General features: G+C 62.0%; 45 protein-coding genes, 2 tRNA genes and 2 pseudogenes. 24 read left to right on the top strand and 25 right to left on the bottom strand.

From position 1 onward, the window contains the following. Both gltA and gltX read right to left on the bottom strand, forming a co-directional pair. The coding region (gene gltA, locus B3H86_RS09160) for a citrate synthase (RefSeq protein WP_292053166.1) at nt 1-936 on the bottom strand (936 nt) is incomplete at its 3' end. Nucleotides 937-1001: 65 nt separating this feature from the next. Next, nucleotides 1002-2417: a glutamate--tRNA ligase gene (gltX, locus tag B3H86_RS09155; RefSeq protein ID WP_292053164.1), complete on the bottom strand. Its 1416-nt coding sequence runs from the start codon at nt 2415-2417 to the stop codon at nt 1002-1004. Here gltX and B3H86_RS09150 point away from each other — a divergent pair. Next, nucleotides 2389-2967 (top strand): annotated as a pseudogene (locus tag B3H86_RS09150) (DUF4131 domain-containing protein); the annotation flags it as partial. The gene gltX and the pseudogene B3H86_RS09150 overlap by 29 nt on opposite strands. A gap of 183 nt (nt 2968-3150) precedes the next feature. Further along, nucleotides 3151-4584: a ComEC/Rec2 family competence protein gene (locus B3H86_RS09145; protein ID WP_292053247.1), complete on the top strand. Its 1434-nt coding sequence runs from the start codon at nt 3151-3153 to the stop codon at nt 4582-4584. Here the strand turns inward: B3H86_RS09145 and lexA are convergent. The 4 genes from lexA to B3H86_RS09125 form a co-directional block, all read right to left on the bottom strand. Next, on the bottom strand, nt 4578-5279 hold the full coding sequence (gene lexA / locus B3H86_RS09140) for a transcriptional repressor LexA (RefSeq protein ID WP_292053162.1): 702 nt from the start codon (nt 5277-5279) through the stop codon (nt 4578-4580). The genes B3H86_RS09145 and lexA overlap by 7 nt on opposite strands. A gap of 197 nt (nt 5280-5476) precedes the next feature. Further along, a tRNA-Asp gene (locus B3H86_RS09135) sits at nt 5477-5553 on the bottom strand. A gap of 189 nt (nt 5554-5742) precedes the next feature. Further along, a complete protein-coding gene (locus B3H86_RS09130) occupies nt 5743-6303 on the bottom strand; it encodes a GNAT family N-acetyltransferase (protein WP_292053160.1) in 561 nt (186 codons plus the stop codon). Next, nucleotides 6303-8489, bottom strand: a complete 2187-nt coding sequence (locus B3H86_RS09125) for a S9 family peptidase (RefSeq protein ID WP_292053158.1) — start codon at nt 8487-8489, stop codon at nt 6303-6305. Before B3H86_RS09125 ends, B3H86_RS09130 begins: the two co-directional genes overlap by 1 nt. 69 nt (nt 8490-8558) lie before the next feature. Here B3H86_RS09125 and B3H86_RS09120 point away from each other — a divergent pair, with 69 nt between their 5' ends. Then, entirely contained in the window at nt 8559-9377 is an 819-nt protein-coding gene (locus B3H86_RS09120; RefSeq protein WP_292053156.1) for a trypsin-like serine peptidase, read from the top strand. Here B3H86_RS09120 and B3H86_RS09115 read toward each other — a convergent pair. Next, complete coding sequence (locus tag B3H86_RS09115; protein WP_292053154.1) at nt 9356-10144, bottom strand: energy transducer TonB family protein; 789 nt, start codon at nt 10142-10144, stop codon at nt 9356-9358. The genes B3H86_RS09120 and B3H86_RS09115 overlap by 22 nt on opposite strands. Before the next feature lie 272 nt (nt 10145-10416). Continuing rightward, a complete protein-coding gene (locus B3H86_RS09110) occupies nt 10417-12201 on the bottom strand; it encodes an acyl-CoA dehydrogenase (RefSeq protein ID WP_292053151.1) in 1785 nt (594 codons plus the stop codon). Between the two features lie 137 nt (nt 12202-12338). On the opposite strand from B3H86_RS09110, the gene B3H86_RS09105 reads away from it, so the two are divergent. Beyond that, a complete protein-coding gene (locus B3H86_RS09105) occupies nt 12339-13274 on the top strand; it encodes an L-threonylcarbamoyladenylate synthase (protein ID WP_292053149.1) in 936 nt (311 codons plus the stop codon). Here B3H86_RS09105 and B3H86_RS09100 read toward each other — a convergent pair. The 4 genes from B3H86_RS09100 to B3H86_RS09085 all read right to left on the bottom strand — a co-directional run bounded on the left by B3H86_RS09100 (nt 13271) and on the right by B3H86_RS09085 (nt 17460). Further along, nucleotides 13271-14290, bottom strand: a complete 1020-nt coding sequence (locus B3H86_RS09100) for a patatin-like phospholipase family protein (protein WP_292053148.1) — start codon at nt 14288-14290, stop codon at nt 13271-13273. The genes B3H86_RS09105 and B3H86_RS09100 overlap by 4 nt on opposite strands. A 31-nt stretch (nt 14291-14321) precedes the next feature. Further along, a complete protein-coding gene (locus tag B3H86_RS09095) occupies nt 14322-15119 on the bottom strand; it encodes a 3-hydroxybutyrate dehydrogenase (protein ID WP_292053146.1) in 798 nt (265 codons plus the stop codon). A 63-nt stretch (nt 15120-15182) separates the two neighbouring features. Beyond that, a complete protein-coding gene (gene yaaA, locus B3H86_RS09090; protein ID WP_292053144.1) occupies nt 15183-15956 on the bottom strand; it encodes a peroxide stress protein YaaA in 774 nt (257 codons plus the stop codon). A gap of 100 nt (nt 15957-16056) precedes the next feature. Next, on the bottom strand, nt 16057-17460 hold the full coding sequence (locus B3H86_RS09085) for an FAD-binding oxidoreductase (RefSeq protein WP_292053142.1): 1404 nt from the start codon (nt 17458-17460) through the stop codon (nt 16057-16059). A gap of 78 nt (nt 17461-17538) precedes the next feature. Here B3H86_RS09085 and B3H86_RS09080 point away from each other — a divergent pair, with 78 nt between their 5' ends. The 3 genes from B3H86_RS09080 (at nt 17539) to B3H86_RS09070 (ending at nt 19528) form a co-directional block, all read left to right on the top strand. Next, complete coding sequence (locus B3H86_RS09080; RefSeq protein ID WP_292053141.1) at nt 17539-17952, top strand: NUDIX hydrolase; 414 nt, start codon at nt 17539-17541, stop codon at nt 17950-17952. Between the two features lie 77 nt (nt 17953-18029). Further along, nucleotides 18030-19064 carry an SPFH domain-containing protein gene (locus B3H86_RS09075; RefSeq protein ID WP_292053138.1) on the top strand — a complete coding sequence of 345 codons (1035 nt, stop codon included), beginning with the start codon at nt 18030-18032 and terminating at the stop codon, nt 19062-19064. Between the two features lie 5 nt (nt 19065-19069). Then, on the top strand, nt 19070-19528 hold the full coding sequence (locus B3H86_RS09070) for an NfeD family protein (RefSeq protein WP_292053136.1): 459 nt from the start codon (nt 19070-19072) through the stop codon (nt 19526-19528). Nucleotides 19529-19552: 24 nt separating this feature from the next. Here B3H86_RS09070 and rnhA read toward each other — a convergent pair whose 3' ends face one another. Next, nucleotides 19553-20002 (bottom strand): ribonuclease HI, encoded by a 450-nt coding sequence (gene rnhA / locus B3H86_RS09065; RefSeq protein ID WP_292053134.1) that lies wholly within the window; start codon nt 20000-20002, stop codon nt 19553-19555. A 111-nt stretch (nt 20003-20113) separates the two neighbouring features. Between rnhA and B3H86_RS09060 the strand changes: the two genes are divergently transcribed. The 3 genes and pseudogenes from B3H86_RS09060 (at nt 20114) to tatC (ending at nt 21695) form a co-directional block, all read left to right on the top strand. Continuing rightward, the gene (locus B3H86_RS09060; protein ID WP_292053133.1) at nt 20114-20317 is read left to right on the top strand and encodes a twin-arginine translocase TatA/TatE family subunit; all 204 of its coding nucleotides are present in this window, start codon (nt 20114-20116) and stop codon (nt 20315-20317) included. 23 nt (nt 20318-20340) lie between these two features. Further along, nucleotides 20341-20569: pseudogene (tatB, locus tag B3H86_RS09055) on the top strand (Sec-independent protein translocase protein TatB); the annotation flags it as partial. 241 nt (nt 20570-20810) lie between these two features. After that, entirely contained in the window at nt 20811-21695 is an 885-nt protein-coding gene (tatC, locus tag B3H86_RS09050; protein ID WP_292053131.1) for a twin-arginine translocase subunit TatC, read from the top strand. Between the two features lie 174 nt (nt 21696-21869). On the opposite strand, the gene glnA is transcribed toward tatC, so the two are convergent. The 4 genes from glnA to B3H86_RS09030 all read right to left on the bottom strand — a co-directional run bounded on the left by glnA (nt 21870) and on the right by B3H86_RS09030 (nt 25641). Then, nucleotides 21870-23279 (bottom strand): type I glutamate--ammonia ligase, encoded by a 1410-nt coding sequence (glnA, locus tag B3H86_RS09045; protein WP_292053129.1) that lies wholly within the window; start codon nt 23277-23279, stop codon nt 21870-21872. A 68-nt stretch (nt 23280-23347) separates the two neighbouring features. Beyond that, a complete protein-coding gene (locus B3H86_RS09040) occupies nt 23348-23686 on the bottom strand; it encodes a P-II family nitrogen regulator (protein ID WP_292053128.1) in 339 nt (112 codons plus the stop codon). A 228-nt stretch (nt 23687-23914) separates the two neighbouring features. Further along, a tRNA-Leu gene (locus B3H86_RS09035) sits at nt 23915-23999 on the bottom strand. Nucleotides 24000-24120: 121 nt separating this feature from the next. After that, the gene (locus B3H86_RS09030; protein ID WP_292053126.1) at nt 24121-25641 is read right to left on the bottom strand and encodes an amino acid permease; all 1521 of its coding nucleotides are present in this window, start codon (nt 25639-25641) and stop codon (nt 24121-24123) included. Between the two features lie 150 nt (nt 25642-25791). Between B3H86_RS09030 and hrpB the strand changes: the two genes are divergently transcribed. Both hrpB and B3H86_RS09020 read left to right on the top strand, forming a co-directional pair. Beyond that, entirely contained in the window at nt 25792-28227 is a 2436-nt protein-coding gene (gene hrpB, locus B3H86_RS09025) for an ATP-dependent helicase HrpB (protein ID WP_292053124.1), read from the top strand. Nucleotides 28228-28312: 85 nt separating this feature from the next. Continuing rightward, nucleotides 28313-29599 carry an MFS transporter gene (locus B3H86_RS09020; RefSeq protein WP_292053122.1) on the top strand — a complete coding sequence of 429 codons (1287 nt, stop codon included), beginning with the start codon at nt 28313-28315 and terminating at the stop codon, nt 29597-29599. Between the two features lie 36 nt (nt 29600-29635). Here B3H86_RS09020 and B3H86_RS09015 read toward each other — a convergent pair whose 3' ends face one another. Genes B3H86_RS09015 through B3H86_RS09005 form a run of 3 tightly spaced genes read right to left on the bottom strand, consistent with a single transcriptional unit; the run spans nt 29636 to nt 32682 of the window. Further along, nucleotides 29636-30448 (bottom strand): TrmH family RNA methyltransferase, encoded by an 813-nt coding sequence (locus tag B3H86_RS09015; RefSeq protein ID WP_292053120.1) that lies wholly within the window; start codon nt 30446-30448, stop codon nt 29636-29638. After that, on the bottom strand, nt 30448-31347 hold the full coding sequence (locus B3H86_RS09010; RefSeq protein ID WP_292053118.1) for a class I SAM-dependent methyltransferase: 900 nt from the start codon (nt 31345-31347) through the stop codon (nt 30448-30450). Before B3H86_RS09010 ends, B3H86_RS09015 begins: the two co-directional genes overlap by 1 nt. An 18-nt stretch (nt 31348-31365) precedes the next feature. After that, complete coding sequence (locus B3H86_RS09005) at nt 31366-32682, bottom strand: glycosyltransferase family 2 protein (protein ID WP_292053116.1); 1317 nt, start codon at nt 32680-32682, stop codon at nt 31366-31368. 240 nt (nt 32683-32922) lie between these two features. On the opposite strand from B3H86_RS09005, the gene B3H86_RS09000 reads away from it, so the two are divergent. Genes B3H86_RS09000 through B3H86_RS08985 form a run of 4 tightly spaced genes read left to right on the top strand, consistent with a single transcriptional unit; the run spans nt 32923 to nt 36093 of the window. Next, nucleotides 32923-33552 (top strand): TetR/AcrR family transcriptional regulator, encoded by a 630-nt coding sequence (locus B3H86_RS09000; RefSeq protein ID WP_292053114.1) that lies wholly within the window; start codon nt 32923-32925, stop codon nt 33550-33552. Beyond that, nucleotides 33549-34355, top strand: coding sequence for an ABC transporter substrate-binding protein (locus tag B3H86_RS08995; protein ID WP_292053112.1), 807 nt, complete (start codon nt 33549-33551; stop codon nt 34353-34355). The genes B3H86_RS09000 and B3H86_RS08995 overlap by 4 nt, the downstream gene beginning before the upstream one ends. Then, complete coding sequence (locus B3H86_RS08990; protein ID WP_292053110.1) at nt 34355-35344, top strand: FecCD family ABC transporter permease; 990 nt, start codon at nt 34355-34357, stop codon at nt 35342-35344. Before B3H86_RS08995 ends, B3H86_RS08990 begins: the two co-directional genes overlap by 1 nt. Continuing rightward, the gene (locus tag B3H86_RS08985) at nt 35341-36093 is read left to right on the top strand and encodes an ABC transporter ATP-binding protein (protein WP_312820781.1); all 753 of its coding nucleotides are present in this window, start codon (nt 35341-35343) and stop codon (nt 36091-36093) included. The genes B3H86_RS08990 and B3H86_RS08985 overlap by 4 nt, the downstream gene beginning before the upstream one ends. Before the next feature lie 18 nt (nt 36094-36111). Here B3H86_RS08985 and B3H86_RS08980 read toward each other — a convergent pair whose 3' ends face one another. Beyond that, the gene (locus B3H86_RS08980) at nt 36112-38160 is read right to left on the bottom strand and encodes a lytic transglycosylase domain-containing protein (protein WP_292053106.1); all 2049 of its coding nucleotides are present in this window, start codon (nt 38158-38160) and stop codon (nt 36112-36114) included. A gap of 100 nt (nt 38161-38260) precedes the next feature. Here B3H86_RS08980 and dapA point away from each other — a divergent pair, with 100 nt between their 5' ends. The 4 genes from dapA (at nt 38261) to prfB (ending at nt 43338) form a co-directional block, all read left to right on the top strand. Beyond that, the gene (gene dapA / locus B3H86_RS08975; protein WP_292053104.1) at nt 38261-39145 is read left to right on the top strand and encodes a 4-hydroxy-tetrahydrodipicolinate synthase; all 885 of its coding nucleotides are present in this window, start codon (nt 38261-38263) and stop codon (nt 39143-39145) included. Next, nucleotides 39145-39615 (top strand): SsrA-binding protein SmpB, encoded by a 471-nt coding sequence (gene smpB / locus B3H86_RS08970; RefSeq protein ID WP_292053102.1) that lies wholly within the window; start codon nt 39145-39147, stop codon nt 39613-39615. The genes dapA and smpB overlap by 1 nt, the downstream gene beginning before the upstream one ends. A gap of 78 nt (nt 39616-39693) precedes the next feature. Then, nucleotides 39694-42111 (top strand): penicillin-binding protein 1A, encoded by a 2418-nt coding sequence (locus tag B3H86_RS08965; protein ID WP_292053100.1) that lies wholly within the window; start codon nt 39694-39696, stop codon nt 42109-42111. A 113-nt stretch (nt 42112-42224) separates the two neighbouring features. Beyond that, a protein-coding gene (gene prfB / locus B3H86_RS08960) for a peptide chain release factor 2 (protein WP_292053098.1) occupies nt 42225-43338 on the top strand; the annotation gives its coding sequence in 2 pieces (ribosomal slippage) (nt 42225-42293 and nt 42295-43338; 1113 coding nt in all). 76 nt (nt 43339-43414) lie between these two features. Here prfB and B3H86_RS08955 read toward each other — a convergent pair. The 3 genes from B3H86_RS08955 to tyrS all read right to left on the bottom strand — a co-directional run bounded on the left by B3H86_RS08955 (nt 43415) and on the right by tyrS (nt 46126). Next, nucleotides 43415-44218 (bottom strand): bactofilin family protein, encoded by an 804-nt coding sequence (locus tag B3H86_RS08955; RefSeq protein WP_292053096.1) that lies wholly within the window; start codon nt 44216-44218, stop codon nt 43415-43417. 135 nt (nt 44219-44353) lie between these two features. Next, complete coding sequence (gene bcp / locus B3H86_RS08950) at nt 44354-44821, bottom strand: thioredoxin-dependent thiol peroxidase (protein WP_292053093.1); 468 nt, start codon at nt 44819-44821, stop codon at nt 44354-44356. A 48-nt stretch (nt 44822-44869) separates the two neighbouring features. Continuing rightward, nucleotides 44870-46126: a tyrosine--tRNA ligase gene (gene tyrS, locus B3H86_RS08945; RefSeq protein WP_292053091.1), complete on the bottom strand. Its 1257-nt coding sequence runs from the start codon at nt 46124-46126 to the stop codon at nt 44870-44872. A 225-nt stretch (nt 46127-46351) separates the two neighbouring features. Between tyrS and B3H86_RS08940 the strand changes: the two genes are divergently transcribed. Both B3H86_RS08940 and B3H86_RS08935 read left to right on the top strand, forming a co-directional pair. Further along, complete coding sequence (locus B3H86_RS08940; protein ID WP_292053090.1) at nt 46352-47473, top strand: anhydro-N-acetylmuramic acid kinase; 1122 nt, start codon at nt 46352-46354, stop codon at nt 47471-47473. Further along, nucleotides 47473-48432, top strand: coding sequence for a DMT family transporter (locus B3H86_RS08935; RefSeq protein ID WP_292053089.1), 960 nt, complete (start codon nt 47473-47475; stop codon nt 48430-48432). Before B3H86_RS08940 ends, B3H86_RS08935 begins: the two co-directional genes overlap by 1 nt. Before the next feature lie 120 nt (nt 48433-48552). Here B3H86_RS08935 and B3H86_RS08930 read toward each other — a convergent pair whose 3' ends face one another. Then, complete coding sequence (locus tag B3H86_RS08930; RefSeq protein WP_292053088.1) at nt 48553-49203, bottom strand: alpha/beta hydrolase; 651 nt, start codon at nt 49201-49203, stop codon at nt 48553-48555. Between the two features lie 162 nt (nt 49204-49365). Between B3H86_RS08930 and B3H86_RS08925 the strand changes: the two genes are divergently transcribed. Then, nucleotides 49366-49818: an Rrf2 family transcriptional regulator gene (locus B3H86_RS08925; protein ID WP_292053087.1), complete on the top strand. Its 453-nt coding sequence runs from the start codon at nt 49366-49368 to the stop codon at nt 49816-49818. Then, nucleotides 49815-50600 (top strand): cysteine desulfurase family protein (locus B3H86_RS08920; protein ID WP_292053086.1); only part of this gene is annotated, 786 nt, incomplete at its 3' end. The genes B3H86_RS08925 and B3H86_RS08920, both read left to right, overlap by 4 nt.

The following is a 50600-nucleotide window of genomic DNA, read 5'->3' as shown; positions in this document are numbered from 1 at the left end:
GTTCTTGTACACGCGGTGGCCGAAGCCCATCAGCTTGTACTTACGGTCCTTAACGCCTTGGATGAACTCAGGAATGCGGTCCGGAGTACCGATTTCCTTCAGCATGTTCAGGGCTTCTTCGTTCGCGCCGCCGTGCGACGGGCCCCACAGGCAGGCGATGCCGGCTGCGATACAGGCGAACGGGTTGGCACCGGACGATCCGGCCAGACGGACGGTCGAGGTCGAGGCGTTCTGCTCGTGGTCGGCGTGCAGGGTGAAGATGCGGTCCATAGCGCGGACGATGCGCGGATCGACCTGATAGTCCTCGGCCGGAACGGCGAAGCACATGCGCAGGAAGTTCTCGGCGTACGACAGGTCGTTGCGCGGCGAGATGAACGGCTGGCCGATGTGGTACTTGTACGCACGGGCAGCGATTGTCGGCATCTTGGCGATCAGGCGGATAGCCGAGATGTCGCGCTGTACCGGATCGTTGATGTCTAGGCTGTCGTGGTAGAAGGCCGACAGGGCACCGACGGTACCGACCATGATGGCCATCGGGTGCGCGTCGCGGCGGAAGCCCTCGAAGAAGCGGTCAAACTGCGCGTGCAGCATGGTGTGCTTGGTGACGGTTTCCTTGAACGCTTCGTATTCGGCAGCGTTCGGCAGTTCGCCCTTCAGCAGCAGGTGGCAAACTTCGAGGAAGTTCGACTGCGAGGCCAGTTGATCGATCGGATAGCCGCGGTGCAGCAGAATGCCTTCGTCACCGTCGATATAGGTCAGGCCCGACTCGCACGAGGCGGTCGAGGTGAAACCCGGGTCGAAGGTGAAGGCACCGGTGCCGGCGTACAGCTTGCGGATGTCGATAACGTCCGGACCGGTCGAGCCGGACAGGACGGGGAGTTCGATGCTCTTGTCGCCAAGGGTAAGTGTGGCGGCAGGTTTAGCTTGTTCAGTCATCTGGGCCCCTTGTTATACTTCGGACCGGGCGCGGGGAGGCGGACGGCCTTGTGTTGGTTGTTGTTTTACTTAGTCTGTTGCAGCGCATCATCCAAGCGCTGGAGACTTTCGTCGCGGCCAATGGCGACCAGAATTTTTGCGATATCTGGAGCCGGAACACCGCCTGTCAGAGCGGCGCGGGCAAAAGGCCCTATTTTTCCGAAGCCTACACCTTCTTTTTCAGCAAAGGTTTTAAGTTCGGTCTCGAGATTTTCAACATTCCACGCGTGAACATCGTTCAGGTGCTCACGAAGTCGTGAAAGTCGGTCGAGGTTTTCGCCCTGCAACATGCCCGCGCTTTTCTCGTTAAGCGGGATCGGGCTCACCAACAGGGCGAATTGAACCTGATCGGCCAGTTCCGGCACCAATTTGGCGCGGTCCTTGATCAGGGGGATGGCGCGCAGCAGCTTTTCGCGGCCTGCGTCATCAAGTTTCTGGCCACGCGAGGCCAGAACGCCAGCGGTCAGATCAGCAAGGCGCTGATCGTCGGCCTGACGGATCCAGTGGGCGTTGACGTGCGCCAGCTTGTCGAAGTCGAGGCGGGCCGGAGCCTTGTTGATGCCGCCGAAGTCGAACCAGGCCTTGGCCTGTTCGTCGTCGAACAGTTCGTCATCGCCGTGTGCCCAGCCCAGGCGCGCCAGATAGTTGCGCATGGCTTCGGGCAGGTAGCCCATTTCCGCATACTCGTGGACGGCTTGTGCGCCGTGGCGCTTGGACAGCTTGGCGCCGTCCGGTCCGTGAATGAGCGGGATGTGGGCGAAGGTCGGGCGCGTCCAGCCGAGAGCGTCGTAAATCAGGCTCTGGCGGGCGGCGTTGTTCAGGTGGTCGTCGCCACGGATCACGTGGGTGACGCCCATGTCGTGGTCATCGACGACAACCGCGAGGTTGTAGGTCGGAGCACCATCCGAGCGCAGGATGACCAGATCATCCAGCGCCGAGCTTTCCCAGCGCACGGTGCCCTGTACGGCGTCGTCCACGACGACAGCCTGATCCAGCGGGCGACGGAAACGCACGGTGAACGGTTTTTGCAGGTCCTCGTTGGTGGGCTCACGGTCACGCCACGGCGAGACAAATTCCTTGCCCTCGGCCTTGGCCGCATCGCGCAGCGCGCCGGTTTCCTCGGCGGTCAGGAAGTCGCGGTAGGCGTGGCCGGTATCCAGAAGCTGCTGGATGACCTCGCGGTGACGGTCGGCGCGGGCGAATTGATAGACAGGCTCTTCATCGCCGATCAGCTGCAACCACTCCAGCCCGTCGAAAATGGCCTTTACCGCTTCGTCGGTCGAACGTTCACGGTCCGTGTCTTCGATACGGACCAGAAATTTACCACCGTGGCCTTTTGCGTACAGCCAGTTAAATAACGCAGTTCTGGCACCGCCGATATGCAGGTAGCCTGTCGGCGAGGGGGCAAAGCGGGTGACAACAGTCGAGGATGGGGAGGTCATAGGCAATGAGTCCAATACAGCCGCCCTTATACGCGCGTCAGCGGCAAAACGAAGCCTTACGGTAAAGTTGATCGCCGGTTTCCGTTCGCGCATTCGGCGTGAATGGAATGCCCAAAGTCAGCGTTGGCCACTCTGGTCGGCGGTGTTCTTTGGCGGGGGTTGTGCCACGTATTTTGCGTTTGGCACAGAGCCTCCATTCTGGCCGTTGATAATTATAGCTTTTTTGTTGTTTTCGCTGTGGTTTTCGGCGCGCTTATTGGGCGCTGGCCGGGCCATCACACTGCCGCTTCTGATGCTGGCCTGTTTTGGGGGCGGACTGGCAGTCGCCAAAATGAGATCCGATGCCGTGGCGGCTCCCATTGCACCTGCGATGACTAAACCGACTTTGGTCGAAGCCTATGTCATCGACGTCGATTCTCCGGGCGCGCGTGGCCATCGGGTTGTCCTGGCCCCCGTCAGGATTCGCGGTCTTGAGCCCTCACAGATTCCTTTGCGTATCCGGGCCACGGTCAAAGGTGATCCGCCACGGCCAGGAGAAGCGGTTTCCATATTCGGATTGATCAATCCTCCACCCGCGCCAGCCTCTCCCGGAACCTATGATTTTGGGCGGATGGCCTGGTTTCAAAGCATGGGAGGGGTGCTGTTCGGCTTGACCGAGACACGGGACGCGTCGCTGGCTCCGCCGCCATTTCCTGTCAGGCTTGAAATGAGGATCAATGCGATCCGATTTTCCTTGGCCGAACGTCTGGTGGCGCGGTTGGGGCAGCAGCAAGGCGGCATCGCTGCGGCGATGGTGACGGGCCATGAGACCTGGATCGGAGAAAGCGACCTGCAGGCCATGCGCGATTCCGGACTGGCGCATATTCTGTCGATATCCGGACTGCATATGGCGGTTGTGGGCGGGTTTGTCTTCTTTCTGTTTCGCCTTCTCATCGCCATGTGCCCTTGGCTGGCGTTGAGGGTTTCCGGCAAAAAAGTCGCGGCCTGCGCAGGGTTGGTGGCTGTCGGGGCCTATCTGGTCCTGTCCGGCGCGCCACCGCCTGCCGAACGCGCGGCAGTGACGGCTTCGATTGCATTCGGGGCCATTTTGCTGGACCGCAAAGCCATCAGCATGCGGGCCTTGGCGACCGCGGCCATTGTCGTGCTGGTGATGCAACCCGAAGCGGTGGTCACGCCGGGGTTCCAGATGTCGTTTTCTGCGACCGCAGCCTTGGTTGCGTTGGCAGAGGTGTGGCCACGGCGCATCAAAGAGATCAATACCCCTTGGCCGATTGCGGCCTTGCAGCGCGCAGTGTCATGGGCCGGTGCTGCGGTTGCGGCCAGCTTTGTTGCGGGCATGGCGACGGGGCCGTTTGTCATGCACCACTTCAACCGCACCAGCGTCTACGGACTGGTGGCCAATATGGCCAGCGCGCCACTGGCTGATATGGTTATGCTGCCTGCGCTGGCGCTGGGTGCGGCCTTGGAGCCTCTGGGCCTTGGCGGGCCGTTTTTGTGGGTCGCGGGGCAGGGCGTGCAGTGGATGCTGACCATCGGCCACTGGGCGGCGCAGTTGCCGGGTGCGGTCAAGACTATGGCAGGCGCGCCGCCACAGGCCCTGCCGATCGCCTTTGTCGGTATCTTGATCATATGCCTGTGGCGCGGGTGGTTGCGGCTGCTGGGGCTGCCTCTGGCCTGCGCGGTGTTGTTATGGCCACGCGAGACACCGCCGGATATCTGGATCGGCGACTCAGCGACCAATGCGGCATGGGTTTCCGGCGATCAGGCGACCGTTTTCCGCACGGTCCGCGCTTTTTCGTCCGAGATATGGGCACAGCGGTGGGATCTCGAGCGGGTTCCGCGCGACAAGGCCGCGTGGAAATGCGGGCGCACCCATTGCGCGGCGTTGGAGGCCACAGCCCCCGTTGCTCTGTGGTGGGGCAGGGCGAGTCCCGCAGCCGACAAGCTGAGCCAGATGTGTCTGACGGCAGAGGTTGTTGCTGTGCGCGCTGTCGTCCACCAACTGCCGCAAGAGTGCGCGAACAGGCTGGTGTTGGATGGTCAGGACTTTGCAGAGCGCGGCGCGGTCGAGCTGTGGCGTGACGGAACTGGATGGCGCGCGCGCTGGGTGCGCGATGCGCGTGGTATCAGGCCGTGGTCACGGTGGGGCGACCCCGATTATCAGTGATAGCGGCGGATAAGTCCGACCAGCTTGCCTTGGACCTCGACCTGATCCGGCCCGAAGATGCGGGTTTCATAGGCGCGGTTGGCCGGTTCCAGAGCGATGGACTGGCCCTTGCGACGCAGGCGCTTCAGCGTGGCTTCCTCGCCCTCGACAAGGGCAACGACGATCTCGCCGTTGTTGGCGTTGTTGGTGCGTTTGATCACCACGGTGTCGCCGTCGAGTATGCCGGCCTCGATCATCGAGTCGCCTTCGATCTCCAGCAGATAGTGCTCGCCCGAGCCGAGGATGGATTCCGGTACCGGAATACGGTCCTGTTCGTGCTGGATGGCGGCAATCGGCGTACCGGCGGCGATCTTGCCCAGTAGCGGCAGTTCGCGCACGTCGTTGGCGGCTTCCTGAACGGGGGCGCGGTTCATGCCGCCGCCATCGATGACACCGGGCTTGAACGGGGCGCGGCCCTTGGCGGGCGCGGCGGCGGTCGCCTGTTCCGGCATTTTGACGACTTCCAGCGCGCGGGCGCGATGCGCCAGACGGCGGATGAAGCCGCGTTCCTCAAGGGCGGTGATCAGGCGGTGGATGCCCGATTTGGACGCCAGATCGAGCGCTTCCTTCATCTCGTCAAAAGAAGGCGACACGCCGGTTTCCTTGATGCGTTCATGGATGAACATCAGGAGTTCGTGCTGCTTCTTGGTGAGCATGTCAGGGGCGCTTTCAGAACAAGGCGTGAACCGTTGCCGAATGTTCTGTAAGTGTTCTGGTTAAAAGTCAACTAACGCCAGGCTGAAACGGCAACAGGCGCACGAAGGCGCTGTGGTGGGGCGTATTTCGATTTTGAGGGGAAGTGTTTCGGACCAAGAGCGGTATGCGCCACTCCGTACTTCATTAAGAAGGGGAGTGGCGCGAGTGACGGGGCTCGAACCCGCGACCTCCGGCGTGACAGGCCGGCACTCTAACCAACTGAGCTACACCCGCTTGGTCCCGTTCGCGCCGTGTCCGGCGGGAACGAGGTGGTGTTTAGGTGGGGCAGCGTTTCGGGTCAACGGGAAAAATGCATACCCCTGAAAAAATACGGCAATTTGCGAAATGGTCCGCGATTTAAGAACCTTAGTCGATATGGAAACGGGGGCGTTTCCGCCCCCGCAAAGCCTGATTTTCCGGCCTTTAGCGGCCCTTGTCGCTGAGGAGCAGGGCCGGCCCATCGGGCGGACTGGTGTCGGCGGCACCCAATGGCTTTTGCATGAAGATGACATCGCGCCAACCGTCCAGTTTCCATCCGGCAGAGGTGAATCGGCCTGAATCAGCGAATCCGCGCGAGCGATGAAGGCCTATGGATGATTCATTTTCGGAATCACCGATGACGGCGACCATCTGGCGGGCCCCTTTTTGCTCGCATTCCAGAATCAGGCGGTCGAGAAGGGCACCACCGACGCCCAGCCCCTTGGCCACCGGATCGAGGTAGATCGAATCCTCGACCATGTAGCGATAGGCCTCACGGGCGCGGAACGGCCCCGCATAGGCATAGCCGATCACCTGACCATCGCGTTCGGCGACCAGGTACGGCATGCCCAGGGCGCGGATGTAGGCGAAACGGGCCTTCATCTCGTCCTCAGTCGGCGGGACCAGTTCGAACGTGCCGCAGGCATAGTTTACCCATCCGGCATAGATGCGTGTGATGGCGGGGAAGTCGGTTTCCACCGCCTCACGGATACTGAACCCGGGCATCAGGCGAAGTCTTTTTCCCAGCCCTTGTTCACGGCCCAGATCGCGAAGGCGTAATCCAGCGCGATGTCCTTCAGATAATCGAAGCGGCCCGACGAGGCGAAGTGGCCCGCCTCCATATTGATCTTCAGCAGCACCGGATTGGTTGAGGTGGTGTGGTCACGCAGACGGGCGACCCATTTCTGCGGCTCCCAATAGGTGACGCGCGGGTCGGACAGGCCGCCGGTGGCCAGAACAGCCGGATAGGGTTTGGCCGAGATCTGGTCGTAGGGGCTGTAGGACCACATGTAGTCGTAGGCGGCGGCGTCCTCGATCGGATTGCCCCATTCGGGCCATTCCGGCGGGGTGAGCGGCAGCGAGGTATCGCTCATGGTGTTGATCAGGTCCACGAACGGCACGCCGCCGATGATGCCCGCCCACAGTTCGGGGCGCATATTGGTCACGGCCCCCATCAGCAGTCCGCCCGCCGAGCGGCCCTCGGCCACGATGTTTCCGGCGCGGGCATAGTTCTTTTCGATCAGGTGATCGGCGGCGGCGATGAAGTCGGTGAAGGTGTTCTTCTTGGTGAAGCGGCGGGCGTTCAGGAACCAGTTCCAGCCCTTGTCCGCACCGCCACGAATGTGGGCGATGGCATAGATGAAGCCGCGATCCACCAGCGACAGGCGGTTGGTCGAGAAGCCAGCGGGCATGGACATGCCGTAAGAGCCATAGCCGTACAGCAGCACCGGGGCCGAGCCGTCCACGGGGGTGTCCTTGTGGCGCAGGATGGAAACCGGAACCAGTTCGCCGTCCGATGCTGGCGCGTTCAGGCGCTCGACGATATAGTCGGCAGGGTTGTGGCCCGACGGGACTTCCTGAACCTTGCGCAGCACGCGTTCGCGCGACTTCTGGTCATAGTCATAAACCGAGGTCGGCGTGGACATGGAGTTGTAGGTGTAGCGGATGACCGTGGTGTCGAACTCCGACGCGCCAGCCAGCGACAGGCTGTAGGCGGGCTCGTCCACGCGGATCTCGTGCTCGCTGCCCGTGCGGTCGCGGATGACGATGCGGGTGTTGGCGTCGGCGCGTTCCTGACGGGCGACGAAGTCCTTCGTCAGCGAGAAGCCTTCGATGTAGCGACCGGGCGTATGGGGAACGAGGTCCTTCCAATTGGCCTTGGCGGGGGCGTCGGTCGGCGCTTCGACGATCTTGAAGTCGATGGCGTCGTCGGCGTTGGTGCGGATCACCCAGCGGTCGCCCCAGTGGTCCATCGAATAGAGGCGGGCCTCGACGCGCGGCTCGACCACCACCGGCGTCGAGGTGGGATCATTACCTGGGATCAGACGGGATTCGGAGGTTTCCTGATTGGCGATGGTCACCAGCAGGAAGGCGTCGTCCGAGGTGCGGCCAAGGCCCAGGAACATGCCCTCGTCCTCTTCCTCGTAGACGAGCGTCGTCTCGCCGCCCTTGGCAGGACGACGGAAAATCTTGTCAGGACGGCCATTGTCATTGCGGTTGGTCCAGAAGATCCACTGGCTGTCGGGCGAGAAGGTGAAGTCGCCCGTGGCCGACTCGATCACGTCCGGCAGGACCTGTCCGGTGGCCAGGTCCTTCACATAGATCTTGTAGACCTCTGAGCCTTGGGCGTCCTCGGAATAGCCGAACAGGCTATGGTCGGGGCTGGCCTCGGTGTCGCCAACCTCGGAGTAGGCCTTGCCCTCGGCCAGTTTGTTGGCGTCCAGCAGGATTTCCTCGCCGTCGGTGCGGCCGCGCGGACGGCGGCAGTACAGCGGGTGCTGATCGCCCGCATTATAGCGGGTGTAGTATTCCCAAGGGCCGTCGGCGGACGGAACCGAGGCGTCGTCTTCCTTGATGCGCCCCTTCATCTCTTCGAACATCTCCTTCTGGAGCTGTTCGGTGGAGGCCATCATGGCCTCGCGATAGGCGTTCTCTTCGTTCAGATGCTCTTTGACGTCCTGTTTGATCAGGGACGGGGCGCGCAGGACGGCCTGCCAGTTGTCGTCCTTCATCCACTGGTATTCATCGACGCGGGTGCGGCCCAGCTGTTCGATGGTGACGGGGACTTTCTTGGCAACGGGCGGTACTGGGCGAGGCATTCTGGCTCCGGTGGTTTGGGGCGCGGCAAGGGCAGGTGATGCGGCCATCAGGCCGGCAGCAGCAGTCGTGGCAATCAGTTCACGGCGATTCATCGACAGTCCCTTGCAGAGTTGTTTCGGCAGGACCTTGTGCCGACACAGACCAGAGGTCAAATGTTCGGCATGGTCATCGACGCATATCCTCCCGAACCGCCCGTCGCCCAGTCCCCCGCCGCTGTCGAGTGGGACATGACCCTGGGCTTGATCAACGCCACGATCCAGATCGACCAATCGCAGGGCAACGGTCGGCGCAAGGTCGGTACGGGTGTGCTGATCAATGCGCCCCGCATCGATGGCACGCCGCGTATCCTGCTGGTCACGGCGGATCACGTCTTTGCGGTCATGCCGCATCAGAAGGCGCGTTTCGGATGGCGTAATGCCGAGGCGGACGGCAACTGGCGCTATGCGCCTGCCGAGGTCGATATCCGGTCTGAAGCGGGCGATCCGCTATGGACCAAACACCCCGAACAGGACGTGGCGGTAATGGAAATCACCGCGCCCGAAGCCTTTGCGCGTGCGGCTATTCCGGTGGGTTGGCTGGCCGATAGTCATACGTTCGACCAGTGGCGTATGGGGCCGGGGGACGAGCTGTTCGCTCTGGGCTATCCGCATGGGCTGTCGGCCAATCGGGCAGGTTTCCCGATCCTGCGTTCGGGCCGCATCAGCTCGTGGCCGCTGACCCCGATCCAGCATTTTCCGACCTTTCTGCTGGACTTCAATGTATCGCAGGGCAACTCCGGCGGTCCGGTATTCTGGGTTCCGGCTGCTACCCGTCGGCCGGGTGTACCGGTGCCGGATCACCCCTTTATCGCCGGCTTGCTGATCAAGGAGGTACAGGGCGAAGGCGAGGGGATTGAACTGGGCGTGGTCGCCCATGCCCAGTATATTCACGAAACCATTGCGCTGTTGGACAGTGCGGCTCAGGGCGTGCCGCAGCCGTAACGGGCGCAGTACCGCTGCTGTAACGGGCCGAAATTCAGCTCTGGCGTATAGATGCTGGCCAGGGCCGTATCCATCTCGCGGACCCATTCGGCCCAATCCGGCGGATTGTCCGCAGGCATGACCTGTGCGCCGCGCTTGGCCAGTACCATAGCGATGCCACGGCCCATCAGCTTGGCATTGGTACGCCCGATGTACATTTCTGTAATCCACTGCTGCACCATGCGGGCCCGCTCGGGCTCGATCTGGTGGAGGCCCCAGTCGATCTGGCCTTCCAGCGCGGGACTGCGGGCCAGTGACTGGGCGGCGACCAGACCGGCGAGAAGATTGGCGTTTGTCGGCTCCGGACCCGTCCAGTCCGGTGCCGTCTGCGCCGTGTTGTCCGGCGTGAAGGGCACTCTGAGACGAATGCTCGAGGGGACAGCCTCATCTCCGACGCGACGTGGATTCAGTTTACCGCGCTCGGCGACCGCAACGGCTGCGTTCTCGAACCCCAGTCCCTCGACGCTGGTATCGACAGCACGGCATCGGGGGGCGCCTTCTGTATCGACGTCGCACTCGACCAAGACCTGTGCGCCAATGCCCAGATGCCCAGCGAATATCGGATAATCGTTCGGATTCACCACCGGCGGTGATTGCCATGAGGGCGGCGTGATCGGCTGCGTTACTCGCTCGACTGCGACCTGGATCTGTTGGGGCGTGTCCTCCTGTCGTGCATCGACAGAAAGCCCCGCAAAGGCGGCCAAAACCAAGCCAGCGATCAACTGCATACAATATTCCCCCAATGCCGCGCTTTTCACACGTCGCGTTTAATCCGTCGAGGGCGCAGATGGTGCTGGGAGAGGTTGTGCCCCGTCTACGGATATACAGTCGAAGGCGGTGCAGTATTTCCCGCGGATGCTGGGCATCATCTCGGGAGAAGTTACGGGATTGAACTGTCGGGCATCGGCCAGCAAGGCCGTCATGACCAGGATCAACATATGAAAACGCCTCCTGCACCGAAGATGCAGGAGGCGCGCTTCATTGCAAGCGTAGCGGACGCTTAGCCAGCCAGGGCTTCAACCGTCAGCTTCTGCAGCAGCTCGCCGCCTTGGCCCACAGCGGCCAGACGGCTGGACACGTGGCCCAGAACGTTGGAGGCATAGACTTCGTATAGGTCCAGCTTGCCCTGCAGCCATGCTGCGTCACCATCGTTGGCATCCAGCTTGGCCTTGGCGGCCAGAGCGCCCTTGGCCAGCATCCAGCCGCCGACGACATCGCCCATCAGCTTAAGATAGGCGTCGGCACCGGCCAGCACATCGGCGGCGCGGGTCTTGTCCTGCTTGGCGTCCAGCAGCCATAGGGTGGCGTCTTCGACCGATTCAATGGCGGTGGCGAAACGCTCGACCGGCTTGCCCGAATAGATCGACGACAGCTGATGCAGGGTCGTCTTCATCTCTTCGATCAGGCGCTTGGCCGATTCACCGTTGTCCATCGACAGCTTGCGGCCCACCAGGTCCATTGCCTGGATGCCGTTGGTGCCTTCGTAGATCGGGGCGATGCGGGCGTCGCGGTAGTATTGTGCCGCGCCGGTTTCCTCGATGAAGCCCATGCCGCCGTGGATCTGAACGCCCAGCGAAGCCACTTCGCAGCCGACGTCGGTGGACCACGCCTTGGCGATCGGGGTGAACAGGTCTTCGCGGCCCTTCCAGATCTTGCGCTCTTCTTCGCTCGCAGCATGGCGGGCGAGGTCTGCGGCAACGCCGGTAGACAGGCAGATGGCGCGGGCCGCTGCGGTCTTGGCCTTCATGATGCCGAGGGTGCGGCGAACATCGGGGTGGTCAAAGATCGGCGCGCCACGCTCGCCGGTCCAGACGCTGGTGCCCTGACGGCGTTCCAGAGCGTAGGCGAGGGCGTGTTGATAGGCGCGCTCGGCAATGCCGACGCCTTCGACGCCGACAGCCAGACGGGCGGCGTTCATCATCACGAACATATGGGCCAGACCCTCGTTCGGACGGCCCACCAGTTCGGCCACGGCATCCTCATACTGCATGACGCAGGTCGGGGAGGCGTGGATGCCCAGCTTGTGCTCGATGCCGACCGGACGGAAGCTGTTGCGGTCGCCCAGCGAGCCGTCTTCCTTCACGTGGAACTTGGAGGCGAGGAAGAGCGAAATGCCCTTCGGACCTGCCGGAGCGCCCGGAAGGCGGGCCAGAACGAGGTGGACAATGTTGTCCGTCGCGTCGTGGTCGCCCCAGGTGATGAAGATCTTCTGGCCGTTCAGCAGGTATTTGCCGTCTTCAGTCGGCGTGGCCGTGGCGGTTAGCGCACCGAGGTCCGAACCCGCGCCCGGTTCGGTCAGAACCATTGCGCCGGTCCATTCACCCGAAACCAGTTTCGGCAGATAGGTTTCTTTCTGATAGTCGTTACCGACAGCTTCCAGAGCTTCAATCGCGGCCAGGGACAGCATCGGGCACAGGCCGAATGCCATGTTGGCCGAGTGGACCGTCTCGTAGGCGGCCAGTTCAAGAGCCTTGGGCAGAGCCTGGCCACCGGCTTCGACCGAAGCCGTCAGCGAGGTCCAGCCGCCAGCTGCAAACTGTTGATAGGCGTCGGCGAAACCCGGTGCCGCAGTCACGGCACCGTTGGCGTATTTGGCACCGTTCAGGTCACCCGGACGGTTCAGCGGGGCCAGGACCTCTTCGGAGAATTGGCCTGCGGCTTCCAGCACGGCGGAAGAGACGTCCGCATCATAGTCCGGGAATGCACCCGTTGCGGCCACATCGCCGATACCGGCGACGGCATCCAGGGCGAAGGCAATGTCTCGAACCGGAGCGCGATAGGTCATCGTAATTCCTCTAATCTGATGCCGGTGTGTGTCGAACTTCCTCGACCAATGCGCAAGACCGCTTGGACTTTAGTCGAGATTTCGCTCAGTCAGGTGTAGAGAGTGAACCACTGCCGTCGCGTAAGGAAAGTCCGTTTATGATCGCAACCCATGAAGCGGGGACTGTCGATAAGGCCGCCGAGGCTTTGCGTGCGGGCAAGCTGGTCATTCTCCCCACGGAAACCGTGTATGGACTGGGTGCGGACGCATCCAATCCAGAAGCCGTGGCCGCGATTTTCGAGGCCAAGGGGCGCCCGCGATTCAATCCTCTGATCGCCCATGTTGCCGATGCCGTAGCCGCTGAACAGGTCGCTGTGTTTGATGAGCGCGCGCGCGCTCTGGCTGCGGCTTTTTGGCCAGGTCCGCTGACGATTGTGGCGCCGGTCAGGAATCGCTCGGCTGTTTCCGATCTGGCGCGGGCGGGTCTGGACAGTGTGGCGATCCGCGTCCCCGGTCACGCCAAGGCGCGTCAGGTCATCGCTGCATTCGGCGGTGCGGTGGTCGCCCCGTCGGCCAACCGTTCGGGCCGTCCCAGCCCCACGACCTATGCCGATGCGGTCGAGGAAACCGGGGCTTCGGCGGCGGTTGCGGTGGATGGCGGGCCTTGTGCCGTAGGGGTTGAAAGCACGGTCGTGTCCGTGCTGGGCGGGCGGGTTGCGCTGCTGCGCCCCGGCTCGGTCACCCGAAAAGAGCTGGAAGAGGTCGTCGGACCTTTGGCCGACCGTCCGGAAGAAGGGCATCGCTCGCCGGGCCGCATGGCCCTGCACTATGCGCCCGATGCGCCGGTCCGCATCAATGTGACGGAGCCCGTTGAGGGCGAACTGCTGCTGGGATTCGGGGAGGGGGTCGGCGATCCCCGCTGGAGCCTGAGCCCTGTCGGCAATCTGCGCGAGGCCGCTGCAAACCTGTTCCGCCTATTGCGCGAGGCTGACCGCACCAAGCCCTCGGGTATCGCCATCGCGCCCATACCGGTCGAAGGGCTGGGCGAGGCGATAAACGATCGCCTGAAGCGCGCGGCCGGATTCGTCGGTTAGAAGAAAACTTTCTGCAGATCGATGCTGGTGCAGCTGCCCACATCCTGGCTGCATTCTCCCAGCCATTGATCGGCGGCTTCCCTTCCGCGCTCTTTCAGTGTTTGCAGGAAGCTCCATTCCGTATCGAATTTGGATGCGAGCGACAGTTCGCCCAGCCAGTCATCGGCCAGAACCGCGTGGATACGAGGAGCTTCCCATTCCTTGGCGCGCACCAATTTGCCCTGTGTGATCAAGGACTGGGTAAAGGCGATGGCGCGCACCTCGGCAATCAGGGGCGCGTTGAACAGAATCTCGTTCAGACGGTCCATGATGTCTGCGGACTGGCGTGGTGTTTCCGAGCGGCGCAAAGGGTTGAGCGGCAGGATCAGGATGTCGCGCGGCACGTCTGCCTCGAACAGGGGCCACAAAGCGGGATTGGCCAGATAGCCACCGTCCCAATAGGGCTCGCCGTCAATCTCGACCGCCTGAAACATGTGGGGCAGGCAGGCTGTGGCCAAAAGCACGTCTGCGGACATCTCGGGGTTGGTAAAGATGCGTGACTGCCCCTGACGGACCGAGGTGGCGGAAACATTGATCCGTACATCCGAAGCTTTCAGGGCGTCGAAATCGATCGTCGCGTCCAACACCCGTTTCAGAGGGTTCAGGTTGAACGGATTGAAAGTGTAGGGGCTGTTGGAGAGGGCCAGAGTCTGCGCCGCCTGCCACATCGGATTGTTGGTCATCCATTGCGGCGTCAGACTGCGCAGCCAGGCACCGCTTTCGCCAAAGACGTTGCGGCCACCGGAGCGGTTGACTTCCGTCCATAGCCTGTCGAGGGCGTCGCGTGCCCCCTGCGGCCCGTCGGCTTCCCATCCGCTGACCAGTGCCGCGGCATTCATGGCACCGGCCGAGGCGGCGGTTACGGCGCGAATGTCCAGAACATCCTGTTCGAACAGGCGATCCAGAACACCCCACTGGAAGGCCCCGTGTGAACCGCCGCCCTGAAGTGCAAGGCAGATAGGTAAGCGTTTCGACATCTGAGGGCCTTCGGATCGTGGTAACGGGCGCTTACTGGGCGGTCCAACCCCCATCGACCGAGTAGGACGATCCGTTTGCCGAGGCACCGAGGTCGGAGACCAGATAAAGGAAGATGCCCGCCAACTGTTCCGTGGTCACGAACTTCTTGGTCGGCTGTGATCCGAGAATGACATTCTTCATCACGTCTTCCTCGGACATTCCTCGGGTGCGGGCCTGTTCCTTGATCTGGGCCTGCACCAGAGGCGTCTCTACGAAGCCGGGACAGATGGCGTTGCAGGTGATGCCTTGCTGGGCCAGTTCCAGCGCGACCGTCTTGGTGAAGCCGATAACGCCATGTTTGGCGGCGACATAGGCCGATTTGAACGGGCTTGCGACAAGGCCGTGGGCCGATGCGACGTTGATGATACGGCCGCGCCCTTGTTCCTGCATGATCGGCACGGCGGCCTTGGTGGCATAGAAGGCCGATGACAGGTTGATCGAGATAATGCGTTCCCAGGCGTCATTGGGGAATTTCTCGACAGCCTCGACGTGCTGGATGCCTGCGTTGTTGACCAGAATGTCTACGCGGCCCAACTCACGCTTGGCATGGGCGACCATGTCCGCGATTTCGTCCGGCTTGGTCATGTCTGCCGGGTGGTAAAGGACCGTAGAGCCCGTTTTTTCGGCCAGGCCGGCCCGCGTCTTTTCGATCGCTTCGGAGTCACCCAGGCCGTTCAGCACAACACTGGCACCGCATTCGGCCGCAGCGGTAGCAAGCGCCAGGCCGATGCCGGACGTGGAGCCGGTAATGATGGCGACTTGGCCTTTGAGATCGTTCATGGCGAGCATACGAGGAATCCACCCTGGAATTATGATTTGGGTTCAACCTAACGCCGGCTCGCCATCAACGCATCAGGAATTTCCTTCTCTGATGAATATCCAGTCAAAATCCGTCGAAAGATCAGGCATGAAACGGTATCCGTCCTGATCAAAAGCTTTCAAATCCTCAGCCTTTTCAATGCGATTAAGGATCGCATAGCGGGCCATCGCGCCGCGGGCTTTTTTGGCATGGAAAGAGATGATCCGGTCTTCGCCGTCCTTACGCTCTTTGAAATGCGGAGTGACGACCTGAAGTTTCAGCGCCTTGGCATCGACGGCACCGAAATATTCCTGGCTGGCCAGATTGACGAGAGTCTGGTCGGGATGCCCCTGGGAATCCTCGTTCAGGCGCAAGGAGATACGCTCGCCCCAGAAATCATACAGGGTATTGCCGCGCGGTGTTTTCAGGCGCGTTCCCATTTCCAGTCGATAGGGCTGAATGCCGTCCAGCGGGCGCAGCAGGCCATAGAAACCTGACAGGATGCGCAGATGGTCCTGTGCCCACTTCAGGTCTTCCGCAGACATCTCGCGGGCCTTCAGGCCCTCGTACACGTCACCGGCAAACGCCAGCACGGCCTGCACATCGGTTTCGGTGACGTCGTTGTTGAAGGCTTGGAAGCGGTTCCAGTTGAGATCGGCCAGAGCTTCGGAAATCGACATGAGACGCCGCAGGTCTGCCCGCGTCAGCTCGCGGGTAACCTTTGCCAGTTCTGCCGTCTCCTTCGCGCAGCGACGCGGGGTCATGGGCAGGTCAATGGCAGACGGCGTGAAGTCCAGCTTTTTGGCTGGAGAAACAACGATTAGCAAAGTTAGCGCTCCTTGGTCGGCGCTCACATAGGACTTCGCGACGGGATTTCAAATCGCGAAGGGACGAAAACAGGCCCGGCGTTATAACGAAGCCGTGTCCTTAGAAGAGAACTTCGGGATTCATGATCCGCTTTGGATCGATCGCCGAGCGGATCGCCGCCATCAGAGCGATTTCGGTTTCGCTCTTATAGCGTTTCACTTCTTCGGTTTTCAGCCGCCCAAGACCATGCTCCGCCGAGATCGAGCCGTCATAGCGGGCGACGATATCGTGGACGACGGTCGAGCCTTCTTTCCAACGAGCGATGAAAGCCGGGATGTCTTCGCCAACACCCGGAATGATGTCGTAGTGCAGGTTCCCATCACCGATGTGACCGAAACAGGACACGCGACAGCCCGGGTGGAAAGCCTCGACCGCGGCAGTCGCCTCGTCGATAAAGTCAGCGATGCGGCTGATAGGAACCGAGACGTCGTGCTTCCAACCGCCGCCTTCCGGTTTCAGGGCCGCAGAATGCTCTTCGCGCAGACGCCAGAACTGGGCGCGTTGTGCATCGTTCTGGGCAATCGAGGCGTCGGTGATCAGGCCTTCCTCGAAGGCGACCTCCAGCAGGCGTTCCATCTGGGCCTCGGCACCGCCGGGGGTGCCGTTGGTGATCTCGATCAGCACATACCAGGCCGGCGTGCTGTCCAGCGGTTCGCGCGTGTCGGGGATGTTCTTGAGGACCAGTTCCATGCCGAGGCGCTTCATCATCTCGAAGGCTTCGACACCGCCGCCGGTCTCGTCCTTTGCGCGGGCCAGCAGCTCGATCGATGCGGCGGCACTTTCCAGACCGACAATCGCCACACAGCGCGAACGCATTATCGGAAACAGCTTCAGGGTCGCTGCCGTGATGACACCCAGCGTACCTTCGCCACCGATCATCAGCTGCTTCAGGTCATAGCCGGTATTGTCCTTGCGAAGACGTTTCAGGCCATTGAAAATTTCGCCATCGGGCAGAACCGCCTCGATGCCCAGAACCAGATCGCGCATCATGCCATAGCGCAGGACCTGGGTGCCGCCGGCGTTGGTCGAGATGACACCGCCGATGGTGGCAGAACCCTCGGCCGCCAGCGACAGCGGGAAGAAGCGACCATTGTCCCTTGCGATTTCCTGTGCTTCCAGCAGGGTGATGCCCGCCTCTACGGTCATGGCGTCATCCAGTGGCGTCACGTCGCGGACCTGACGCAGTTTGCGCGTGGAGAGCAGCACCTCGCCGTAGGGGATCTGCCCACCGACCAGTCCGGTTCCGCCGCCCTGGGTCACCACCGACACACCATGACGGGCGCAGATACGGATGGCGCGCTGGACCTCTTCGGTCGTGCGCGGTTGCAGCACGATGGGAGCGTGCCCGGTCCATCGCCCCCGCCATTCGGTCAGCCAAGGGGCCATTTCGGCCGGGTCATCAATGAAGGCGTCCGGCAGGGCGGATTTCAGTTCAGCGATTGCTTCAGGCGTCGGGAGGGTCATGATCGCCCTTTTGACAAATGCTGTGCGGTGGTGGAAGCGCAAACCTATGCTGTTGAACTGTCAAACTGCGAAATATTCATGACGCCGGTACCCGCGGTCGGCGTCGTATGCCTGAAAGGCGATCAGGTTCTGCTCATCCGGCGTGGCCAGCCGCCAAGGGTGGGGGAGTGGAGTCTGCCGGGCGGACGAATCGAACCCGGAGAGCGGACTATCGACGCCGCCCTGCGCGAACTGTCCGAGGAAACCGGCGTCACGGCGCGTATCGGGGGGCTGCTGGATGTCGTCGATGGCATTTTTTCTGAAGCCGCCCGCCATTATGTCCTGATCGACTATTGGGCCGAATGGCTGTCAGGCGATGTCGTGGCCGGTGACGACGCCGCAGATGCACGGTTTTTCGATCTCGATCAGGCTCTGGACATGGTCGAATGGGACGAGACGCGCCGGATTATCCGCGCTGCATACTCTGCCAAGTCTGACAAAAACGTAGAGTGACAATCGCAGAACTTATGTCAGAAATGGGGCGCAAGCGACGGCCGGTTAACGATGCCGCTCGCGTCCAGGAGGACTGAATGGGTCTGTTATTCGTTATTCCCTTCGTCGTATTCGCGCTGATCCTGCTGTTTAGCGTCGTGAAGATCGTGCCTCAGGGGCGCGAGTTCACCGTCGAGCGGTTCGGCCGTTACACGAAGACCCTGACACCGGGCATCCATCTCCTCACGCCTTTCATCGAACGCGTCGGGCGCCGCATGAACATGATGGAGCAGGTGCTGGACGTTCCGACGCAGGAAGTTATCACCAAAGACAACGCTATGGTGAAGGTTGACGGTATCGTCTTCATCCAGGTGACGAACGCCTCTGCCGCCGCCTATCGCGTAGATAACCTCAGCTATGCCATCGCCCAGCTCTGTATGACGAACCTGCGTACGGTGGTCGGCTCGATGGAGCTGGATGAAGTGCTTAGCCAGCGCGACAGCATCAACACGCGTCTGCTGCACGTTATCGATGCGGCGACCGAGCCGTGGGGCATCAAGGTCAACCGTATCGAGATCAAGGACCTGACCCCGCCGGTCGATATCACCAATGCGATGGCCCGTCAGATGAAGGCCGAGCGCGAACGCCGTGCGGTCATCACCGAGGCTGACGGCGAAAAGCAAGCCGCCATCGCCCGCGCCGAAGGGGCCAAACAATCGGCCATCCTCGAATCCGAAGGTCGCAAGGAAGCCGCCTTCCGCGATGCCGAGGCCCGCGAACGTGAGGCCGAGGCCGAAGCGCGCGCCACGGAGATGGTGTCGAACGCCATCGCCGCCGGGGACGTGAACGCCATCAACTACTTCGTCGCACAGAAGTACGTAGAAGCCTTTGCCCAACTGGCCAGCAGCCCGCAGCAGAAGACGGTTATCGTTCCGTCAGAAATGTCGGCTCTGGTGGGCACGATCGCTGGCGTCGGCGAACTGGTGAACCTTGCGCGCGGTGGTGAGGGCGGCGGGCAGGCGCAACCGACACGTCGTACGCGCAACCCCGAACCTGCGTCCGCACCGGCTTCTTCCAGATCGTCTGCCCGTCCGGTGACGGCACGCACCACGATTGTTCCGCCATCGGAGTGATGAACATGGAATGGCTCGTAGAGTTATATGCGTCTCAACCGTTCTGGCTCTGGCTCGGGATCGGTGTCGCGCTTCTGGGTGTAGAGGCCATGTTCTCGACCGAGTGGCTGCTTTGGCCGGCAGTGGCTGCGGGCATTACCGCTCTTCTATCGGCACTGATGCCCGAGCTGGGCATCTGGGTCGAACTGGCGGTGTTTGCCGCGCTCACCGTGTTCCTGACCCTTATATCCAAGCGTTTCGTCAAGAAGGTCAATCCGGACGACACGCCCGATATCAATGACATCAACCTGCGGCTGATCGGCCAGATGGCCCGCGTCGTGGAGCCATTCCACAATGGCGCAGGCCGCGTTTTCATCTCCGGCTCGGAATGGGCGGCAGAGATTGATGGCGCCAGCCCGCTGGTGGGTGAAAATGTCGTGGTGGAGCAGGTCATGGGTGGCCGCCTGCGCGTTCGCCACACTTGAGGTTAGAGGGCGGGGCAGGCGGTCCTAGCGTCCGCGTGCCTCGTCAACCCCGCGATTGGCAAGCGAATCAGCACGCTCGTTCAGTTCGTGCCCCGCATGGCCCTTGACCCAGTGCCACTTCACCTCATGACGGTTACGGGCCTCATCCAGCCGACGCCACAGGTCCTCGTTCTTTACCGGCTTCTTGTCGGCTGTCTTCCAGCCACGCGCTTTCCAGCCGCGGATCCACTCGGTAACGCCCTGCATCACGTATTTGCTGTCGGTGTGCAAATCCACGCGGCACGGGCGTTTGAGCGCCTCAAGGGCCTGAATCGCCGCCATCAATTCCATACGGTTGTTGGTGGTATTCAACTCACCACCCCACAGTTCTTTCTCGTGGCCGCGTGATTGCAGAATGGCGCCCCAGCCTCCGGGGCCGGGGTTGCCTTTGCAGGCTCCATCCGTGTGGACGATGACGTGATCTGGTAGACTCATTTAACCTTGCCTACAGCGTCACTTGGCGCACTGCCATCTCTACGCCTATATGGGCGATAACAATCTGTGTTCGGGCACGCGGTACTCGCGGCCCACCGAGGAGGATTTCCGATGGGCGCTATGAGCATCTGGCACTGGGCCATCGTCATTGTTGTTGTGGCGGTTCTGTTTGGCGGTCGTGGCAAGCTGTCTTCGATCATGGGCGATGCCGCCAAGGGCATCCGTGCCTTCAAGGACGGCCTAAAGGACGAAGACAAGGCCAAGAACGAGCCGGTCGGCACCATTACCCGTACCGAAGACAAAGAAACCCGCTGATCACCGCTGAAAGACGCTGAGTTATGGGTGGTCTAGGCCCCGGTATCGGCGGTTTCGAAATCCTTGTGATCGGAATCGTGGCCCTGCTTGTTGTGGGGCCAAAGGACCTGCCGCTGCTGATGCGGCGGGTGGGCCAGTTCGTGGCCAAGGCCCGGGCGATGGCGAACGAGTTCCGTTCCAGCTTTGACGAAATGGCCCGTCAGTCCGAGCTCGACGAGCTGCGCAAGGAGGTTCAGGCCTTGCGTACGGGCTCTGGCATGTATGTCCTTGGGGCCGAGGCCGACAATGCCTTCAAGGACATCCGCAAGGAGCTTGAGGCACCGGTTGACGGCGCAGACGCAAAGGCATCTCCGGAAGTCACCGGGGCGCAGGCCGTGTCGGAGCCGGTGATCGTGCCTACGGGTGTCGATGAGTGGCCTGATCTGGACGCGCAGGCTGCACAGGTCGAACAAGCGAATGCCGAGGCAACCGCCGAGGCCAAGAAGGACGTGCAATGACGCATGCAGATCGCGACGAGGCCGAGATCGAGGCCTCGCGTGCGCCGTTGATGGATCACCTGATCGAGCTGCGTTCGCGGCTGCTGAAATGCGTGATTGCTTTCGCTCTGGCCTTTATCGTCTGCTTCTACTTCTCGGGTCAGATCTATCTGTTTCTGGTGAAGCCCTATGTGGCGGCCTATGCCTTCTTCCAGTCGGCGGGCGGCGGCCACCCCAGTGTCTCACCGATCGATCTTATCCTGGGTACGGCGGGTGCGATCCCGCTGCCGCACGTCGATGATGAGTCCGTGCGCCTGATCTACACGGCGCCGCTGGAAATCCTCTTCACCAAGATGAAGCTGGCCGCGCTGGGTGCGGTGTTTCTGGCCTTCCCCGTGATCGCCTATCAGCTTTACCGCTTCGTGGCTCCGGGCCTGTACCGCAACGAGCGTGGCGCGTTCCTGCCGTTCCTTGTCGCGGCACCGGTGCTGTTCGTTGTCGGCGCGGCGCTGGTCTATTTCGTCATGCTGCCCTTCGTGATGTGGTTCTCGCTGAGTCAGGGCATCGTCGGCGAGGGCGTGACGGCCGAGCTGCTGCCCAAGGTGTCGGACTATCTCAGCCTCGTGATGGCGCTGGTTCTGGCCTTCGGCTTCTGCTTCCAGCTTCCGGTTGTGATGACCTTGGTGGGGATGGCGGGCCTGATCAGCAGCGAGCTGATGGCGAAGGGCCGTCGCTATGCCATCGTTGCGGTGGTGGTTGTGGCTGCGGTGGTGACGCCGCCTGACCCCATCAGCCAGCTGATGCTGGCCGTCCCGATGGTGCTTCTGTACGAGGTCTCCATCTGGTGCGTCCGCATCATCGAAATGCGCCGACGCAAGCGCGAGGCCGCTGGAGAGCAATAAACAAAGGCCGGTCCCTGACGGGGTCGGCCTTTTTCTTTGGCACGACGGGCTGAAAGGCGAGGGGGCACCCTGCGCCTTGTTGTTTGTCAGTTCGTCTCAAGCCATTCCTCAGGGCAACAAAAACCCCGACCAGCGATGCTGGCCGGGGCTTCATGTCCGTAGCTACGGCTGCGATCAGCAGCTGTAGTACATGTCGAACTCGACCGGGTGCGGGTGCAGTTGCAGACGGGCGACTTCTTCTTCCTTCAGCGCGATGTAGGCGTCGATGAAGTCGTCGTCCATCACGCCGCCCTTCTTGAGGAAGGCGCGGTCGGCGTTCAGGGCGTCCAGGGCTTCACGCAGCGAACCGGCGACTTCCGGGATCGAGCCACGCTCTTCCGGCGGCAGGTCGTACAGGTTCTTGTCGGCGGCTGCGCCCGGATCGATACGGTTCTCGATGCCGTCGAGGCCAGCCATCAGCAGGGCCACGAAGGTCAGGTACGGGTTGCCCATCGGGTCCGGGAAGCGGGCTTCGATGCGCTTGGCCTTCGGCGACGAGACGTGCGGGATACGGATCGAGGCCGAGCGGTTGCGGGCCGAGTAGGCCAGCTTGACCGGGGCTTCGTAACCCGGGACCAGACGCTTGTACGAGTTGGTGGTCGAGTTGGCGAAGGCGTTGATGGCCTTGGCGTGCTTGATGATACCGCCGATGTACCACAGGCATTCCTGCGACAGGCCGGCGTACTTGTCACCGGCGAACTGCGGCTTGCCGTCTTTCCAGATCGACATGTGGACGTGCATGCCCGAGCCGTTGTCGCCGAACATCGGCTTGGCCATGAAGGTCGCCGACTTGCCATAGGCGTGGGCCACGTTGTGGATCACGTACTTGTACAGCTGCAGGCGGTCGGCCATCGTCAGCAGGTCCGAGAACTTCAGACCCAGTTCGTGCTGTGCCGGAGCCACTTCGTGGTGGTGCTTCTCGGGGTCGAGGCCCATGTCGCGCATCACGGCCAGCATTTCGCCGCGCAGGTCCTGGCCGGAATCGACCGGGTTCACAGGGAAGTAGCCGCCCTTGGTCGCCGGACGGTGACCCATGTTGCCTTCGGCGTATTCGGCACCGGTGTTGGCCGGCAGTTCCGACGAGTCGAAGCTGTAGCGGGTGTCGTGCGGGGCGGTGTTCCAACGCACGTCGTCAAACACGAAGAACTCGGCTTCCGGACCGAAGTAGACGGTATCGCCCACGCCAGCCGACTGGACGTAGGCGAGGGCCTTCTTGGCCATCGAACGGCTGTCGCGGTTGTAGGGCTCGGCGGTGTCCGGGTTCAGAACGTCGCAGAACAGGAACAGGGTCGGCTGTTGGTAGAACGGATCGACGTAGGCGGTCGACAGGTCCGGCATCAGCAGCATGTCGGACTCGTTGATGGCCTTCCAGCCGGCGATCGACGAGCCGTCGAACATGGTGCCTTCCGTCAGGAAGTCCTCGTCGATCTGGCTGATGTCGAAGGTTACGTGCTGCAGCCTGCCCTTGGTGTCGGTGAAGCGCAGGTCGACGTACTCAATGCCCTTGTCTTTGATCTCTTGCAGGATCTTTTGTGCGGCGCTCATTTCTCGAGGTCCTGAATGGAAATGGGAGGAAACAAAAGCGGCCGCCCCGATGGGACGGCCGTGTGCGGTCAGATAGCTTGCGAGCCAGTTTCTCCGGTCCGGATGCGAATGACGTCTTCGATCGAGCTGACAAAGATTTTGCCGTCCCCGATTTTGCCCGTACGCGCGGCGTTCTGGATGGCATCGACGACTGCTGGCACGAGGTCGTCGGCGACGACGATCTCGATTTTGATTTTCGGCAGGAAGTCGATGACGTACTCGGCACCGCGGTAGAGCTCGGAATGACCCTTCTGTCGGCCATATCCCTTGGCCTCGAGAACCGTCATTCCCTGCACCCCAATGTCTTGCAGGGCATCTTTGACTTCATCGAGCTTGAACGGCTTGATGATGGCTTCGATCTTTTTCATAGCACTTCCGAGCCGGGTCCCCTGATGGCCCGACGCTCGACGTCCAAGACACATTGCATTGCGTCATAACGCAAGCATTTTTAAGTCTTCGGACATGATCCGTGATCGGAAATCCCCATCAAACGGATAGATTTGCAACGCTATGACCTCGCCATTCGCGCATCACGTGAAGTGACGGGCATGGAATTGCCCATGTGATTGTGCGTTGCAATGTTGAGGAAGGGGGAGTGGTGCGGATGAGAGGAATCGAACCTCCACGCCTCTCGGCGCTGGAACCTAAATCCAGTGCGTCTACCAGTTCCGCCACATCCGCATTAGGTCTTCGAAAGGGCTTTATAGGCTGAAGCGGCGCGGTGCAAGCTGGATATTTGCCTTTAAAGACAACAAAAAAGCCCCGGATTGCTCCGGGGCTTTCAAGGCATCTAATCCTCAGATCAGTGCTGGTCGGTATCGATGATACCGCGGCCAACGTGGCTCTTGCGGTAGCCGTACAGGAAGTACACGGCCAGACCGATGGCGGCCCAGATCGGCAGCACCAGCTTGGACTCCGTCGGCAGGTTCAGGAACAGGCCCAGCGTGCCCACAACGGCCAGCGGCGCGATGATCCACACCAGAGGCGTTTTGAACGGACGATGGCGATCCGGCTGTTTGACGCGCAGGATCATCACGGAGATCGCCACCATGAAGAAGGCGAACAGCGTGCCCGAGTTCGAGATGTCAGCCAGCTTGCCGACCGGCAGGAAGGCCGCGAAGAAGGCCACGGCAACACCGGTGATCATGGTTACGATGTGCGGCGTCTTCCACTTGGGGTGGATCTTGGCCAGGAAGTCCGGCAGCAGGCCGTCACGTGCCATCACGAAGAAGATACGGGTCTGGCCGAACAGCATGATCAGGATAACCGACGGCAGGGCCAGGAAGGCGGCGACGCCGATCAGGTCGCCGACGCGCTGGTGACCCAGTTGGCGCAGGACGTGAGCGAGAGCTTCCTTCGAGCAAACCAGCGGTTCTTGACCGGCTTGGGCCAGCGTCAAGCACTGTTGGGCCAGTGCGGCCGAACCTGCGTGCAGGATCTCACCGTTCGGGCCGGTAACCGGTTGGGCGCTTTGCGGATCGAGCGCACCGATCGCACCGGCGGCCACCAGCAGGTAGAAGATGGTGCAGATGACCAGCGAGCCGATCAGACCGATCGGAACGTTCTTCTGCGGGTCCTTGGTTTCCTCGGCAGCGGTCGAAACCGCGTCGAAGCCGACATAGGCAAAGAAGATCGAGGCCGCAGCACCCACGACGCCCAGACCGGCGTGATCGCCCATGCCGATCCAGCCGTTAGGCGTGAACGGGGTGAAGTTGGCACCCTTGATCACCGGAACGGTCAGGATGATGAAGACGGTCAGGGCCGTTACCTTGATCGCCACCAGAATGGCGTTCACGCGTGCGCTTTCGGTCGTGCCGATCATCAGCAGGCCGGTGATCAGCAGAGCGATCAGGGCGGCGGGAAGGTTCACGATACCGCCAGCATAAGGTCCGGCTGTTAAGGCAAGCGGTAGGCTTATCCCCCAGCTATTCAAAAGCCCCGTGAAATATCCGGACCAGCCTACGGACACCGCGGATGCGGCCACGGTGTATTCCAGAATAAGCGCCCAGCCGACGGTCCACGCCAGAAGTTCGCCCATCACGGCATAGGTGTAGGTGTATGCCGAACCCGAAACCGGCACCATCGATGCCAGCTCCGAATAGCAAAGCGCCGCCACGGCACAGACCGCAGCGGCGATAACGAAGCTCCACATCATGCCGGGGCCGGCCTTCTGGGCAGCCTCGGAAGTCAGCACGAAGATGCCGGTACCGATAATCGCGCCGACACCAAGCAGGGTCAGCTGGACGGCACCCAGCGAGCGCGTAAGCGCTTTCTTTTCAGCGGACGCGATAATTGCGTCCAGCGGTTTGATCCGCCAAGACATGGAATGTCCCCTCACATTTTGTGTGCCGACGCGTGTCGGCCCTCGGAGTGGACGCTAGACAGGGTTTTTTGTTCACGCAACGCGATTGACGAAATCTGGACCAATTTGCGACGATTTTGTCCAAAGTTTGCGTCGCGGTACTAGGATCAGATGTTACCGATCCATGCCGTTCTCGAATCGATTGTCCAATCTTTGGATCAGCATTCGACCCTTGTTCTTGCTGCACCGCCGGGCGCAGGCAAAACCACAGTTGTGCCGCTGAGGCTGCTGGACAGGCCTTGGTTGAAGGGTGGAAAAATATTGCTGCTGGAGCCGCGCCGCCTTGCTGCGCGGGCTGCCGCAGAACGTATGGCATCCACACTCGGCCAGAAGGCAGGCGAAACGGTCGGCTATCGTACGCGACTGCAAAGCCGGATCGGGGCTTCGACACGAATCGAGGTGGTGACCGAGGGCGTGTTCACCCGCATGATTCTGGATGACCCGACGCTGGATGGCGTGGCCGCCGTTCTGTTCGACGAATTCCACGAGCGCAGTCTGGATGCCGACCTCGGGCTGGCCCTGGCGCGCGAGTGCCAACAACTGATACGCGACGACCTGCGGATCGTCGTCATGTCCGCTACGCTGGATGTTCAGGGCGTGGCGCGTCTGCTCGACAATCCGCCGGTGATTGAGACCGAAGGCCGGATGTTTCCGGTCGAAACACGATATCTGGGCCGCAACCCGACGGAGCGGTTGGAAGATGCCGTTTCTCGCGCTGTGCTTCAGGCTTTGCAGGACGAGACGGGATCGATCCTGTGTTTCTTGCCGGGGCAGGGGGAAATCCACCGCTCGATCCAGCGCATCAACGAGCGATTGCGTGATCCGACGGTCGATGTGGTGGGGCTGTTCGGGGCGATGGACAAGTCAGATCAGGACCGGGCCCTCGAACCCGCCCCCGAAGGACGCCGCAAGGTGGTGCTGGCGACCTCTGTGGCGGAAACCAGCCTGACCATTCAGGGCGTACGGGTCGTTATAGACAGTGGTCTGTCGCGCGTACCGCGATTTGAGCCGTCCAGCGGGCTGGCCCGCCTTGTGACGGTGAAGGTCAGCAAATCTTCGGCGGAGCAGCGGCGCGGCCGTGCTGGCCGTGTGGAGCCGGGCGTCTGCTATCGTCTTTGGGACGAAGAACAGACACGGGGCCTCGTGGCCCATCAACGGCCTGAAATCCAGGAGGCGGACCTCTCGGCATTCGCGCTCGATCTCGCGCGTTGGGGACGAAAGTCACCCGAAGGACTGGCGCTGTTGGATATGCCACCTGCGGGGGCCTTTGCCGAGGCGCGCAATCTGCTGACGCGCTTGGGGGCGCTGGACGCCAAGGGTGAACTGACGGCGCACGGTCAGCGGTTGGTGAAGATGCCGCTGTCTCCGCGACTGGCCCATATGGTGACGGTCGCGTCCGATCTGGGCGATGCGATGGGCGGAGCCACGCTTGCGGCCTTGCTGACCGAACCGGGATTGGACGGTACGGCTGTCGATATCGAAGAGCGCCTCAAAGGGCTTGGCCGAGATCGCTCTTCGCGCGCGCGCGATGCCATGAAGCTGGCCGAGCGCTGGGCCAAGGCCGCCGGAAGCGGCACCGGGGAACAGGTGGATGCGGGCCTGCTGATCTGCGAGGCCTTTCCCGACCGTATTGCAAGGGCCAAGGGCAAGCAGGGCGATTTCCTGTTGTCGTCGGGTCGCGGCGTCATGGTGGATGCCAGCGAGCGTCTGTCCCAGGAGAAATGGCTGGCGGTCGCCGAGTTGGGTGGCGGCGATGTGCGCGACAAGGTGCGTCTGGCTGCCGTGCTGGATGCGCGCACCATCGAAACCGATCTGGCCCACCGGATCGAGATCAACGATGTCCTATCCAAGGAGCCGTCCGGAAAGATGGTACTGAAGCGCCAGCGCCGGATCGGGGCCATCGTTATCGATGAAAAGATAATGGGCACCCCGGACCGCAAGATGATTGCGGCGGCCCTGAAATCCGAGGTCGAGCGAAATGGCCTTGGTGCGTTGAAATGGGGCGAGGCGGCCAGCGCCTTGCGTGCGCGTCTGGCCTTTCTTCATGCGCTGGACGAGACATGGCCGGATGTTTCGGATGCGGCCCTGCTGCAGCGACGTGAAGAATGGCTGTGGCCCGTTCTGGACGGGGCCCAGTCGCTCGAAAACCTGTCCGACGGGGCTTTGAGCGAGGGTCTGCGCAATCTGGTGCCTTGGGACCTGACGCGCAAACTCGATGAACTGGCACCCTCGCGCCTGACGACACCGCTGGGTTCGGCGGCGATCGACTATGCAGCCGAAGGTGGGCCGCGTGTCGAGATCAGGGTGCAGGAGCTTTTTGGCGTGAACACCCACCCGACTGTGGGCGGTGGGCGTGTACCACTGACCCTTTCGTTGCTTTCACCCGCGCGTCGCCCGGTGCAGGTGACCAAGGATTTGCCGGGGTTCTGGGCCGGATCGTGGGCGGCGGTGCGGGCGGAAATGCGCGGGCGATATCCGCGTCACCCCTGGCCCGAAGATCCGGCCAATGCGGCGGCGACCAATCTTGCCAAGCCACGGGGCACATAGGGTCTGTTCAAGCTTGGCCAGTGTAAATCCTTGACTAAACAGGGCAATTTCTGAAATGAAAATGCTCTGATTAAGGGGAGACGTCGTGGCCGACAGCCAAAATATACCCGCAAAGAACTCCAAGGCGCGCGTTCTGTTCGCTAGCCTGATTGGCACGACAATCGAGTTCTACGATTTCTATATTTACGCGACAGCGGCTGTCCTGGTGTTTCCGGCGCTCTTCTTTCCCGGAAGCGACCCGATGACGGCTATGCTGGCGTCGTTTGCGACCTTCTCGATCGCCTTCTTCGCCCGCCCGATTGGCGCGGTGGTGTTCGGTCACTTCGGTGACAAGGTGGGCCGCAAGGCGACACTGGTCGCGGCGCTGATGACGATGGGGGGATCGACGGTCCTGATCGGCCTACTGCCGACCTATGCTCAGGCCGGTGTGGTGGGGCCGCTGCTGCTGGCGCTGTGCCGCTTCGGTCAGGGCCTGGGCCTTGGCGGTGAATGGGGCGGCGCGGTTCTGCTGGCCACTGAGAACGCGCCTCCGGGCAAGAAGGCGTGGTACGGCATGTTCCCGCAACTGGGCGCGCCCATCGGCTTCATCCTGTCCACGACCAGCTTCATCGCGCTGGGCCATTTCCTCAGCGAAGACAGCTTTATGGCATGGGGCTGGCGCGTGCCGTTCATCGCCAGTGCGGTTCTGGTGATCGTCGGCCTGTGGATGCGCCTGAAGATCCATGAGACGCCGGACTTCCAAAAGGCCATCGACAAACAGGAGCGGGTGAAGGCTCCCGTCGTCACTCTTTTTGCCAACCACAAATACGCGTTGCTGACGGGCACGCTGGCGGGCCTGGCGACGTTCGTGCTGTTCTACCTGATGACGGTGTTTGCGCTGGGCTGGGGTACCACCTCGATGGGATACAGCCGCGAACAGTTCCTGCCGATCCAGCTTTTGGGCGTTTGCTTCTTTGGCCTGCTGATTCCCTTTGCGGCACTGGCAGCCGACAAGTGGGGGCAGGCGACGACCCTGTTGGTGACCAGTGTGGGTATTGCCCTGTTCGGCCTTCTCATTCCGGTACTGTTCAAAGCGGGCCTGCCGGGCATAACCGTCTTTTTCATCCTCGGCTTTGCGCTGATGGGCTGTACCTATGGCCCTATCGGTGCTGCGCTGGCACGGCCGTTCCCGACGGCGGTCCGCTATACGGGCGCATCGATGACCTTCAACATGGCCAGCATCCTTGGCGCGTCGCTGGCGCCGTTCATCGCGACGTGGCTGGCCCAGCGTTATGGCCTGATGGCTGTGGGCTTCTATCTGGCTGTTGCAGCCCTGCTGACCATTCTGGCCCTGCTGGGCATGCGGCGCATAAAAACAGTGGGGGAGGCGTAAAGCCTCCCCCTTTTCGTTGTCAGATTGTCGGTGTGATTACAGGCCCGAGCCGTAGGCCGCGTCGGTCACCGAATAGACCATGATGCCCGTCGCCACCGCGAGGTTGAGGCTGTCTGCACGGCCCCGCATCGGAATCTTGACGTTTACATCGCAGGTTGCGGCCAGTTCGTCGGTGAGGCCTGCTTGCTCATTGCCCATCAAGATGATGGCCGGATGCTGGACAGGGCTGTCACGATAGCCGTGAGTGGCATCAAGGCGCGTACCGATCACGCTGCCCGGCCAGTTCTTGCGCCACGCCACGAAGTCCTCGCGGCTGGTCTTGGTGATGGAGACGGCGAAGACCGAGCCCATGGTCGCGCGCACGGCCTCCACCGAATAGGGGTCCACACAGTCGCCGATCAGGATCACACCACCGCAGCCGGCGCTGTCTGCCGTGCGGATGATGGTGCCGAGGTTGCCCGGATCGCGAACCTGTTCCAGCGCCACCCAAACCGGCTTGGTGTCGGGCTTGATGTCGTTCAGCGGCGTGAACACCTGCTCGAACACGCCCAGCACGGTCTGCGGATTGTCGCGGCGGCTGATCTTTTCGAGGATGGCGTGGGTGACGGTGATGATCTGGCCGCCAGCCTTGCGGGTCTCTTCCTTGGCGCGGTCGAGAATAGCGTGCGGGCGGGCATCCTGCCCCACTAGCAGCATCTTCGGTGCGCGGCCCTGATCCAGAGCCTCGCCGATGAATTTCAGACCTTCGGCCAGAAAACGACCCGTCGCCTCGCGTTCCTTGCGCATGTGCAGGGCGCGGACGGCCTTGACCGTGTCATTGGTGAGGGAGGTGATCAGATGCTCGCTCATTACACATTACTCCAGCGAGCAAAGAAGCTGAGGCCGATGGAACGGGCGTCCTTTCCGTCTTCCGACAGGGCCAGTTCGCCCCAGTCGATGCGGCCACCACGGTCGTGGGTGGCCTCGGCCATCATGTGCGCCAGCGACAGGCCCGAGATACGGGCGGCATAGGCGTTCAGCAGCAGGAAGGAGGCATCGTCCGACAGCAGGGCGGCGCAGTCCTTCAGCAGTTCCGGCATGTTCTCGAACAGACGCCAGACCTCGCCGTTGGCACCGCGACCGTATTTCGGCGGATCAAGGATGATGCCGTCGTACTTGTTGCCGCGACGGACCTCGCGGGCCACGAATTTGCGGGCGTCCTCGACCAGCCAGCGGATCGGACGGTCAGACAGGCCCGACAGCTCGGCGTTCTCGCGGGCATAGTTGACCGACTTCTTGGACGCATCGACGTGCGTCACATGCGCACCCGCTGCCGAACAGGCCAGCGTAGCCACGCCGGTGTAGCCGAACAGGTTCAGGATCTTCGGCTCTTTCAGGGTGCGGATGCGTGCATCCAGCCATTCCCAGTTGGCCGCCTGTTCGGGGAAGAAGGCGAGGTGGCGGAACGGGGTGAAACGCCCCATGAACCGCACATCTTTCCATTTCAGCGGGAATGCGTCGATCGGGCCATGCGCGTCGAAACGCCAGCGGCCGGAATCCTCTTCCTCCTGCTGGGGATCGAACATGGCGTTGGCCTGCTCGAACTTCTTTTCATCCTTGGCGGACCAGAAGCACTGCGGCTCGGGGCGCACGACCGTATAACGGCCATAGCGTTCAAGCTTGCGACCGTTGCCGCTGTCGATAAGCGCGTAATCCGACCAGCCTCGGGTGACGAGGGTTTCGGGGGTAGGGGATAGAACCGGAGCCATGTGTGGGCTGATAAGCCTTCAGGCGGCCTCTCGTCCAGCGGTTGCCGCAGAATAGGTGGAACGGATCACAGGGCTATGCTGGTCGGCCAATGGAATGTCGGGCAGATGCGGGGTCTTGTCCCAGGCATGGGGCTGGAAAACGAGACGGGCCAAAGCGTGGAAAAAGGCGATGCTCAGCAGCGACCAGTATAAGGGGGCCAGGGCGATTTCTCTCAATCCGTAGCGTAGCCCTATCCGCCGCGCGCCCACCGCGCAGGTCAGCCAAGAGGCCAGATAGCCGGTAATCAGCACGGAAAATGCACCAAGCCCGACATCCGGAGGGCTGAGGGAAAGCAGGCTGAGCAGGGCGATGGTACACACGGCAGCCAAGGCAAATCCGTGTACCGAAGCGGCGATAAGGCCGGCGATCAGGGTCGTCAGGAAGGCAAACATGCCCTTCGGTCCCAGTCCGGGCTTACCGAAATGGACGGCCAGTGTCTGCAGATACCCTTTGAGCCATCGGGTTCGTTGGGGCAGCCACAGATTGACCGGCCCCGGTGGTGTTTCCCAAGTCGGCGACGAGATCACGCCCAGCTTCCAACCCGCACGCCACAGACGAAATCCGAGGTCGGCGTCTTCCGTGACATTATAGGCATCCCAACCGCCTACCGATCTCAGAACATCGACACGGAAGTGGTTACTGGTCCCGCCCAATGGAAAGGGAAGCCCAAGCCGTGCCATTCCCGGCAGGATAACCTCGAACAGGCCCGCATATTCAGCGGCAAACTGTCTATCGAGTATGTCGCTGTTGAGTGCGGTGCGGTGCTGGCGGTGAATGCGCAAAGGGGCCTGAAGGCAGGCATAACCGCGCCTGTCACTGGCAAAGCGCGATGCCGCTTCTTTCAACTGCGCGGGATCGGGCGAGTCCTCGGCGTCATAGATTGTCAGCAAATCGCCAGTCGCCAGTTTCAGGCCGTAGTTGAGGGCGCGCGGCTTGGTGCGTGGGGCGCCATCGGGAACAACCACGATCTTGAGCCAGGGAGGCAGGCGCAGGTTGCGGGCCACGGCCTGGGTCCGGTGATCGTCAGCCTCCAGCAGGATGAAGCCTTCAAGAGCATCGCGTGGATAATCGAGAAGAGAAAGGCGCTGCACCAGCTGGGGCAGGATTTCTGCTTCGTTATAGAGTGCCGCCAACACCGTATAGCGCGGCCAGATGATCGGATGTGGTGGCGACGGCAAATCGCGACGATGGCTCGCCATGATCAGTACGATCCGCCACGCCGCTAGGCCGATGAGTAAAAGTTGGAAGGCGAGGATCAGCCAGACGCCGCGGCTGTCATCCAGAATTGCCCACAAACTCAGTGCGATAGCCGCAACAACAACTCCAAGCACTTTGATTGTGATACGAGCGCCACGAGCTGCATCACAGGCGTTCGGAACTTCGAGCGGCGGATGTTTAAATCCGCTCAAGATGACCAACTCCCCCCTGACCAGTCATTTACGGACATTAGTGTAAAAATACACAGATAGGCAACTCTGTGGCGCTCTGTGGATTCCAAGCCTAGGATGGGGCTTTGAGTACGTTCGGAGGTCTATATGTCGGAAGTCGCGCACAAAACGCGTTCTGTCCGCAAGCCTAAGGGCGAAGGTCATGTGCGCCGCGGAGAAATCCTTGCCGCGGCAGAGCAGATCTTTGTCGCCCACGGCTATGAAGGTGCGACGATACGCAAGATCGCCGAAGCCGTAGGCCTGTCCTCGACGGCGCTTTACATGCACTTCCGCGACAAGGCTGAAATCCTCAACGAAATCTGCCTGCAGGCCTTTTCGGCTCTTCATAACCGGCAACTTGCCCTGTCCGAGGCAGAGACAGAGCCCCAGCAGTATCTTCGCCGCTTGATGCTGGTCTATATCGAGTTCGGTTTTGAAAATGCCAATGCCTATCGATTGGCCTTTATGACACCCACCATGATGAGCGAAGACGGGAGCGAACCTGTCTCGCGCAAGGTGGCCAATGAACTGTTCGAGCATTTCAAGGGCGGGGTTCGCCTGGCCGTGGAGGGTAAGGTGGCACCGGAGCGTGTGAAGGCACTGACGCAAGTCCTATGGGCCAGTGTGCACGGTCTGGTCTCGATCATGATCACCAAGCCTCATTTTGACTGGGAAGATCGCGAGACTCTGATCAATGACCAGATCGATATTTTGATCAAAGGCTTGCTGCATCCGTGATCCGGTCCTGGCTCAAGGGGGGCGGGATCGCTGCGGTGCTGCTGGTGCTTGGCACTGCGCCCCAAGCCGTTTCCCGACCGTTGCGCGTGATGTCATTGGACCAGTGCGCAGACCAGTTCGTACTGGCGTTGCGGCCTGATGCCGACATCCGTTTGTCGCCCCGTGCCGACGACGCCGACGCCTATATGCGCAATGCCGCAAAGGGGCATCGGCGAATTCGCCCGACGTTGGAGGCGGCTGTAAAGTTCAAGCCGGATGTGGTTGTGCGTTATTGGGGCGGTGATGGTCCGCTGTTGCGCCGCCTGGAGGAAGCCGGCGTGACGGTCGCAACAATAGAAGACAGCAGGGACTTCGATAATATCCGCAGCAATATCCGCAACCTGTCGGTTGCTCTTGATGTTGCCGATCGAGGTGAGGCTATGATCGCTGAAATGGACGGCACGCTGGCCAAGGCCGCCGGAGTCGGACAGGGCAGGCGCGCGACCTATATGACGGCCAGCGGCTTTACGGCGGGTCGTGACACCTTGATCGACAGCATCCTGCGCGCTGCGGGTTATCGCAATGCCAGCGGAGGCACAGGGTATCAACCGATCGGTCTGGAAGCCCTTGTGATGGGGCCTCCGCTGATTTTCGTGCGCGGCTTTTTCGAGCAAATGCTGATGGATTGGCGGGGTACGGGGCGCCATCCCGTGCTGCGGCCGATGATGGCGCGTGGCAAGGTGCTTGATCTTCCGGCGTCTACCCTGACCTGCCCGGGGTGGTTCGCGGCCGATGCCGCGCTGAAGCTGGCCGAGGGATCGTAATGATAAGATCTGTCTGGCTGAATGCAGGTCTGTTGGCCTGCATACTCGTCGCCGTAGCCTTTGGCATAAGCTTCGGCGAGACTGCACTGACATGGCAGGACTATGCTCTTGCCCTGTCCAACCCCTTGTCCGGTGAAGGTCTTGTTCTTTGGCAGATACGTTTGCCACGGGTGCTCTGTGCCCTGTTCGTAGGGGCGGCTCTGGGACTGTCCGGAGCGGTCATGCAGGGATTGCTGCGTAATCCGCTGGCTGAACCGGGGGTAATCGGTGTCTCGGGCACGGCTGCCTTTGCCGCGGCTCTGGCGATTGTCACAGGCATGGCGGCCATACCGGGGGCGGTCGAAGCCTCGGCGCTTCTTGGCGCAGCGGTAGCGGGTCTTTTGCTGACGCTGGTCGGTGCCAGATTGAAGGCTCCGGAAGGGCTGATCCTGTTTGGTGTGGCCCTTTCCAGTTTCTCCGGCGCGGCCACGGCTTTGATTTTCAACCTGTCGCCATCGCCCATCGCCTCGGCAGAGGTCATGGCGTGGATGCTGGGTTCGGTCGCCAACCGTAGCTGGTTCGATGTGGGCTGGGTGGCTTTTGCTCTGGCTGTTGCGGCGATTTTTGCCGTGATGGCACGGCAGGGGCTCCGCTTGCTGACTTTGGGCGAGGATGTCGCCAAGGCTTCGGGCCTGCCGCTGGCCCGTCTCAGGGTGTGCGCGCTTCTGGCGGCCGCGGTCGCATCAGGGGCCGCAGTGGCGGTCGCGGGCGTGATCGGCTTTGTCGGTCTTGCCGCCCCCCATCTTGTTCGCTCGGCGGTACGCGGTGACCCGGGGCGTGTTCTGTTGCCGTCGGCCCTGGCGGGCGGGCTTATTCTGGTGATTGCCGATCTGGCCACGCGGGTCATGCCCACCGACCAGGAGCTTAAACTGGGTGTTTTCACCGCGCTGATCGGTGCGCCCCTGTTTGCTGTCATCGCATGGCGGGCTGCGCGGGAGTGGCGTCTGTGACCCTGTTTCGTCTTGAAGGCATCAATGTCGAGATCGAGAAGCAGCGATTGCTGCATTTTGCCTCGATGTCCGTCGAGGCCGGTCAGATGGTGGCGGTCTGCGGTCCCAATGGCGCGGGCAAATCGACCCTGCTCAAGGTCGCTGCGGGCCTGATCCGGCCCCGGCAAGGGTCCGTCACCGTACATGGACGCGACCTGAAATCCCTGACAGCCCGGCAAAGGGGTGAAAGTATCGCCTATTTGGCGCAGGACCGGACGATTGCCTGGAACCTGCCTGCGATTGAGATCGCGGCGTTGGGCGGTCTTCACTTTGGATACGGCGACATCATGGTGCGGGCCGCGCGCGCGCTCGATCTGGTGGGCGTCGGCCATCTGGCCCATCGCGGGGTCGCGGATATGTCCGGTGGTGAGAGGGCGCGTGTTCTATTGGCGCGGGCTCTGGTGACGGATGCGCCTGTTCTGATCGCGGACGAGCCTGTCGCCGGGCTCGATCCCGATGCAGCCCTGCTGGTTCTGGAGCGCCTGCGCCAGCGCGCTTCCGATCGGGCTGCGGTGGTTGTGACCATGCACGACCTCTCTGCCGCCGCCCAGTTTGCGGATCGTGTGGTGGTGGTGGCCAATGGTCGCGTTGTGGCTGATGCCGCACCTATGGAGGCCTTGTCCGTCGATGTCCTGCGCGAACATTTCCGCATTGCGGCCCAATGGGTCGAAACAGAAAACGGGCCGCTTTTGGCGACCCGTCGTCTGTAGCTCCGCGATTGAAGGCTCTTATTCGCTGTAGGGGCGGGGACCGGCATAGGGCGGTGTGCCCCGAGCTAGGTCTGCCGTAGGCGTCAACGGTGCCGAGCCGCCATTCAGGCGGGCGCGGTAGATCTGCATATTTTCCATGACCCGCATCATATAGTTGCGGGTTTCGGTGATCGGCGCGCACTCGATGAAGTCCAGCGGATCAACCTGTGCCTGACGCGGATCACCGCAGCGAGCCGTCCATTGCGGAGGGCGTGCCGGACCGGCATTGTAGCCCACGGCTGCCAGAAGAGGCGATTGGCCGAAATTGTTCAGCAGTTCGCCCAGGTGATAGCTGCCCAAGGTCATGTTGTAGTTGGCATCCCACAGGCGGTCGTCACTGTAGGACAACCCCATGCGGCGGGCGACACCGGCGGCTGTCGTCGGTAGCAACTGCATCATGCCGCGTGCATTGGCGTGGGATTGCACGCTGGGGTCAAAGCTAGACTCCTGACGGGTGATGGCCAGTGCGAAGTCTGTCGGTGCCATGCCCGGAACCTGTTCGGGCAGTTGGATCGGGTACATGCGCTCGGGCATGATAAATCCGCGACCGCTGGCTGCCCGGCCGACCATCATGGCGCCGAATTGGTCACCATAGGATTTGACCAGATCGAACAGCATCGACAGGTCGTAGGGCAGGGGCAGATTGTCATCCAGATGATAGGCAAAGACGCGCATCAGGGTCTTTTCTCCCATCTGCCCCAGAATGCGCGTCGCCCGGACCATCTCGTAGCTTTCAAAGCGTTGGATGTCCTCTGGCGAGGGATCGGGTTCTCCCGGCAGGTTCAGCGTTTGCACACCGGCTTTCTCGGCGGCCAACTGGCCGTAGAAGGTCTGCCAGTGCTGACCGCCTGCGGCATAGAATTCCTGCGCGCGGGCGCGGTCGCCCTGTGCCTCTGCGGCGCGACCCAGCCAGTAAAGCGCACGCCCCTGGGTGATCGGGGTCTGCGAGATATTGCGCAGCGTCTCGAAATGCTGCGCGGCGCGTCGCGGATCATTCAGTTTTACCAGCGCGGCCCAACCGGCAAAGAACTCTGCATCGACTGAGCGTTCGCCCGACGAGAAGCCGTGACCGGCAAAGGCATCATAGGCCGCTTGGTTGTTACCCATGCGCAGGGCGTCGAGGAACAGGTTGCGGCGTTCCGACCAAAGCGTGTTCTGGCCCTCTGTGTGTTTGGGGGCGGGCGGCAGATAGCGCAGAAGGTCGAATGCCTCGCTCTGGCGGTTGGCCGAACGCAACAGACGCACACGCTCCAGCACGACATTGGGGTCTGTCGCCTGCTGCGGCGACAGGCTGGCAACCAGAGTGTCGGGCGCATAGGCGGTGCGCAGGTTCATCACCGCATTGGCAATGGCCTGACGCTCGGCTGGGACCAGATTGACCATAGCGCGTGTCGCCGGCCCGTGAGGACCGCTGAGCAGTGTGCTCAGGCGGGCGCTGTGATCGTCGGTGGTCAGCCATGCGGACCAGCGCGACAGGATACGGTCCTGCTCGGCGGCGTCGAACGATTCTTCACGCCACCAGTTGCGGATCAGGGTTTGCGCTTCGTCACGTCGACCCGCCTGCTCGAGCGCGGAAGCCAGAGATATGGCACCTTGAACCGTACGCGGAGGCTGTTCGGCAAAAAACGCCAGCACAGCATCGCCTCCCATACCCGAAGCGTTCAAGGCACGCTCGGCTGCGGCGCGACGTGATTCGGCGCGCGGCCAACCTTTCAGATCGTTCTCGGCCCGCAAAAGCTCGGCATAGGAGAGCTGGCGATCCGACGTATCCACCAGTGCCCACTCCACGAGTTTGCGGGCGGCAGGGTCACTGATCGAGGCCATGATCTGCTGGGTACGCACAACGTCACGCGCCCGTGCCGCGGCCAGTCCTTGTTGGACGAGCGACTGGTCTGACGGGCTGATAGAGCCCGCCACTTGGGAATTATAGGCTGCCGGGACGCTGTTGATCACGTCTTGAGTCGGGGGGGCCATGACCGCCAGGGCGGCTGCGAGGGTCGTCGCGATCATCAGCTTCTTCGTCCTCATTCATCTACTTGTTGCGGTAGAGCCATTGGCGAAATACCCTTTGGCCCCATCAAGATACCGAGCGGCTCATCCGCTCATTCTCCGCACAGGTTAGTTTTCCATGATCGCCCATTTGTTCAAGGGCGTGATCACCGCCTTGATCACACCTCTTCGTGACGGAAACGTGGACGAAGAGGCGTTTAAAAAACTGTTGGAACGTCAAATCGCTGCTGGCGTGCATGGCGTTGTGCCTATGGGCACTACCGGCGAGAGCGCGACACTGCATCTCGACGAGCACAAGCGCGTGGTCGAAATGTGCGTATCGCAGGCCGCGGGCCGCATCCGCGTTATTGCGGGTGCGGGCTCTTCGGCGACCGACAAGGCGATCGAACTGTCGAAGTTTGCCAAGACCGTCGGTGCCGACGGCGTTCTGGCTGTGACCCCCTATTACAACCGTCCGTCGCAGGCGGGCCTTCAGGCCCATTTCGAAGCGATGGCCGATGCGGTCCAGATCCCGGTCCTGCTCTATAATGTTCCGGGTCGCACCGGCGTGGACATGGCCAATGAAACCGTGGCCGCCCTGGCGCGTCATCCCAATATCGTGGGCATCAAGGACGCCACGGGCGACCTCTCGCGCGTGAGCTGGATGCGCGCGCATATCGATGGCCGTTTCGATCTGATTTCGGGCGATGACCCCAGCTATCTTGGCTATGCTGCGCAAGGTGGCTGTGGCGTTATTTCGGTGACGTCCAATGTCGCACCCGAAGGTATGGTCGCCCTGCACAATGCGATCCAGGCCGGTGATTTGGAAACCGCCCGTAGCTGGCAGGACCGTCTGATCGGCCTGCACAAGGGGCTGTTCCTCGACAACTCTCCGTCGCCGACGAAATATGCCTTGTCGAAATTGGGATACTGTTCGGAAGAGGTGCGTTTGCCTTTGGTACAGACCCGCGAAGAGGTCCGTCCGCATATTGATGCCGCAATGGCAGCTGCCGGGATCGTTTAATGGCCGACCAAGCGCCAAAGCAGAAGACCATCGCCGAAAACCGGCGTGCACGTTACGACTACTTCCTCGACGACCATGTGGAGGCCGGTATCCAGCTACTGGGGACCGAGATCAAAGCCCTGCGCGATGGCCGGGCCAATATCGCCGAGAGCTATGTCGCGGTCGAGGGGCGTGAGCTGGTTCTCGTCAATTCGGACATTCCACCCTACAAAATGGCCAACCGGTTCAATCACGAACCGCGCCGCCATCGTAAACTGCTGCTGCACCGCCGCCAGATCGACAAGATGGCCGCGGCGGTCCAGCGCGATGGCCGCACCATCATTCCGGTACGGCTGTATCTGAATGAAGCGGGCAAGGCCAAAATCGAAATCGCCCTGGCAAAGGGCAAGAAGAACCACGACAAGCGCGAGGCGACCGCCGAACGTGACTGGCAGCGCGACAAGGCCCGACTGCTGAAAGAACGTGGCTAAACAGATCGTGTCTCTGGCGCCCTAGGCGCAGGGTGCGGCACAGGCTAGGATTTATCCCGTTAACCGGGTGCGGAGTGCATGGTGAAAATAGCCGATCGCTGGTTCGTCTGGGCGGGTACTGCCTTGATGGGAGCCGTCGCCGCCGCAGGTGTGGTTGTCGCTGTGTACGCGGCATACGTCACCTATGACCTGCCTGACGCGGCAGAACTGGCAGACTATCGTCCGGCTACCGCGACGCGCGTCTATGCGGGCGATGGCACTTTGATCGGCGAGTTTTCCGAGCAGCGCCGTATCTACGTAACCTACAATCAGGTTCCGGAACGCGTTGTTCAGGCCTTCCTCGCGGCCGAGGACAGCAGCTTTTTCTCGCATGGCGGTATCGATGTGTCCGGTGTCGGCCGCGCCATGTTCAAGAACGTTTTCAACGTTCTTTCGGGCAACCGTCTGGAAGGCGGTTCGACCATCACCCAGCAGGTCGCCAAGAACGTGCTGCTGAGCGACGAGACTAAGCTGAACCGCAAACTCAAGGAAGCGATCCTCGCCGCCCGTCTGGAGACGGTGCTGACCAAGGAACAGCTGCTTGAGCTGTATCTCAATGAAATCTACCTCGGCTATCGCTCCTATGGCGTTGCCGCTGCGGCCTATAACTATTTCGGCAAGTCGCTGGACCAGCTTTCCATCGAAGAGGCGGCCTTTCTGGCGGCCCTGCCCAAAGGCCCTACCAACTATCATCCGCGACGCCGTCCGGAAGCCGCTATCGGTCGCCGCAACTGGGTGCTGGGCCAGATGGAAGATGCGGGCTTTATCACTGCCGAGCAACGCGATGCCGCACAGGCGCGTCCGCTGAACGCCCGTTCGGCACCGCGCCGTGCCGAATATGCCGATGCTGACTTCTTCGTCGAGGAAGCCCGCCGTCGCGCGATCTCGATGTTCGGTCAGGAAGAGATCAACCGCGGGGGTTACTACCTGCGCACCACCCTTGACCCCGAACTACAGTCGGCTGCGCGTGTGGCCCTGATGCGGGGACTGGAAAACTATGACCGCCGTCACGGTTGGCGCGGTGCGTGGGGCGAAACCGATTTCGCCGACGGCTGGCAGGAAGATGCCGTTCGCCGTCAGGCTCCGCCCGAGCGTCGCACCTGGGAAGCCGCGGCCGTCGAGAGCGTGGAGGGCGGCACTGTACGTGTCCGCACCGCCAAGGATGATCGGGTCGGCATCCTGCTGTCCAGCGATGTGGCATGGTCGAGAAACAGTCGTAAGCCGCTCAAACGCGGTGATCTGATCTTTGTCGAACGTCAGGGCGGTCAATATGCCCTGCGTCAGGTTCCGGCTGTGAACGGGGCTCTTGTAGCCATCGAACCGCAGTCCGGCCGCGTACTGGCGATGGTGGGCGGTTATTCTTACGCGCTGTCCAGCTTCAACCGTGCAACCCAAGCCCGTCGCCAGCCGGGTTCGGCCTATAAGCCGTTCGTCTATGCAGCGGCACTCGAGGGTGACTTCACGCCTGCCTCGATTGTACTGGATGCCCCGATCAGCTTCCCGGGTGGACCAGGTGGCAAGGCGTGGACCCCGTCCAACTACAGCCGCCGCTTCTATGGCCCGCAGACCCTTCGTCGGGGGTTGGAACTGTCGCGTAACGTCATGACGGTGCGTCTGGCACAGGCGGTGGGGATGAAGAATATCGTCGACCTGTCCAAGCGTATGGGCGTGGTCGATGACATGCAGCCCAACCTCGCCATGTCGCTGGGGGCAGGGGAGACAACGCCCTATCACATCACCGCGGCCTATTCGGCTTTCGTCAACGGTGGTCGCCGCGTCGATCCCTATCTGATCGAAGTGGTCCAGGACCGTTACGGCAAGACCATGCACCGTGCCGACCGCCGGGCCTGCCGTGACTGTACCCGCAGCTTCTCGGGCCAGGAATCGCCGCGTCTGCAGGATCGTGGTACCCAGGTGATCGATCCGATCACCGCCTATCAGATCAGCTCGATGCTGGAGGGCGTGATCCAGCGCGGTACCGCCGCCAGCATCCGTGGCCTTGGACCCAATGTGGCCGGTAAAACGGGTACGACGAACGAATACCGCTCGGCGTGGTTCGTGGGCTATTCTTCGGACATCGTGGTGGGCGTATTCGTCGGCTTTGACGACAACCGCTCGCTGGGTTCGGGCGAGGCCGGCGCCTCGACCGCCGTGCCTATCTTCGGCGAGTTCATGCAGACGGCACTGAAGTTGCGCCCCGCACGTCCGTTTGTGCGTCCGAAGAATGCGATCTTCAAGACCGTGAACGGTATCGAAGAAGCCTTCCGTCCGGGGACCGAACGCAATGTTCGCGCCGATCCGGTGGTGGTCGAACCCACAGGCCCGCAGGCCTATAACGACATTATCGCCCGCGAGCAGAACCAGTCACCGTCCACGCCGGATGCCCCTTCACAGACGCCCGCACCGGCAACACCGCCGCGCAAGGAAGTCCCCGAGGACTTGAGCGGATTGTACTGACGCATTAGTTAGACCCCCCAAGACGGCGCATTCGGTCAAACGGGTGCGCCGTACTCTTTCGACCCTCGTGCGCGCCGCGCCGGGGCAGAACCCAAATCGCATAGGAGTTTGCGATGAGACTGGATGTCGAGGCCATGAAGGCCGACATCGAGCAGAGCGTTGCTCTGCTCAGGAGGCGACTTTGACTGGGATGTCGCTCTAAGAAAGCTCGACGAGCTGAACGCCCGCGTCGAAGATCCGACGCTGTGGGACAATCCCGAACAGGCACAGGCCGTCAGCCGCGAACGCTCGCGTCTGGAAGCCCAGGTCAACACCGTCAAGGAGATGGAACGTGACCTGGAAGACGGGCTGATGCTGGCTGAAATGGCCGACGAGGAAGGCGACGAAGCCGCCCTTGAAGAAGCCCGCGTCATGCTGCGCGGCATCAAGGAGCGCGCCGCACGCGCCGAACTGGAAGCCCTGCTGTCGGGTGAAGCCGACGGCAACGACGCTTATCTGGAAGTGAACTCCGGTGCCGGTGGCACGGAGTCGAATGACTGGGCGGGCATGCTGCTGCGCATGTATACGCGCTGGGCCAAGGCGCACGGCTATGAGGTCGAGGTCGAGGCCGAAGAAGCGGGCGAACAGGCCGGTATCAAGTCCGCCACCATTCAGGTGAAGGGCCCCAATGCCTATGGCTGGCTGAAGTCGGAATCAGGCGTGCACCGTCTGGTCCGCATCAGCCCGTATGACGCCGCCGCCAAACGCCACACCTCGTTCGCCTCCATCGGCGTGTCGCCCGTGGTCGATGACACCATCGAAATCGACATCAACCCGGCGGACGTCCGTACCGACACCTACCGCGCCTCGGGTGCGGGTGGTCAGCACATCAACAAGACGGACTCGGCTGTCCGACTGACCCACATTCCGACCAATACGGTTGTGGCCTGTCAGGCGGGCCGTTCGCAGCACCAGAACCGCGAACAGGCGTGGAAGATGCTGCGTGCGCGTCTGTATGAACTGGAACTGCAAAAGCGCGAAGCGGCCGCTCAGGCTCTGGCCGATGCCAAGACCGATATCGGTTGGGGCCACCAGATCCGCTCCTACGTGCTTCAGCCGTACCAAATGGTCAAAGACCTGCGCACCAACGTCGAAACCTCGGACACCCAAGGTGTTCTGGACGGCGATCTGGATGCCTTCATGGGTGCCGCACTGGCCGCCCGCGTGGGCGAGACCCGCGACAGCTAACCGCTGTTAAAGCGCAAAAAATGAAAGGGGGATGGATCACCATCCCCCTTTTTTTGTGCCGTAAAAAACGAACCGCCTATTCGCCCGCCGGCTCCGAGGTCGGGCCTTCGCCCCGTTTGGCCTGTGTCGAGCGACCCGAGAACCAGGCACCGCGTTCGATCGTCAGTTCTTCCTGGGTAACGTCCCCTTCGACACGGGCGGAGGCGTGAAGGTGAACCTGTTTGGCTATGATCGCGCCGCTCACGCGGCCCCGGACATCCAGGACATCGGCGTGAACCGTACCTTCGACGGCACCACCGTCATTGATGAGAACCTGCGAGACGCGCACGTCGCCTTTGACGGTCCCCTCGATCACCAGTTGGCCGACACCGGAGATGTCGCCCTCGAAAGTCATACCGTTGCCGAGCACCGAAGCTGCCTCTTTGCCAGGACGTGAAGGGGTGGAACCGCCACCCCCGTAACCACCACCGGAGCCGCCAGAACCGCTGCCCCAACCACCGCCAGAACCGCCCCCGGTTCCAGAACCACCTGTGCCTGATCCACCGGCACCCGATCCGCCCGAAGCGGCGGCATAGCCTGTCGTCTGGGCCGCGGGCTGTGGAGTATCGGGGCGGGTATTTGTCTGCGGGGGTTCGGTGGAGGCGTAGGGCGATACCTGAATTACGGCATCATCCTCTGTTTCGTCATCAAGGCTGCCCATCCGCTCTTCTGCGGCATGGCTGTAGGCGTTTGATCCAGCCAGACCATCAGGTTTGTGGCTCTCGACCTGGGTGTCGAGTTCCAGCTCATTGTCGTCCAGATCATGCAGATCGTCATGTCCGCTGGCGGTGCCCATCGAACGGGTCGGCGGCGGAACATAGGGTTTGCCCTTATTAAACATACTATCCTCCGGGGGAGCGCGTTGGATGCGCGTTGAAGAAGCGACTCGGACAACGTTGTTACGGCTTAGGTATAACAACGGTAAATCAGCGTTCGATCAAACGGAGAAATATGTGTTTTTCCAATCCATAGAGGATTAGAGGGCGCGTGCAGCCTCCAGCACAGCCCCAGCGTGGCCTTTGACCTTCACATTATGCCACGCCTGCGCAATCACGCCGTCGCGGTCCACAAGGAAGGTCGCGCGCTCTATGCCCATATATTCGCGGCCATAGAGCTTCTTGAGAATCCAGACGCCCCACCCCTCGGTTACGGTGCCGTCCTCATCCGAGCCAAGGATCAGGTTCAGTGCGTGTTTGGCCTTGAACCTGTCCAGCTTCTTCACGGTGTCGCGCGAAATGCCGATGATGGTGGTATCGGCCTTGGCGAAGTCATCGGCCAGTGCCGAGAAATCGAGTCCCTCGGTCGTGCAGCCGGGCGTGTCCGCTTTCGGATAGAAATAGACCACGACCTTTTTGCCCTTATGGGCGGCCAGATCGAAATGGCCGTCGCCATCGGTGGCGATGGACAGCGCGGGGGCCGGGGTGCCTTGGGTCAGTTCACTCATTTTCCTACCTTCAGGTTTTCCAGCGCACCCGCGCTGTGATCGTCGTTGTTAGACCGGCTTGACCAGCACGATCTTTTTCTTGCCCGCGGCCAGCTTGATCACGCCATCGGCGTTCACGTCGGCATCGGTGACCAGTTGGGCGCCGTCGCTGATGGCCACGTCGTTCAGACGCAGACCACCGCCCTGGGCCAGACGGCGGGCTTCGCCGTTCGACTGGGTCAGGCCCGCCTTGGTGATGACGGCGGCGACCATCGCACCGATGACCTCATCACGCGGGAGTTCCACGGTCGGCAGGTCGGCTGACAGCTGGCCCTTTTCAAAAGCGGCTTCGGCGGCGGCGCGTGCGGCCTTGGCGGCTTCCTCGCCGTGCATCATGGTGGTGGTGGCGTCCGCGAGGGCCTTCTTGGCCTCGTTGATCTGGGCACCCTCCATCGCTTCGTAAGCGGCAATTTCTTCCAAGGTCAGGTCGGTGAACAGGCGCATGAAGCGGCCCACGTCGGCGTCTTCGACGTTGCGCCAGAACTGCCAGTAGTCGTACGGGCTCAGCTGCTCTTCGTTCAGCCAGATGGCACCGCCTGCGGTCTTGCCCATCTTGCCGCCCGATGCGGTCGTCAGCAGCGGAGTGGTCAGGCCGAAGGCCGACTTCTGGTCCACGCGGCGTACCAGATCGACGCCCGAGGTGATGTTGCCCCACTGGTCCGAGCCGCCCATCTGCAGGGTGACGTTGTGGGCGCGGTTCAGCTCGAGGAAGTCCACCGACTGCATCAGCATGTAGTTGAACTCGAGGAAGGTCATCGGTTGCTCGCGCTCGAGGCGCAGCTTGACCGAGTCGAAGCTCAGCATGCGGTTGACGGTGAAGTGGGTGCCGAAATCGCGCAGGAACTGGATGTAGCCGTATTGCGACAGCCAGTCGTCGTTGTTCAGCATGATGGCGTCGGTCGGGCCGTCGCCGAACTTCAGGAATTTGGCGAAGACCTTCTTGATGCCGTCGATGTTGGCCTGAATGGTCTCGTCGGTTAGCTGCGGACGCGAGGTGTCCTTGCCAGTCGGGTCGCCGACGCGGGTGGTGCCGCCGCCCATCAGGACGATCGGCTTGTGGCCGGCCTGTTGCAGGCGGCGCAGCATCATGATCTGGATCAGCGAGCCGACGTGCAGCGACGGTGCCGTCGCGTCAAAGCCGATATAGCCGGTGACAACGCCCTTGGTCGCAGCCTCGTCCAGTTCGGTCGGGTGCGTGATCTGGTGGATATAGCCGCGCTCCTGAAGCGTTTTCAGAAACTCGGACTTGAAGGCGGTCTCGGTCATGGCAGATCCGTTACAGTCAGAAACTGGCGGCCATTTTCCGGGGAATTCAGCCGCCAAGGGTAGGGCGGCAAAGATCGCGGCCGCTCGCTTAGGCGAGGCCGTAATAATAGGTCACGAAAAGAACGTCACGCGCGATCATGGGGCCTAGCTACAGTTTGCTGTCCGTGGCAGTCAAGCGTCATGACTGAACAGGCTTCCCCCAAGACACTCCGCGTCCTCGGCTTCATGACCGGCACATCCCTGGATGCCGTGGACATGGCCGTGATCGAGACGGATGGACATGACATTCTCGGCTTCGGCCCCTGCGGCGAGATGAAGCTGGATGCCGAAACGCGCGAGGCGGTGGAATACGCCATCGAGGACGCGTTCGACTGGGAACGGGACGAGGAAGAGCCTGAAAGCTTTGACGACGCCCGCTATGCGATTGCCGATGCCCATCTGGCGGCGGCAATGGGCTTCATGGCGATGAACGGGGTGAAGTCGTCGTCAGTGGATCTGGTCGGGGTGCATGGACAGACGGTGCTGCACGAAGCCCCGATCGCCGAGCAGCCGGGCCGCACCGTTCAGTTGATCGACGCCATTTCGGTGGCCGACGGACTTGGCCTTCCGGTCGTGCACGATTTCCGCACCGCCGATGTGGCCGCAGGCGGGCAGGGCGCGCCACTGGCCCCAGTCTATCACGCGGCACTGGTCCGCTATTCGGGGCTGAAGGGGCCGGTTGCGGTTCTGAACCTTGGCGGCGTCGGCAATATCACCCTGATCCGCGCCGATGGCGAGTTGGAAGCCTTCGATACCGGTCCGGCCAACGGTATGGTGGACCTGCTGGTCCAGTCGCGCCTGCGTAAACGCATGGACGACGGCGGCAAGCTGGCCCGTGCGGGGGCTGTGGATGCCGATGTCCTGAAGGAATATCTGTCGCATCCCTATTTCGCCGCGACTGGCCCGAAGTCGCTGGACCGCTTCGACTTCTCGCTCGATCCGGTCGAGCATCTGAAGACCGAGGATGCCGCTGCGACCCTGACGACCTTTGCCGCAGAGGCTGTAGCGCTGGGCGTGGCCCGATGCAGCGAAGCGCCGCGTGAGGTGATCGTGTGCGGCGGTGGCCGCCACAACCCCGCCCTGATGGAGGCGATCCGCGAGCGGCTGTCCGTTCCCGTCGCCACCGCAGAGGACAAGGGCTGGCGCGGTGATGCCATTGAAGCCGAAGCCTTCGCCTATCTGGCGGCGCGCAGCCATCTCGGCCTGCCGATCAGCTTCCCGGGTACCACGGGCGTCAAACAGGCCATGACGGGTGGCCGCACTGTTTATCCGGGGGATGAGCCCGGATACGAACCATCGGATTTTTAATGTCTTTATCGACTGCGCGTTTTTGGGGCGTTCTCAGTGGACTGGGCGCGGGGGCGATGTGGGGGCTGGTCTTTCTGGCTCCGAAATTCGCGCCCGAGGCTTCCCCGTTCCTCATGTCGGCAGGGCGCTATATCGCCTATGGCCTGATCGCCGCACTGCTGATCGCGCCGCGCTGTAAGCGGTTGTTGGCGCTGTTGGACCGCAGGACATGGCTGGCGCTCATCTGGCTCAGCCTTGCGGGGAACATCGTCTATTACCTGTTCCTTGTGGTGTCGGTTCACTATGCGGGCGTCGCGGCGTCTGCCCTGATTGTGGGCGCTGTTCCGGTCGTCGTGGCCCTGTGGGGTTTGCGCGACAGGAACTCGCCGCCTCTGCTGAAGGTCGGGCCGCCGATTGCCGTCGCGGCGGTGGCAATCGGCCTGATCGGCTATGAGAGCATCACCCGCGGTCAGGTCGCAGCGGATGCCAGCGGTCTGACGGTGGCTATCGGTCTGGTGTCGGCATTGATCGCGCTCGTCCTGTGGACGGCCTATGCGGTCGGAAACAGCCGCTGGATGGTCAAGATGACCGAGGTCAGTTCGCATGACTGGTCGCTGCTGATCGGCGTCGTGACGGGGGGCTTGGCCCTGCTTCTTGTGCCGATGGCGGTTCTGACTCTGGGTGATTTGCCTGCTGGCTTCTGGCCGCGCTTTGTGGCGGTCAGCTTTGGGATCGCGGTGCTGGCCTCGGTTGTAGGCAACGCCTTCTGGAACAGGGCCAGCCGGCTTCTGCCGTTGACCATGCTGGGCCAGATGATCGTGTTCGAGACGCTGTTCGCCTTCCTTTACGGCTTCATCTGGGAAAAGCGCGGACCGAGCGTTCTGGAGATCATTGCTATCATCCTTATGGTGGTTAGTGTGATCTGGTGCGTACGCGCCCATAGGCCAGCCGCCAAGGCTGTCGCCGAGCTCGAAGCCTAAAGAAAAAGGCGCACTCCCAAACGGAAGCGCGCCTTTTTTATTTGGTGATTTGCCCCTCAAGCAGCAGGTCAGCGCGTGACCTGCATTAGGGGCGCGAGGGCAAAGCCATCGCCCGGCTTATCAAGCCGGCTTTTCTTCCAGACGCTTGTCCAGATAGGCACCGACGCGGCGCTCGACGGCACCCATGTGGTCCTGCCAGAAGTGCGAGGCGCCTTCTTCCAGTTCGTAGTCGATGACGATGCCCTTTTGGGTGCGCAGCTTGTTGACCACGCGCTCGACTTCCACCGGCGGGACGACCGTGTCGGCGGTGCCGTGCAGGAACAGGCCCGAGGCCGGGCAGGGGGCGAGGAAGCTGAAGTCGTAGATGTTCGACGGCGGCGACACCGAGATGAAGCCGTCGGTTTCCGGGCGGCGCATCAGCAGCTGCATGCCGATATAGGCACCGAACTGATAACCGGCGACCCAGGTCTGGGTGGCGGCGGGGTTGTTGGCTTGCAGCCAGTCCAGAGCGGTCGCCGCATCGGCCAGTTCACCGATGCCGCTGTCGAACTCGCCCTGCGACTTGCCCACGCCGCGCGAGTTGTAGCGCAGGGTGGCAAAGCCACGGTCCACGAACAGCTTGTGCAGGGTGACGGCCACCGGATTGTTCATGTGGCCACCCGCCTTGGGGTGGGGATGCAGGATCAGCGCGATCGGCGCATTGGGGCGCTTGCCCGGCGAATAACGGCCTTCGATACGGCCGGCAGCACCAGGAAGAATGACTTCAGGCATGGATCGCAGAGTCCCTGTCGTTCAACATGTATTTCATCGCGGCGGAATACTTGACTAACCCAGTAGGACTTTCTAAAGCCCACTACGTGTCACGCATTCGCCTGCAAGGGCGCGGGTTCTACCACAACAACCCTGAAAAGCGTGCATTTTTTGAGGATTTCGATGCGCCTTTCTACAAAGGGACGTTATGCGGTGATGGCGATGGCCGATCTGGCGCGCAATGGCGCGGACAGAGCGGTGTCCCTGGCCGAGATCGCGACGCGTCAGGAGATCTCGCTGTCCTATCTGGAACAGCTCTTTGCCCGCCTGCGCAAAGCCGATCTGGTCAAAAGCGTCCGCGGTCCGGGCGGCGGCTACCGACTGGCCCGTCCGGCGGCGGATACGTGGGTGGCAGACATCGTCCTGGCCGTTGACGAACCGATCCGTGCCACCCGCTGCGAAAATCACGTCAAGGCCGGTGGGTGCATGATGGCGGGCGAACGCTGCATCACCCACAATCTCTGGGAAGATCTGGGTGCCGAGATCCACCGCTATCTGTCCAGCGTGTCGCTTGATGACGTGGTCACCAACCGCCTGCGCAACCGCCGCAACGCCGAGGTAGGTGCCGCCGCATGAGTATCTATCTCGATTACAACGCCTCGGCGCTGGTCCGGCCCGAGGTGTGCGAGGCCGTGCTGGAGGCCATGTCGCCGGGCGGCAATCCGTCTGCGGTGCATGCGCTTGGGCGCAAGGCCCGTGCGCGGGTTGAGACGGCGCGCGCTGCCGTGGCCGAACTGGTCGGTGCGGACGCGACGTCGATCATCTTTTCTTCGGGCGGTACGGAATCCAACGCGCAGGCCATCGCCAGCGCCATCGCCGCTGGCTGCGAGCGTGTGATTGTCAGCGCGACCGAACACCCCTGTGTCGCTGAAGCCGCCGCCCATGCGGGCGTTACGGTGGAAGTCATGCCGGTGAACGGTCTGGGGCTGGCCGATCTGGAATGGCTGAAAGCCGCGCTTGAAAGCGGTCCGCGCAGCTTTGTGGCCCTGCACCACGCCAATAACGAAAGCGGCGTGATCCAGCCTGTGGAACAGGCGGCGGAACTGGTCCACGCGCATAATGGCTGGATGCACGTCGATGCCATCCAGACGCTGGGCAAGATCGAGGTCGATATCCGCAAGCTGGGTGCCGATACGGTGACCCTGTCGGCGCACAAGATCGGCGGCCCGCAGGGTGTCGGTGCGCTGGTCGTGGCTGAAGGTCATAGCGCGGTCCGCATCGTCCACGGCGCGGGGCAGGAGCGCGGTCTGCGTGCGGGCACTGAAAATGTACCGGGCATCGCGGGCTTTGGCGCGGCGGCCCTGTGCGTTCAGCGCGAAATGGCCGAGGGTGCCGATCACGCCGCATGGCGCGACGCC

This window comes from Brevundimonas sp. UBA5866 (assembly GCF_002432125.1).
Lineage (GTDB): Bacteria > Pseudomonadota > Alphaproteobacteria > Caulobacterales > Caulobacteraceae > Brevundimonas.
The sequence above is the reverse complement of the archived record's forward strand: the minus strand, read 5'-3'. Positions and strand labels throughout refer to the sequence as shown.

Excerpts from the sequence above, each read along its gene's own strand:
- B3H86_RS09060 (WP_292053133.1), top strand. The coding sequence starts at position 20,114 with ATGGGCGCTATGAGCATCTGGCACTGGGCCATCGTCATTGTTGTTGTG.
- lexA (WP_292053162.1), bottom strand. The coding sequence starts at position 5,279 with ATGCTCACCAAGAAGCAGCACGAACTCCTGATGTTCATCCATGAACGC.
- tatC (WP_292053131.1), top strand. The coding sequence starts at position 20,811 with ATGACGCATGCAGATCGCGACGAGGCCGAGATCGAGGCCTCGCGTGCG.
- B3H86_RS09075 (WP_292053138.1), top strand. The coding sequence starts at position 18,030 with ATGGGTCTGTTATTCGTTATTCCCTTCGTCGTATTCGCGCTGATCCTG.
- B3H86_RS09115 (WP_292053154.1), bottom strand. The coding sequence starts at position 10,144 with ATGCAGTTGATCGCTGGCTTGGTTTTGGCCGCCTTTGCGGGGCTTTCT.
- B3H86_RS08990 (WP_292053110.1), top strand. The coding sequence starts at position 34,355 with ATGATAAGATCTGTCTGGCTGAATGCAGGTCTGTTGGCCTGCATACTC.
- B3H86_RS09100 (WP_292053148.1), bottom strand. The coding sequence starts at position 14,290 with ATGTCGAAACGCTTACCTATCTGCCTTGCACTTCAGGGCGGCGGTTCA.
- B3H86_RS09110 (WP_292053151.1), bottom strand. The coding sequence starts at position 12,201 with ATGACCTATCGCGCTCCGGTTCGAGACATTGCCTTCGCCCTGGATGCC.
- B3H86_RS09085 (WP_292053142.1), bottom strand. The coding sequence starts at position 17,460 with ATGACCCTCCCGACGCCTGAAGCAATCGCTGAACTGAAATCCGCCCTG.
- B3H86_RS09015 (WP_292053120.1), bottom strand. The coding sequence starts at position 30,448 with ATGAGCGAGCATCTGATCACCTCCCTCACCAATGACACGGTCAAGGCC.
- bcp (WP_292053093.1), bottom strand. The coding sequence starts at position 44,821 with ATGAGTGAACTGACCCAAGGCACCCCGGCCCCCGCGCTGTCCATCGCC.
- B3H86_RS08980 (WP_292053106.1), bottom strand. The coding sequence starts at position 38,160 with ATGAGGACGAAGAAGCTGATGATCGCGACGACCCTCGCAGCCGCCCTG.
- B3H86_RS09105 (WP_292053149.1), top strand. The coding sequence starts at position 12,339 with ATGATCGCAACCCATGAAGCGGGGACTGTCGATAAGGCCGCCGAGGCT.
- B3H86_RS09010 (WP_292053118.1), bottom strand. The coding sequence starts at position 31,347 with ATGGCTCCGGTTCTATCCCCTACCCCCGAAACCCTCGTCACCCGAGGC.
- B3H86_RS08965 (WP_292053100.1), top strand. The coding sequence starts at position 39,694 with ATGGTGAAAATAGCCGATCGCTGGTTCGTCTGGGCGGGTACTGCCTTG.
- B3H86_RS09040 (WP_292053128.1), bottom strand. The coding sequence starts at position 23,686 with ATGAAAAAGATCGAAGCCATCATCAAGCCGTTCAAGCTCGATGAAGTC.
- B3H86_RS08930 (WP_292053088.1), bottom strand. The coding sequence starts at position 49,203 with ATGCCTGAAGTCATTCTTCCTGGTGCTGCCGGCCGTATCGAAGGCCGT.
- B3H86_RS09120 (WP_292053156.1), top strand. The coding sequence starts at position 8,559 with ATGGTCATCGACGCATATCCTCCCGAACCGCCCGTCGCCCAGTCCCCC.
- B3H86_RS08935 (WP_292053089.1), top strand. The coding sequence starts at position 47,473 with ATGTCTTTATCGACTGCGCGTTTTTGGGGCGTTCTCAGTGGACTGGGC.
- hrpB (WP_292053124.1), top strand. The coding sequence starts at position 25,792 with ATGTTACCGATCCATGCCGTTCTCGAATCGATTGTCCAATCTTTGGAT.
- rnhA (WP_292053134.1), bottom strand. The coding sequence starts at position 20,002 with ATGAGTCTACCAGATCACGTCATCGTCCACACGGATGGAGCCTGCAAA.
- B3H86_RS08940 (WP_292053090.1), top strand. The coding sequence starts at position 46,352 with ATGACCGGCACATCCCTGGATGCCGTGGACATGGCCGTGATCGAGACG.
- dapA (WP_292053104.1), top strand. The coding sequence starts at position 38,261 with ATGATCGCCCATTTGTTCAAGGGCGTGATCACCGCCTTGATCACACCT.
- tyrS (WP_292053091.1), bottom strand. The coding sequence starts at position 46,126 with ATGACCGAGACCGCCTTCAAGTCCGAGTTTCTGAAAACGCTTCAGGAG.
- B3H86_RS09070 (WP_292053136.1), top strand. The coding sequence starts at position 19,070 with ATGGAATGGCTCGTAGAGTTATATGCGTCTCAACCGTTCTGGCTCTGG.
- B3H86_RS09095 (WP_292053146.1), bottom strand. The coding sequence starts at position 15,119 with ATGCTCGCCATGAACGATCTCAAAGGCCAAGTCGCCATCATTACCGGC.
- B3H86_RS09125 (WP_292053158.1), bottom strand. The coding sequence starts at position 8,489 with ATGAATCGCCGTGAACTGATTGCCACGACTGCTGCTGCCGGCCTGATG.
- B3H86_RS09030 (WP_292053126.1), bottom strand. The coding sequence starts at position 25,641 with ATGTCTTGGCGGATCAAACCGCTGGACGCAATTATCGCGTCCGCTGAA.
- B3H86_RS08955 (WP_292053096.1), bottom strand. The coding sequence starts at position 44,218 with ATGTTTAATAAGGGCAAACCCTATGTTCCGCCGCCGACCCGTTCGATG.
- gltX (WP_292053164.1), bottom strand. The coding sequence starts at position 2,417 with ATGACCTCCCCATCCTCGACTGTTGTCACCCGCTTTGCCCCCTCGCCG.
- glnA (WP_292053129.1), bottom strand. The coding sequence starts at position 23,279 with ATGAGCGCCGCACAAAAGATCCTGCAAGAGATCAAAGACAAGGGCATT.
- B3H86_RS09130 (WP_292053160.1), bottom strand. The coding sequence starts at position 6,303 with ATGCCCGGGTTCAGTATCCGTGAGGCGGTGGAAACCGACTTCCCCGCC.
- B3H86_RS08925 (WP_292053087.1), top strand. The coding sequence starts at position 49,366 with ATGCGCCTTTCTACAAAGGGACGTTATGCGGTGATGGCGATGGCCGAT.
- smpB (WP_292053102.1), top strand. The coding sequence starts at position 39,145 with ATGGCCGACCAAGCGCCAAAGCAGAAGACCATCGCCGAAAACCGGCGT.
- B3H86_RS09000 (WP_292053114.1), top strand. The coding sequence starts at position 32,923 with ATGTCGGAAGTCGCGCACAAAACGCGTTCTGTCCGCAAGCCTAAGGGC.
- B3H86_RS09080 (WP_292053141.1), top strand. The coding sequence starts at position 17,539 with ATGACGCCGGTACCCGCGGTCGGCGTCGTATGCCTGAAAGGCGATCAG.